The sequence below is a fragment of the Alterluteimonas muca genome (genome assembly GCF_021191595.1).
GTDB classification, from domain to species: Bacteria; Pseudomonadota; Gammaproteobacteria; order Xanthomonadales; family Xanthomonadaceae; genus Luteimonas; species Luteimonas muca.
In genome coordinates this window covers 57,672-112,743 of record NZ_JAIWPS010000011.1, presented here as the reverse complement: position 1 = coordinate 112,743, position 55,072 = coordinate 57,672, and the positions used below count along the sequence as shown (strand labels likewise).

At 70.5% G+C, this 55,072-nt stretch carries 57 protein-coding genes and 2 pseudogenes (2 of these 59 only partly in view); 32 read left to right on the top strand and 27 right to left on the bottom strand.

Translation table 11 applies throughout. The features are described 5' to 3' along the window. Positions 1-455, top strand: the 3' portion of a protein-coding gene (locus LDO11_RS12880; RefSeq protein ID WP_232141894.1) for a hypothetical protein. It extends 1 nt beyond the left edge of the window; only the last 455 of its 456 coding nucleotides appear in the window; its start codon straddles the left edge of the window (only 2 of its three bases are visible, at positions 1-2); it ends in the stop codon at positions 453-455. A gap of 28 nt (positions 456-483) precedes the next feature. Here LDO11_RS12880 and LDO11_RS12875 read toward each other — a convergent pair whose 3' ends face one another. Next, complete coding sequence (locus tag LDO11_RS12875; RefSeq protein WP_232141893.1) at positions 484-1,884, bottom strand: NAD(P)(+) transhydrogenase (Re/Si-specific) subunit beta; 1,401 nt, start codon at positions 1,882-1,884, stop codon at positions 484-486. Then, the gene (locus tag LDO11_RS12870) at positions 1,881-2,180 is read right to left on the bottom strand and encodes an NAD(P) transhydrogenase subunit alpha part 2 (protein WP_129136561.1); all 300 of its coding nucleotides are present in this window, start codon (positions 2,178-2,180) and stop codon (positions 1,881-1,883) included. Before LDO11_RS12870 ends, LDO11_RS12875 begins: the two co-directional genes overlap by 4 nt. Positions 2,181-2,342: 162 nt before the next feature. Between LDO11_RS12870 and LDO11_RS12865 the strand changes: the two genes are divergently transcribed. The 3 genes from LDO11_RS12865 to LDO11_RS12855 are packed head-to-tail and all read left to right on the top strand — an operon-like array spanning position 2,343 to position 3,705. Next, positions 2,343-2,897: an RNA polymerase sigma factor gene (locus tag LDO11_RS12865; RefSeq protein WP_129136562.1), complete on the top strand. Its 555-nt coding sequence runs from the start codon at positions 2,343-2,345 to the stop codon at positions 2,895-2,897. Further along, complete coding sequence (locus LDO11_RS12860; RefSeq protein WP_232141892.1) at positions 2,894-3,271, top strand: hypothetical protein; 378 nt, start codon at positions 2,894-2,896, stop codon at positions 3,269-3,271. The genes LDO11_RS12865 and LDO11_RS12860 overlap by 4 nt, the downstream gene beginning before the upstream one ends. Positions 3,272-3,276: 5 nt before the next feature. Continuing rightward, a complete protein-coding gene (locus tag LDO11_RS12855; RefSeq protein ID WP_232141891.1) occupies positions 3,277-3,705 on the top strand; it encodes a DUF3106 domain-containing protein in 429 nt (142 codons plus the stop codon). Between the two features lie 15 nt (positions 3,706-3,720). Here the strand turns inward: LDO11_RS12855 and LDO11_RS12850 are convergent, their stop codons facing one another. The 3 genes from LDO11_RS12850 to LDO11_RS12840 form a co-directional block, all read right to left on the bottom strand. Continuing rightward, on the bottom strand, positions 3,721-4,836 hold the full coding sequence (locus tag LDO11_RS12850; RefSeq protein WP_232141890.1) for an NAD(P) transhydrogenase subunit alpha: 1,116 nt from the start codon (positions 4,834-4,836) through the stop codon (positions 3,721-3,723). A 151-nt stretch (positions 4,837-4,987) separates the two neighbouring features. Next, positions 4,988-7,096 (bottom strand): DUF1631 family protein, encoded by a 2,109-nt coding sequence (locus LDO11_RS12845; RefSeq protein WP_232141889.1) that lies wholly within the window; start codon positions 7,094-7,096, stop codon positions 4,988-4,990. A gap of 163 nt (positions 7,097-7,259) precedes the next feature. After that, entirely contained in the window at positions 7,260-9,647 is a 2,388-nt protein-coding gene (locus LDO11_RS12840) for a DUF1631 family protein (RefSeq protein WP_232141888.1), read from the bottom strand. Between the two features lie 78 nt (positions 9,648-9,725). On the opposite strand from LDO11_RS12840, the gene LDO11_RS12835 reads away from it, so the two are divergent. The 3 genes from LDO11_RS12835 to LDO11_RS12825 are packed head-to-tail and all read left to right on the top strand — an operon-like array spanning position 9,726 to position 11,898. Next, positions 9,726-10,319 (top strand): nitroreductase family protein, encoded by a 594-nt coding sequence (locus tag LDO11_RS12835; protein ID WP_232141887.1) that lies wholly within the window; start codon positions 9,726-9,728, stop codon positions 10,317-10,319. 11 nt (positions 10,320-10,330) lie between these two features. Beyond that, entirely contained in the window at positions 10,331-11,299 is a 969-nt protein-coding gene (locus tag LDO11_RS12830) for a 5'-3' exonuclease (protein ID WP_232141926.1), read from the top strand. A 41-nt stretch (positions 11,300-11,340) separates the two neighbouring features. After that, positions 11,341-11,898 (top strand): NUDIX hydrolase, encoded by a 558-nt coding sequence (locus tag LDO11_RS12825; protein ID WP_232141886.1) that lies wholly within the window; start codon positions 11,341-11,343, stop codon positions 11,896-11,898. Positions 11,899-11,926: 28 nt separating this feature from the next. Here the strand turns inward: LDO11_RS12825 and pip are convergent, their stop codons facing one another. Beyond that, a complete protein-coding gene (gene pip / locus LDO11_RS12820; RefSeq protein ID WP_232141885.1) occupies positions 11,927-12,874 on the bottom strand; it encodes a prolyl aminopeptidase in 948 nt (315 codons plus the stop codon). A gap of 31 nt (positions 12,875-12,905) precedes the next feature. Beyond that, complete coding sequence (gene prmC / locus LDO11_RS12815; RefSeq protein ID WP_435574647.1) at positions 12,906-13,802, bottom strand: peptide chain release factor N(5)-glutamine methyltransferase; 897 nt, start codon at positions 13,800-13,802, stop codon at positions 12,906-12,908. Positions 13,803-14,264: 462 nt separating this feature from the next. On the opposite strand from prmC, the gene ahpC reads away from it, so the two are divergent. From ahpC to rnk, 4 genes are all read left to right on the top strand, one after another. Further along, the gene (gene ahpC, locus LDO11_RS12810; RefSeq protein WP_100321969.1) at positions 14,265-14,828 is read left to right on the top strand and encodes an alkyl hydroperoxide reductase subunit C; all 564 of its coding nucleotides are present in this window, start codon (positions 14,265-14,267) and stop codon (positions 14,826-14,828) included. Positions 14,829-15,040: 212 nt separating this feature from the next. After that, positions 15,041-16,630 (top strand): alkyl hydroperoxide reductase subunit F, encoded by a 1,590-nt coding sequence (gene ahpF, locus LDO11_RS12805; RefSeq protein ID WP_232141884.1) that lies wholly within the window; start codon positions 15,041-15,043, stop codon positions 16,628-16,630. A 53-nt stretch (positions 16,631-16,683) separates the two neighbouring features. Further along, positions 16,684-17,670, top strand: coding sequence for a DNA-binding transcriptional regulator OxyR (gene oxyR / locus LDO11_RS12800; protein WP_232141883.1), 987 nt, complete (start codon positions 16,684-16,686; stop codon positions 17,668-17,670). A 133-nt stretch (positions 17,671-17,803) separates the two neighbouring features. Continuing rightward, positions 17,804-18,211, top strand: coding sequence for a nucleoside diphosphate kinase regulator (gene rnk / locus LDO11_RS12795; RefSeq protein ID WP_129136574.1), 408 nt, complete (start codon positions 17,804-17,806; stop codon positions 18,209-18,211). Between the two features lie 34 nt (positions 18,212-18,245). Here rnk and msrA read toward each other — a convergent pair whose 3' ends face one another. The 3 genes from msrA to LDO11_RS15870 form a co-directional block, all read right to left on the bottom strand. After that, a complete protein-coding gene (gene msrA / locus LDO11_RS12790; RefSeq protein ID WP_232141882.1) occupies positions 18,246-18,896 on the bottom strand; it encodes a peptide-methionine (S)-S-oxide reductase MsrA in 651 nt (216 codons plus the stop codon). Positions 18,897-18,960: 64 nt separating this feature from the next. Beyond that, a complete protein-coding gene (locus LDO11_RS12785) occupies positions 18,961-19,881 on the bottom strand; it encodes a DMT family transporter (RefSeq protein ID WP_232141881.1) in 921 nt (306 codons plus the stop codon). 53 nt (positions 19,882-19,934) lie between these two features. Continuing rightward, positions 19,935-22,112: a GGDEF domain-containing protein gene (locus LDO11_RS15870; protein WP_232141880.1), complete on the bottom strand. Its 2,178-nt coding sequence runs from the start codon at positions 22,110-22,112 to the stop codon at positions 19,935-19,937. A 330-nt stretch (positions 22,113-22,442) separates the two neighbouring features. On the opposite strand from LDO11_RS15870, the gene LDO11_RS12775 reads away from it, so the two are divergent. From LDO11_RS12775 to LDO11_RS12750, 6 genes are all read left to right on the top strand, one after another. Continuing rightward, a complete protein-coding gene (locus LDO11_RS12775) occupies positions 22,443-24,197 on the top strand; it encodes a glutamine--tRNA ligase/YqeY domain fusion protein (RefSeq protein WP_232141879.1) in 1,755 nt (584 codons plus the stop codon). Between the two features lie 10 nt (positions 24,198-24,207). After that, positions 24,208-24,600 (top strand): hypothetical protein, encoded by a 393-nt coding sequence (locus tag LDO11_RS12770; protein ID WP_232141878.1) that lies wholly within the window; start codon positions 24,208-24,210, stop codon positions 24,598-24,600. Further along, the gene (locus LDO11_RS12765; RefSeq protein WP_232141877.1) at positions 24,600-25,160 is read left to right on the top strand and encodes a nucleoside deaminase; all 561 of its coding nucleotides are present in this window, start codon (positions 24,600-24,602) and stop codon (positions 25,158-25,160) included. Before LDO11_RS12770 ends, LDO11_RS12765 begins: the two co-directional genes overlap by 1 nt. Then, positions 25,160-26,230 (top strand): 23S rRNA (cytidine(2498)-2'-O)-methyltransferase RlmM, encoded by a 1,071-nt coding sequence (gene rlmM / locus LDO11_RS12760; RefSeq protein ID WP_232141876.1) that lies wholly within the window; start codon positions 25,160-25,162, stop codon positions 26,228-26,230. The genes LDO11_RS12765 and rlmM overlap by 1 nt, the downstream gene beginning before the upstream one ends. A gap of 175 nt (positions 26,231-26,405) precedes the next feature. Next, the gene (locus LDO11_RS12755; protein WP_232141875.1) at positions 26,406-27,128 is read left to right on the top strand and encodes a hypothetical protein; all 723 of its coding nucleotides are present in this window, start codon (positions 26,406-26,408) and stop codon (positions 27,126-27,128) included. 152 nt (positions 27,129-27,280) lie between these two features. Beyond that, complete coding sequence (locus LDO11_RS12750; protein WP_232141874.1) at positions 27,281-27,898, top strand: trimeric intracellular cation channel family protein; 618 nt, start codon at positions 27,281-27,283, stop codon at positions 27,896-27,898. Positions 27,899-27,917: 19 nt separating this feature from the next. On the opposite strand, the gene LDO11_RS12745 is transcribed toward LDO11_RS12750, so the two are convergent. Next, the gene (locus LDO11_RS12745) at positions 27,918-29,096 is read right to left on the bottom strand and encodes an FAD-dependent oxidoreductase (protein WP_232141873.1); all 1,179 of its coding nucleotides are present in this window, start codon (positions 29,094-29,096) and stop codon (positions 27,918-27,920) included. Further along, complete coding sequence (ubiH, locus tag LDO11_RS12740) at positions 29,093-30,301, bottom strand: 2-octaprenyl-6-methoxyphenyl hydroxylase (RefSeq protein ID WP_232141872.1); 1,209 nt, start codon at positions 30,299-30,301, stop codon at positions 29,093-29,095. The genes LDO11_RS12745 and ubiH overlap by 4 nt, the downstream gene beginning before the upstream one ends. Positions 30,302-30,400: 99 nt before the next feature. On the opposite strand from ubiH, the gene LDO11_RS12735 reads away from it, so the two are divergent. The 11 genes and pseudogenes from LDO11_RS12735 to LDO11_RS12685 all read left to right on the top strand — a co-directional run bounded on the left by LDO11_RS12735 (position 30,401) and on the right by LDO11_RS12685 (position 40,795). Continuing rightward, complete coding sequence (locus LDO11_RS12735) at positions 30,401-30,985, top strand: hypothetical protein (RefSeq protein WP_232141871.1); 585 nt, start codon at positions 30,401-30,403, stop codon at positions 30,983-30,985. 11 nt (positions 30,986-30,996) lie between these two features. After that, positions 30,997-31,551: a cob(I)yrinic acid a,c-diamide adenosyltransferase gene (locus LDO11_RS12730; protein ID WP_232141870.1), complete on the top strand. Its 555-nt coding sequence runs from the start codon at positions 30,997-30,999 to the stop codon at positions 31,549-31,551. Continuing rightward, positions 31,548-32,474, top strand: a complete 927-nt coding sequence (locus LDO11_RS12725; protein ID WP_232141924.1) for a histone deacetylase family protein — start codon at positions 31,548-31,550, stop codon at positions 32,472-32,474. Before LDO11_RS12730 ends, LDO11_RS12725 begins: the two co-directional genes overlap by 4 nt. 118 nt (positions 32,475-32,592) lie before the next feature. Then, positions 32,593-34,986, top strand: coding sequence for an LPS assembly protein LptD (gene lptD / locus LDO11_RS12720; RefSeq protein ID WP_232141869.1), 2,394 nt, complete (start codon positions 32,593-32,595; stop codon positions 34,984-34,986). After that, the gene (locus LDO11_RS12715) at positions 34,983-36,287 is read left to right on the top strand and encodes a peptidylprolyl isomerase (protein WP_343226129.1); all 1,305 of its coding nucleotides are present in this window, start codon (positions 34,983-34,985) and stop codon (positions 36,285-36,287) included. The genes lptD and LDO11_RS12715 overlap by 4 nt, the downstream gene beginning before the upstream one ends. Positions 36,288-36,289: 2 nt before the next feature. Next, positions 36,290-37,279 carry a 4-hydroxythreonine-4-phosphate dehydrogenase PdxA gene (pdxA, locus tag LDO11_RS12710; protein WP_232141868.1) on the top strand — a complete coding sequence of 330 codons (990 nt, stop codon included), beginning with the start codon at positions 36,290-36,292 and terminating at the stop codon, positions 37,277-37,279. Next, a complete protein-coding gene (locus LDO11_RS12705; RefSeq protein ID WP_435574646.1) occupies positions 37,276-37,632 on the top strand; it encodes a tRNA-binding protein in 357 nt (118 codons plus the stop codon). The genes pdxA and LDO11_RS12705 overlap by 4 nt, the downstream gene beginning before the upstream one ends. Before the next feature lie 2 nt (positions 37,633-37,634). Continuing rightward, positions 37,635-38,435, top strand: a complete 801-nt coding sequence (gene rsmA / locus LDO11_RS12700) for a 16S rRNA (adenine(1518)-N(6)/adenine(1519)-N(6))-dimethyltransferase RsmA (RefSeq protein WP_232141922.1) — start codon at positions 37,635-37,637, stop codon at positions 38,433-38,435. A 59-nt stretch (positions 38,436-38,494) separates the two neighbouring features. Further along, positions 38,495-38,878: a Co2+/Mg2+ efflux facilitator ApaG/CorD gene (gene apaG, locus LDO11_RS12695; RefSeq protein WP_232141867.1), complete on the top strand. Its 384-nt coding sequence runs from the start codon at positions 38,495-38,497 to the stop codon at positions 38,876-38,878. Between the two features lie 9 nt (positions 38,879-38,887). Beyond that, positions 38,888-39,858, top strand: a pseudogene (locus LDO11_RS12690) (symmetrical bis(5'-nucleosyl)-tetraphosphatase). After that, positions 39,845-40,795 carry an IS481 family transposase gene (locus tag LDO11_RS12685; protein ID WP_232141866.1) on the top strand — a complete coding sequence of 317 codons (951 nt, stop codon included), beginning with the start codon at positions 39,845-39,847 and terminating at the stop codon, positions 40,793-40,795. Before LDO11_RS12690 ends, LDO11_RS12685 begins: the two are co-directional and overlap by 14 nt. Here LDO11_RS12685 and LDO11_RS12680 read toward each other — a convergent pair. The 5 genes from LDO11_RS12680 to LDO11_RS12660 form a co-directional block, all read right to left on the bottom strand. Further along, positions 40,792-41,313, bottom strand: coding sequence for a dihydrofolate reductase (locus tag LDO11_RS12680; RefSeq protein ID WP_206733314.1), 522 nt, complete (start codon positions 41,311-41,313; stop codon positions 40,792-40,794). The genes LDO11_RS12685 and LDO11_RS12680 overlap by 4 nt on opposite strands. Next, positions 41,313-42,107: a thymidylate synthase gene (locus tag LDO11_RS12675; RefSeq protein ID WP_232141865.1), complete on the bottom strand. Its 795-nt coding sequence runs from the start codon at positions 42,105-42,107 to the stop codon at positions 41,313-41,315. Before LDO11_RS12675 ends, LDO11_RS12680 begins: the two co-directional genes overlap by 1 nt. Position 42,108: 1 nt before the next feature. After that, entirely contained in the window at positions 42,109-43,026 is a 918-nt protein-coding gene (gene lgt / locus LDO11_RS12670; protein ID WP_232141864.1) for a prolipoprotein diacylglyceryl transferase, read from the bottom strand. A gap of 66 nt (positions 43,027-43,092) precedes the next feature. Next, positions 43,093-43,869, bottom strand: coding sequence for a TerC family protein (locus LDO11_RS12665; protein ID WP_232141863.1), 777 nt, complete (start codon positions 43,867-43,869; stop codon positions 43,093-43,095). Positions 43,870-43,908: 39 nt separating this feature from the next. Beyond that, the gene (locus tag LDO11_RS12660; protein ID WP_129136598.1) at positions 43,909-44,286 is read right to left on the bottom strand and encodes a diacylglycerol kinase; all 378 of its coding nucleotides are present in this window, start codon (positions 44,284-44,286) and stop codon (positions 43,909-43,911) included. Positions 44,287-44,514: 228 nt separating this feature from the next. Between LDO11_RS12660 and LDO11_RS12655 the strand changes: the two genes are divergently transcribed. After that, the gene (locus LDO11_RS12655; protein ID WP_435574645.1) at positions 44,515-45,240 is read left to right on the top strand and encodes an SGNH/GDSL hydrolase family protein; all 726 of its coding nucleotides are present in this window, start codon (positions 44,515-44,517) and stop codon (positions 45,238-45,240) included. Between the two features lie 90 nt (positions 45,241-45,330). Further along, positions 45,331-45,723, top strand: a complete 393-nt coding sequence (locus tag LDO11_RS12650; protein WP_129136600.1) for a hypothetical protein — start codon at positions 45,331-45,333, stop codon at positions 45,721-45,723. A gap of 131 nt (positions 45,724-45,854) precedes the next feature. Here LDO11_RS12650 and LDO11_RS12645 read toward each other — a convergent pair whose 3' ends face one another. Both LDO11_RS12645 and LDO11_RS12640 read right to left on the bottom strand, forming a co-directional pair. Next, the gene (locus tag LDO11_RS12645) at positions 45,855-46,511 is read right to left on the bottom strand and encodes a C40 family peptidase (RefSeq protein WP_232141861.1); all 657 of its coding nucleotides are present in this window, start codon (positions 46,509-46,511) and stop codon (positions 45,855-45,857) included. Between the two features lie 109 nt (positions 46,512-46,620). Further along, positions 46,621-47,628, bottom strand: a complete 1,008-nt coding sequence (locus LDO11_RS12640) for an isoaspartyl peptidase/L-asparaginase family protein (protein ID WP_255683467.1) — start codon at positions 47,626-47,628, stop codon at positions 46,621-46,623. 95 nt (positions 47,629-47,723) lie between these two features. Here LDO11_RS12640 and LDO11_RS12635 point away from each other — a divergent pair, with 95 nt between their 5' ends. After that, the gene (locus LDO11_RS12635; RefSeq protein ID WP_232141860.1) at positions 47,724-48,299 is read left to right on the top strand and encodes a S8 family peptidase; all 576 of its coding nucleotides are present in this window, start codon (positions 47,724-47,726) and stop codon (positions 48,297-48,299) included. Between the two features lie 81 nt (positions 48,300-48,380). Here LDO11_RS12635 and LDO11_RS15965 read toward each other — a convergent pair whose 3' ends face one another. From LDO11_RS15965 to LDO11_RS12610, 6 genes and pseudogenes are all read right to left on the bottom strand, one after another. Beyond that, positions 48,381-48,761 (bottom strand): ABC transporter permease, encoded by a 381-nt coding sequence (locus LDO11_RS15965; RefSeq protein ID WP_435574650.1) that lies wholly within the window; start codon positions 48,759-48,761, stop codon positions 48,381-48,383. Positions 48,762-48,872: 111 nt separating this feature from the next. After that, positions 48,873-49,559, bottom strand: a pseudogene (locus tag LDO11_RS15960) (ABC transporter permease); the annotation flags it as partial. Positions 49,560-49,609: 50 nt separating this feature from the next. Further along, positions 49,610-50,302: an ABC transporter ATP-binding protein gene (locus LDO11_RS12625; protein ID WP_232141858.1), complete on the bottom strand. Its 693-nt coding sequence runs from the start codon at positions 50,300-50,302 to the stop codon at positions 49,610-49,612. Further along, a complete protein-coding gene (locus LDO11_RS12620; RefSeq protein WP_232141857.1) occupies positions 50,299-51,828 on the bottom strand; it encodes an efflux RND transporter periplasmic adaptor subunit in 1,530 nt (509 codons plus the stop codon). The genes LDO11_RS12625 and LDO11_RS12620 overlap by 4 nt, the downstream gene beginning before the upstream one ends. A 153-nt stretch (positions 51,829-51,981) precedes the next feature. Further along, the gene (locus tag LDO11_RS12615; RefSeq protein WP_232141856.1) at positions 51,982-53,250 is read right to left on the bottom strand and encodes a sensor histidine kinase; all 1,269 of its coding nucleotides are present in this window, start codon (positions 53,248-53,250) and stop codon (positions 51,982-51,984) included. Between the two features lie 18 nt (positions 53,251-53,268). Next, the gene (locus LDO11_RS12610) at positions 53,269-53,982 is read right to left on the bottom strand and encodes a response regulator transcription factor (protein WP_232141855.1); all 714 of its coding nucleotides are present in this window, start codon (positions 53,980-53,982) and stop codon (positions 53,269-53,271) included. Positions 53,983-54,114: 132 nt separating this feature from the next. Between LDO11_RS12610 and LDO11_RS12605 the strand changes: the two genes are divergently transcribed. Next, complete coding sequence (locus LDO11_RS12605; RefSeq protein ID WP_232141854.1) at positions 54,115-54,462, top strand: DMT family protein; 348 nt, start codon at positions 54,115-54,117, stop codon at positions 54,460-54,462. 9 nt (positions 54,463-54,471) lie between these two features. On the opposite strand, the gene LDO11_RS12600 is transcribed toward LDO11_RS12605, so the two are convergent. Together LDO11_RS12600 and mazG are read right to left on the bottom strand one after the other, a co-directional pair. Continuing rightward, positions 54,472-54,774, bottom strand: a complete 303-nt coding sequence (locus LDO11_RS12600; RefSeq protein ID WP_232141853.1) for an Mpo1-like protein — start codon at positions 54,772-54,774, stop codon at positions 54,472-54,474. Between the two features lie 122 nt (positions 54,775-54,896). After that, positions 54,897-55,072, bottom strand: the final stretch of a protein-coding gene (gene mazG / locus LDO11_RS12595) for a nucleoside triphosphate pyrophosphohydrolase (protein ID WP_255683466.1). Its footprint extends 685 nt past the window's final position; 176 of the gene's 861 nt are visible here — the last part of the coding sequence; the start codon falls outside the window, past its right edge; its stop codon occupies positions 54,897-54,899.

The window sequence follows — 55,072 nt, the reverse complement described above, 5'->3', positions numbered from 1 at the left end:
TGCTGGCGCGCCCTGCCCGTCCGTTGCTGATGACCGCCCTCGAGCCTGCGCGCAAGTCCGTCGCCTTCCGCGCCTTCGACCTTGTCGTGCTCGCGGTGGGCTGTGTCGGCTTCGCGGCGATCTGGGTGCTGCTGGCTGGCGGCTTCGGCCGTCCGCTGCATGCGATGGCCGTGGTCGCGGCACTCGATGCCGCGCTGCTGCTGCGGCTGGTGCGCATGCGCCCCGGCCCGCCACGCGCCCTCGCAGGCGCGCTGGTGACCGCAACCATCATCGTGCTGGCGCAGTGGGGGGTGATCGCGGGCCAGGTCGGCAGCATGTTCGGGCTGCTGCCATGGGAGTCCGCCCTCAGGCTCGGCCCGTCGCTTGCGTGGGTGATCGCGGGCCTGGCACTGGATGCGGTGGCGTTGGCGTGGTTCGGGGCTTCGCTGGTGATCGCCGCGGTGCTGTCGCGGTGACGATCGATCTCGCGCGGCGCGGCGGCTTTCAGTGGCCGGAGTCGAGCGCCTTCAGCTCGCTCACCAGCGCACCGGCCATCTCCGCACCATCGCCATAGAGCATGCGCGTGTTGTCGGCGTAGAACAGCGCGTTCTCGATGCCGGCAAAACCGGTGCCCTTGCCGCGCTTGATGACGATGGTGTTCTTCGACTCCACCACGTCGAGGATTGGCATGCCGTAGATCGGCGATGCGGGATCAGTTTTCGCCACCGGGTTGACCACGTCGTTGGCGCCGATCACCAGGCTGACATCGGTATTGGCGAATTCGGCGTTGATGTCCTCCATGTCGGCGATGAGGTCGTACGGCACGCCGGCTTCCGCCAGCAGCACGTTCATATGCCCGGGCATGCGCCCGGCCACCGGGTGGATCGCGAACTTCACCTTGACCCCGCGCTCGATCAGCCGTTGCGCCAGTTCCCAGATCTTGTGCTGGGCCTGCGCCACCGCCATGCCGTAGCCGGGCACGATCACCACGCGCTCGGCGAACGCCATCATCGCGGCCACGTCGCCGGCCTCGATCGGTTTCTGCGTGCCCTCGATTGCGGCCCCGGCGGCGCCGGCGCCACCGAAGCTCGAGAACAGCACGCTGGCGATCGAGCGGTTCATGGCTTTCGCCATCAGCCGGGTCAGCAGGATGCCCGCCGCGCCCACCATCATGCCGGCGATGATCAGCGCCTCGTTGCCCAGCACATAGCCCTCGAACGCCACCGCCAGGCCGGTGAGCGCGTTGTAGAGCGAGATCACCACCGGCATGTCGGCGCCGCCGATCGGCAGCGTCATCAATACGCCCAGCGCCAGCGCGACGATGAAGAACGCCACCACCAGCGGCATGCCCAGCGCATGCACCAGCAGGCCGCCCAGCACCAGCGCGGCGAGAAACACCGCCGCGTTGAACATCTGCATGCCGGGGAAGCTGTAACGCCTGTCCATGCGGCCGTCGAGCTTGGCCCAGGCGATGATCGAGCCCGACAGCGCCACCGAGCCGATCAGCGCGCCCAGCACCGCCAGCACCAGCGCAACCTGCGACGGCGCCGCGCCGGCATCGCTCCAGCGCAGCAGCTCCACCGCCCCGATCGCCGCCGCCGAGCCGCCGCCGAGGCCGTTGTACAGCGCCACCATCTGCGGCATGTCGGTGATGGCCACGCGCTTGCCCGACACCCACGCCAGCGCGGTGCCGATGGCGATCGCCAGCACGATCAGCGGGATATTGCCGAGCCCCGGCTGCAGGAACGTGGCGGCGGTGGCGACCAGCATGCCGGCCCCGGCCCAGCGGATGCCGCTGCGCGCGGTCAGCGGCGAGGCCATGCGCTGCAGGCCGAGCAGGAACAGCGTGGCGGCGACCAGGTAGCTGGCCCTGACCACGAGATCGAGGATCTCCCCGGCGCTCATGCCTTCGGCCCCGGTTTCCTGGACGACCTGAACATGTCGAGCATGCGCTCGGTCACCACGTAACCGCCGGCCGCGTTGCCCGCGCCCATCAGCACCGCGACGAAGCCGATCACCTTCTCCGTCGTGGTCTCGGCGTGGCCGAGCACGATCATCGCGCCGATCAGTACGATGCCGTGGATGAAGTTGCTGCCCGACATCAACGGCGTATGCAGGATCACCGGCACGCGGGCGATGATCACGTGCCCCGCGATCGCCGCCAGCATGAAGATGTACAGCGCCACGAATCCGTCGCCCATGCGCACGCTCCCCTTGCCCGCCCCCGCCCGATCATACCCGGGCGCGCCCACCGTGCACGGCGTGCGTGTCAACCGCCGCCGACCCCATGCGTTGACAGTCCCGACCCCTCACCGAGGCCCGCCCACATCGTGGATGGCAGCCTGCCCACCGCCCGCACCCGCATGCCCGTGACCGGCCCCGCCGATCACGCGGCCGCCGATGTCGCGGCGCCGGCCACGCTGGACGCGTTCTTCGCTGGGGTACGCACGCGGGCATTCCGCTTCGCCGAGATCGGCCTGCGCCACCGCGAGGACGCGCTGGACGCGGTGCAGGATGCGATGACCCGCATGCTCGGCTACCGCGACCGCCCGCCGGAGGAATGGACCGCGCTGTTCTGGACCATCCTGCGCAGCCGCATCGTCGACATCCAGCGCCGGCGCATGTTCCGCCTGGGCTGGATGACCGATGCCGGTGGCACCGCCGACACCAGCCTCGACTGGGCCGACGCCAGCCCGGACCCCTCGCGCGCGCAGGACTCGCGCGAGGCCTACACCGCCCTCGTCGCGGCGCTGCGCACGCTGCCACGTCGCCAGCGCGAAGCCTTCACCCTGCGGATCCTGGAAGAACTCGACGTGGCGACCACCGCACGGGTCATGGGCTGCAGCGACGGCTCGGTGAAAACCCATCTTTCGCGCGCCCGCGAGGCGCTGCAACGGCAACTGGAGGATTTCCGATGACCGCCCACCACGGTCCGCAGGACCGCTTCGACCATGCCGCACGTCGCCTGCACGACGACGCCCTGCGGCAGGTCCCCCCGCGCACGCTAGCGCGGCTGCGCCCGCGCAGCGCTCCGTCGCCGGCGCCGGCGCCGACGCGGCGGCCGGTGTTCGCACTCGCCAGCGCCTGTGTGCTGGCGATGGCCGCCTTCGTGGGGATGCAGCTGCTCCCGGACACCGGCACCCCGGCGCCCCACACCGGACCCCTGGTGGCCCGGCAGGCCCCGGCGCCGATGGTGCTGCCAGCCGCCGACCCGCTGGCGACGCTGGAAGAAGACCCCGATATGTTCCTGTGGCTGGCCTCGATCGAGGCGCAGCCGGTGGCGATGGAGTGACCCCGATGACACCGATCCGTACCTGCCTCCTCGCCGCGCTGCTGGGCCTCACCGGCTCCGCCTTCGCCACGCCGCCCACCGCCAGTGAAAACACGCCCGCGCTGCCGGCCTGGGACCAGCTCGACGCCACGCAGCGCGACCTCCTCGTCCAGCCGGTCCGCGACCGTTGGGACGCGAGCCCCGAGGCCCGCCAGCGGATGCTGCGCCATGCCGAACGCTGGCGGCAGATGACCCCCGAACAGCGCGACCGCGCCCGCCAGGGCATGAAGCGCTGGGAGGACATGTCGCCTGAACGCCGGGCCGAAGCCCGCGTGTTCTACCAGCACATGCGGCGGTTGCCCGAGGCCGAGCGCGAGGCGCTGCGCACGCGCTGGAAGACGATGTCCGCCGAGGAACGCCAGCGCTGGCTGGAGACCAACCGCCCGCGCGACTGAGGCGCGTCGCTCCTCTCAGGCGGTCGCCGCGGCGTCCGCCGCCGGCACCGCCGGCCACACCGTCTTTGCCAGCAGCTCGTCGCTCCAGTCGAACGCGAGCGCGCCATCGGCCAGCAGCAGCTGCACGAAATTCAGCACGTTGCGCGCGTACATCTCGCTGGCATGGCGGGCGCCGAGGCTTGCCAGGTGCAGCGGGCCGGCCACGGTCACGCCACCGACGTCGTGGGTCTGGCCGGGACGGGTGGCCTCGCAGTTGCCGCCGGTTTCCGCCGCCGTGTCGACGATCACGCTGCCGGGCTGCATGCCGGCCACCATCGCCGCGGTGATGATCCTCGGCGCCGGGCGCCCGGGCACCGCCGCCGTACACACCACCACGTCGATGCCGCGCAGGTGCTCGGCCAGCCGGCGCTGCTGTTCGGCGCGTTCCTCGTCGCTCAGCGCGCGCGCATAGCCACCCTCGCCGGCGGCGCTCACGCCGAGGTCGAGGAAGCGCGCGCCGAGCGATTCGATCTGTTCGCGCGTTTCCGGGCGCACGTCGAAGCCTTCCACCTGCGCACCGAGGCGGCGCGCAGTGGCGATCGCCTGCAGGCCGGCCACGCCGGCACCGATCACCAGCACCTTCGACGGGCGGATGGTGCCCGCGGCCGTGGTGAGCATCGGAAAGAAGCGCGGGGCGAGCTGTGCGGCGATCAGTACCGCCTTGTAGCCGGCCATCCCGGCCTGCGAGCTCAGCACGTCCATCGACTGCGCACGGGTGGTGCGCGGCAGGCGTTCCAGCGGGAAGGCGAGCAGCCCGCGCGCGCGGATCGCGTCGCCGCGGGCCTCGTCGGCTTCGGGCTGCAGGATGCCGACCAGGACCGCGCCGGCCTGCAGCGCGTCGAGCTGCAACGCTGCCGGCGCCTGCACGCAGAGCACGACGTCGGCGCCCTGGAGCGCCGCAGCCCCGTCATCGACCAGTTGCACCCCGGCCGCGGCGTACTCGGCATCGGCGAAGTACGCACCGTCGCCGCTGCCGCGCTCCAGCTGCACGCGGGCGCCAGCGGCGACCAGTTTGCGGCAGGTTTCCGGCGTGGCGGCCACGCGTCGCTCGCCCTGCGCGCGCTCGCGCGCAACCCCGATCGTGATCGCCATGCCCGTTCCCCGTTCGTCCCTGCCCGCTCCCGATCCTAGGAGCCGGCGCAGCGGAAGTCATCCGGCACGTGCCGTCGCGTCGCCGCCCGCCCGCGTGCGCTGGCGCGCCGGGCCGCGCAGCCACGCGCAGGGCAAGGCCAGCTGCAACCGGTCAGGGCGCGCCCTGCTCCAGCCGCCGCAGGGCGGCGTCCACCGGCCCCGGCAACGGGCGGGGCAGCAGTTCACCGCGGGCGATCGCCCCGGCGAGTTCGGCGGCCGTGCAAAGCCGCTCGCGTGCGCCCTGCAGGTTGACCAGCAGGCTGGCGCTGCTGATCGGGCTGCGCCAGGCCAGCCGCAGCATCCGCGGTGCCACGCCCGGCCGCTGATCGACCACGCGTTGGCCGACGGCGAGCGGCTCGATGCCGGGCGACACCCCGTGCGTGACGGGATCGAATCCATCGCCTTCCGGCGCCAGTGGCGTCATCGCCTGCGGAGTACGCGGGGCGTCGGGTTGTGCCAGATCGGCGACCAGCCCGGACAGCAGGCGGGTCGCCGCATCGGCATCCAGGCCGCAGGCGGCGCAGCAGTCGCGCAATGCCGGCTCGATGGCGATCAATCCATCGGCGACCGCGCGGCCGACGCCGCTGCGCGCGTCCGCGTCCAGCCGTTGCATCGCCTCGCCCAGCGCCACGGCGTCGCGGTAGCGCACCGAGTCGACGCCATCACGCAGCCAGGTCTGCACCAGCAGCTGCCGCCACGGCTCGGCAAGGAACTCGCCCACGCTGGGCAGCAGTGGACCACGCATGAGCAGCACATGCAGGCGCGCGTCGGCATCGCGGCGCGCAGCGGCAAGCCGCTCGCGACCCCGGATCGCCTGCCACACGCGCTTCTCCGCGAGTTCCGCGCGTCGCTGCAGCGGCTCGATGGCCTGGTCCATGCGCCGCAGCAACTGCTCGAACAGCCCGTTGTTGCCGTGGTATTCGTCGATGATGGCCTGCGCCACCTGGTCGGCGAGCGTGTGCAGCTCCTGCTCGGCGGGCAGCTCGCAGGGATTGGCGTCCCAGCACTCCACCAGCCGCGCCAGCACCTGCAGCGCCGGATGCCCCGGCGCCTCGTCGAACAGGTAGGCATCCTCCAGTGCAAGGCGCAGGAAGGGCAGCGTGAGCCGGGCCAGCCGGTCGAGCGCCGCCGGCCCGAGCGCATGCGACGAGGCAAGCTCGTCGAACAGCCGCCCCAGCAGCTCGATGGTGTCGTCCTGCACCTGCGCCGGCACCGCGGTGCCGTGCTGGATGCCGATGCGCTCACCGACCTGCGACAGGCAGTCGCGCAGTACGCGCCCGATCGATGGCTGCCCGCGCACCGCCAGCAACGCGTCGGGCTCGGCCTGCAGCAGCGAGAGCAGGGCCAGCAGTTCCTCGGCGCGCATCTCGCGTGCGCCATCCGCGGGCCGCGCGCGGCGCACCCGTTCGCGCAACAGGTTGCCGCGCACCGCATCGGCGGGCGTGCGCCGGGGTGCCGCGGGCTGGCCCGCCTGCGGCCGCCAGGTCGAGGCGCGCGGCGCCAGCGCATTGCCCTGCGACCACACCGTGTCACGGCCGGTCGCGATGCCGACGGACCCGAGCAGCATCGCCTCCTCGCTGCCCGACGCCATCGCATAGCCGGCATCGGCCAACTCGCTGTTGAGCCATGTGTACAGATCGCCGAGGCGATCGCCGGCCTGGCGTTCGTAATGGCGCAACACGGCGGCGCGCACGCGCGGGTTGCAGTCGTGCACGGTGACGGCACCCAGGTAGGCCTGCACCAGCGCGCGCGGAGCGAAAGGATTGCCGGGGCGTGACTGGCTGCCCAGGCAGGCGGCCAGTGAGTACAGCCGGCGGTCGATGGTGTCGAGGATGTCGGCGTGCCGGCGCTCCAGCGCGCCGATCACCGGCTCGCCGATCAGCTGCGCCTGCAGCTCGTCGTCGCTGACCAGGGCGTAGGCATCGCCCTGCGCGGGCGCGCCATCGGTGTGCGGCCAGCCCTGGGTGCCCTGCAGGAAGCGCTCCTGCCAGCGGCGTTCATAGCTGGTGGACTGGCGCGTGAGCAGCAACAGGTCGGTGCGATCCTCGAGCAGCCCGGGCGGCGGCGGATCCTGCAGCGCGAGCCCGTCGCACTCGCGGCGCGCAGCCGCGATCGCCTCCGCCAGCAAGGGCGCCAGCCGCGTGCACATGCCACGCCTGAGATCGTCGAAGACACGGGGCGGAGCCGCCGCCGTAGTGTCCATGTTGCCGTCGCGTCCCATCGACTCCGCCTGTCCACCCCCGGCGGGCGGCCGCCGCTAGCCTAAGCGATACGGTGCCGGCGCATGTCGACGCCTGCGGGGATACATCCCGCTATCGGCAACGGCGCGAAAACCTTGAATGCGACCGTGCGGCACGTGCCCCGTGGACTGTCGCGGCTGGCTGTCAGCCGGCGTTGACCGCCGCCTTCAGCGGTGCCCGTGGCGCATGGTTGAGCCGCTGCCAGAGCTGCTTCATCGCCTCGTCGAACGGTGCATCCACCGAGCGCACCACCGCGCGGCCGGCGGCGACCATGGCCGCCAGTTCCTCGGGCGATACCACCAGCTTGCGGATGCCGCGCCGGTTGACCAGCAGGAAACGCGAGGTCAGCGGGCTGATCCAGGCGATCCGGGCAGCGGTCTCGTGCCCGGCGCGGTCGATCAGGCGCACGCCCTGCCCCACCTTGAGGCGACGCATCCGCGCGGCGATCGCCGGGTCGAACTCCAGGGTGTCGGTACCGCCGACCAGGCGCAGCGGCGGCAGGCCGTCGTCCTGTTCGAACTCGTCGACCTCGTCGGCGCGCGGGGTGTGCACCTGGCGCGCGGTATCGGGCATCGCCAGCGCGGCGATGATGCGCGCCATCGCCTCGCGGGCGCTGGCGGCATCCAGGCCGCAGCTGGAATAGCACTCGCCCAGAGGCGCCTGCAGGGCGAGCAGCTGTGCCGCGACCGCGGCGCCGCGCACCTGCGCGGCATCGGCGTCGACCTGCAGCATCGCGTCGCCAAGCCCGACGGCGAGGTGGTAGCGCTCGGCCTCCGCGCCTTCGCGCAGCCAGGTCTGGGTGAGGTGGTGGCGCCAGTGTTCGTCGAGGAAATGCGCGACCGCGGCGGTCATCGGCCGGTCGGCAAGCCGCGAGGCCACCAGTTCCTCGGCGGCGCGTCGCGCCAGCTGCAGCCGCTCGCGGCCGTAGATCGATTCGGCGATGCGGCGCTCGGCGATCTCGGCGCGCTTGCGCTGCTGGTCGAGCTGGTCCCGCAGCTCGCTTGCGGCGAGCTCGAAGATTGCCGCGTCGTCCTGGAATTCGGCGACAACGCGGTCGACCGCGCGCTCGGCGTGGTCGAGCGTCTCCTGGTCGCGCGCGGTCTCGCCGCTGTTGCCGTCGCAGGCCTCGGTGAGTGCATCGAGCAGCTTGCGCGCCGGATGCGAGCGGCGGTTGAACAGGGAATCGTCCACCAGCGCCACCTTCAGGTAGGGCATCACCAGCTTCCCGTACATGGCGCGCGCCCGCTGCAGCAGGTCGTTGGCCTCGACCAGGGACTGGAACAGGATGCCGACCAGGTCGATCGCGTCCTCCTCGTCGGCGCTGAAGCGGACCCGCTCCGGATCGAGGCCCAGCTGCCGCACGCTGCCCAGGATCTGGCTGCGCAGGACATCGCCGAGCGGGCGCTTGTCCTCGCCGGCCAACGCGCGCGCATACGGTGCCGGGTCGTCGCCCTGCAGCAGCGAGGCGATGTTGAACATGTCATCGGTGGCGAGGAACTGCCCGTCGTTGGCAGGCTCGTCAGGCGCGGAATCGGCTTCCGGCGCGGTATTGAAATGCCCGCCCATGCGCCCGGCCAGCGTGGACCCGCCATGCCGGCGCCAGACGTGCAGCTGCTCGCGCACGATGTCGCGGTAACGCAGCGGCTGGCCCTCGACATGGCCGGCCGGCGCGGTGGGCATCGCATAGCCGGATGCGGCTTCGGCCACGCCGCCGCCATACGCGGACTGACCGGTGTGCGCGTCGCCGCCGTCGAACCCCGGCGCGCCGGTGTCGCGGGCCTCGACCGTGCCGCCGTCGGGCACCCACGCATCCGGCGCCGGCGCGGCCGGCTGCTGGCTGCGCGGGGGCTGGATCGTGCGCGGCGCCGGCGTGTTGCCGGTGAATGCCGCATCGGCCAGGGTCCTGTTGGCCCTCGCGTAGACATCGCCCAGGGTCTTGGGCAGGCGCTTGTCGAACTGCTGGAACACCATGCGCCGCAGGCTCGGCGTCAGGTCCTCGGCCTCGAACAGCTCCACGAACGCAGTGACCGCGACCGCCGGGCGCAGCGGATTCAGGCGCCGGCCCTTCAGCCCGAGCGCATGCGCCAGCGCATCGAGGCGCTCGTCGAGTTCAGTCAGCGGATGCAGGAACTGGTGATCGAGCAGCTCGATGATCTGCTGGCCGGCCAGATGGATCTCCAGATCCCCTTCCGACATCAGCTCCAGCGCGCCTTCGCGCTCCGGCTCGCGGGGTTCGGCCTCGCGCCAGTGTGCGAACGCCTGCTCGATCGCCGCGCGGTAGCGGGTGGCAAGCTCCAGCGCGCGCGGCGCCAGTGCCATGATGGCCACCCGGTCTTCCTGCGCCGCGCTGAAGTCGTGCCCGGCCAGGGCGGCGATGCGCACCTGCTCCTCGATGGTGCTCCAGAAGCCGGACATCACCCCGACCAGCTCGGTGACCGCTTCGCGCTGCAGGGTCTCGAGCACGCGCTCGGGCCCGCGCGCGCTTCCGGGACGCGCCGGACGCCTGGCCGGGAGGTCGTCGAGACTGTTCATTCGGGGGACAATACACGCTCGCCATCGAACGACGGCGGAATGTGCATACCATCCTGAATGGCGCGTGGAGCGTCTGTGATGCCAATCCCGAATACCGCTGAAGACGGCACCCTCGAGCTTCTCGACCGGCGCCGGTCCACCCCCGCCCGCCAGCTCGGCGCGCCCGCGCCGGACCATCCCACACTGCTGCGCATCCTGCGCTCGGCAGTGCGCGTGCCCGACCACGGCAAGCGGGTGCCGTTCCGCTTCCTGCGCATCGAGGGCGGCGCCCGCCATGTGCTGGGCGAAGCGGTGGCCACGATCGGCCTGCGCCTGCGTCCCGGGGCGGCCCCGGCCGCGGTCGACAAGGATCGCCAGCGGTTCGCCCACGCGCCGCTGGTGCTGGCCGTGATCGCCGTGCTCGACCCGGAGGACACCATTCCGGAGACCGAGCGCCTGATGACCGCCGGCTGCGTCTGTTTCGCGGTGCTGCAGGCTGCCCAGGCACTGGGCTACGGCGGCAGCTGGCTGACCGGCTGGCCCGCGTTCGATCCGGACGTGATGGCGCTCCTCGGCCTCGGCCCCGACGAGCGCATTGCCGGTTTCATCCATCTGGGCACGCCGCGCATCGATGTGCCGGAACGCGAGCGCCCGGATCCCGCCGCGCTGCTGCGCGACTGGACCCCGGCGTGAGCGACGCCCCGCTGGCCACCGGCAGCCCGGACCCCGCGTGCGCGCAACCGGCGCGGCCGCCGGTCCATCTGGTCGATGCCAGCCTGTACGTGTTCCGCGCCTGGCACTCGATGCCCGACGAGTTCCGCGACGGCGAAGGCTGGCCGACCAATGCCGTGCACGGCTTCGCGCGCTTCCTGCTGGAACTGCTGGAGCGCGAACGTCCGCGGCATATCGCCGTGGCATTCGACGAAGCGCTCGACAGCTGCTTCCGCAATGCGATCTATGCCGAGTACAAGGCCAACCGCCCGCCGGCACCGGAGGAACTGCGCCGGCAGTTCACGCACTGCAAGGCGCTCGCGCAGGCACTCGGGCTGGCGGTGCTGGCCGATGCGCGCTACGAGGCCGACGACCTGATCGGCAGCGCACTGGTGCAGGCGCGCATGCACGGGCTGCGCGGGGTGGTGGTGTCCGCCGACAAGGATCTGTCGCAACTGCTGGCCGAGGGCGACGAGCAATGGGATTTCGCCCGTGGCCAGCGCTGGGGCATGGCCGGGGTGCCGGCCCGCCACGGCGTGCGCGCCGACCAGATCCCCTGCTACCTCGCGCTGTCGGGCGATGCGATCGACAACATCCCCGGCGTGCCCGGCATCGGCGCGAAGACCGCGGCCGCCCTGCTGGCGCACTTCGGTGACCTGGAAACGCTGCTGGCACGGGTCGACGAGGTGCCGTTCCTGCGCCTGCGCGGGGCGCGCCAGACCGCCGCACGGTTGCGTGAGCATGCGGCGCAGGCGCGGCTGTGCCGGCAGCTGACGACGATCGCGCTGGATGCGCCACTGGGCGCAGCGATAGTCCCGTTCCATCGCGGCGTGGCCGATGCCGGTCAGCTGGGCGTGCTGTGCGAACGCCTGCGCTTCGGGCCGCTCACGCGCCGGCGCCTGCAGATGGCCGCAGGGCTGGATGCGCTGCCCGGCACGCTTCCCGACGCCGCGGCCTACTGAGCCCACGCGGCCCGCACACCGGGCCGGGCTAGCATGCGCGCATGAGCAGACCCGACGACACCGGAACCGAACTCCTGTACGAAGGCGAGTGGCTGCGGCTGGTGCGCCGCGGCAAGTGGGAAGCCTGCGAGCGCACCCACAGCGCCGAGGGCCTGGCGGTCATCGTCATCGCGGTCACTCCGGCCGACGAGGTGCTGTTCGTCGAGCAGTACCGGATGGCCCTGGGCGCGCCCACCATCGAGATGCCGGCCGGACTGGTCGGCGACGACGACGCCGGCGACACCCTGGAAGCCGCAGCGACCCGCGAACTGGTCGAGGAAACCGGCTGGGAACCCGGGCGGGTGGAGATCCTGCTCACCGGGCCGACCTCGTCGGGCATGAGCAACGAACGCATCGCCTTCGCCCGCGCCCGCGACCTGCGCAGGGTCGGCGAAGGCGGCGGCGTCGGCAACGAGGACATCACCGTCCACCACGTGCCGCGCGCCGAGGCGCCCGCCTGGCTGATGCGCAAGCACCGCGAAGGCTACGAGCTCGACCTCAAGCTGTGGGCCGGGCTGTGGATGATCGAGCACAATCCGGACGGATCGCCGGCGGACTGAGCGCCGGCGTCGGTTGCGCATCAAGGGCTCAGGCGTTGGCGAAACGGTCGGTGGCCTGCACCAGCGCGTCGACGTTCTCGGGCTCGAACGCGGAATGTCCCGATGCCGGGGTGATGACCAGTTCCGATTTCGGCCATGCGCGATGCAGATCCCACGCGTTCTGCACCGGGCACACCACGTCGTAGCGGCCGTGCACGATGACGCCGGGGATGTCGACGATGCGGTAGATGTCGCGCAGCAGCTGGTCGTCGACCTCGAAGAAACCACCGTTGACGAAGTAGTGGTTCTCGATGCGTGCAAATGCCAGCGCGAAATGCGGGTCGTCGTGGCCGTGCACGAAATCCTGGTCCACGCGCAGGAACGAGGTCGCGCCTTCCCACACGCTCCATGCACGCGCGGCCGCCAGGCGGGTGGCCTCGTCGTCGGAGGTGAGGCGGCGATGGAAGGCGGCGATCATGTCGCCGCGCTCGTTCTCCGGAATGGCGGCGACGTAGTGCTCCCAGGCTTCCGGGAACAGCCGTGACGCGCCTTCCTGGTAGAACCATTCCAGCTCCCAGCGCCGCAGCATGAAGATCCCGCGCAGCACCAGCGCACTCACCCGCCGCGCATGCGCCTGGGCGTAGGCCAGCGCCAGCGTCGAACCCCAGGACCCGCCGAATACCTGCCAGCGGTCGATCCCCAGGTGCTCGCGCAGCTTCTCGATGTCGGCGACCAGGTCCCAGGTGGTGTTGTCGACGAGATCGGCATACGGCGTGGAACGGCCGGCGCCACGCTGGTCGAACAGCACGATCCGATACTTCGCCGGATCGTGGAAGCGGCGCATCTTCGGGTTGCTGCCGCCGCCCGGGCCGCCGTGCAGCAGCACCACCGGCTTGCCCTTCGGGTTGCCGCTCTGCTCGTAGTACAGCGTGTGGCGGTCGTCGACCCGGAGGGTGCCGGTATCGAACGGTTCGATCTCGGGATACAGCGTGCGCATGGGCGTGGGGCTCCTGCGAAAACGCGGCAGTCTACCAGCCGGCCCCGGCGCCCTCCGGCCCCGGTGCCGCGGCCGCAAGGCGCCCGGACCCGACGCGGTCGCGTCCCTCGAGGTCGCAGGCGGTGCCGACATCCGCGAATCCCGCGGCGCGTAGCAGCTCGCGCACGGCTGGGCCCTGGTCGTGGCCGTGCTCGAGCAGCAGCCAGCCACCGGGCTCGAGATGCGCCGGTGCCGCGGCGACGATGCGGCGGATGTCATCGAGCCCGTCGACGCCCGAGGCCAGCGCGGTGGCCGGTTCGAAACGCAGGTCGCCCTCGGACAGGTGCCGGTCGTCGCTGCGGATATAGGGCGGATTGCTGGCGATCAGGTCGAAGCAACGGCCGGCCAGTGGGGCCAGCCAGTCACCGTGGACGAACTCGACGTTGCGGACACCGGCGCTGCCGGCGTTGGCGGCCGCCACGGCCAGCGCCGCTGCGCTGCGGTCGGTGGCCACGACCCGGGCCTGCGGCCGCTCGCGGGCGATGGCCAGCGCGATCGCCCCGCTGCCGGTGCCCAGATCCGCCACCGTCGATGGCACCCCCATGGGCAGGCGCTCCAGGGCGAGTTCCACCAGGCGCTCGGTGTCCTCGCGCGGGATCAGGGTGTCCGGGGTCACGCCAAGGTCCAGCGTCCAGAAGCCACGCCTGCCGGTGAGATAGGCGACCGGCTCGCCGGCTTCGCGGCGTTCCAGCAGCGCATCGAACTCGCGCTGGCGCGCTGCATCCAGACGATCGTCGGCATGCGCGTACAGCCAGCTGCGCGGGCGCTGCAGGACATGCAGCAACAGCCACTCCGCATCCACTGCGCCGATGCGCGCTCCGGCCGCGCGCAGCACGGTATCGAGCCGCGGCGCGGGATCGGCCGGGGTGGCAGACATCGTCATGCTCACATCGTAAGGCGTGGGCGTGCAGGTCATGCACGCCGCCCGGTCATGGATACCGGCGAAAACGCGCTCCGCGTCGGCCGGAATCAAGGCAAAAAGAAGGCGACCAGTGGTCGCCTTGGAATTCCGTGACGCGCATGGGAGGGAGTACGGGACACGGAAGCGGCGGAGCCAAGGGCATCCGCCGGGGCCGCAAGCGGCACGGGTCGATATTGGTGCAATGCAGCACATGGGTCAAGGGTCACCGGAGCGCGCCCCGGCGGGGTTCATGGCTGCACGCGTGTCGCCGCGCGCGTCGGCTGGGCGACCCGTGCGTCAGCCGTTATGAACGGATAAGCCGAGTTCGATAGGCATCAACTATCGAATCGATGGCTTCTATCGATTTTACATATTGATAGCTCGTCCCTATCCTTTGCGCCGTTGCCCGGGACACCGGGCCGTTCTTCCACCCCGCCAACGAGGACTTCAATGTCTCTGATCAATACCCAGGTCCAGCCCTTCAAGACCACCGCCTATCGCAACGGCGAGTTCTTCGAAGTCACCGACGCCGCCCTCAAGGGCAAGTGGTCGGTGCTGATCTTCATGCCGGCCGCATTCACCTTCAACTGCCCGACCGAGGTCGAGGACGCCGCCGAGCATTACGCGGAGTTCCAGAAGGCCAACGCCGAGGTCTACATCGTCACCACCGACACGCATTTCTCGCACAAGGTGTGGCACGAGACTTCCGCCGCCGTCGGCAAGGCGCAGTTCCCGCTGGTCGGTGACCCGACCCACCAGCTGACCCGCGCATTCGGCGTGCACATCGAGGAAGAAGGCCTGGCCCTGCGCGGCACCTTCATCATCAACCCGGAAGGCGTGATCAAGACCGTCGAAATCCACGACAACGCGATCGCCCGCGACGTCACCGAGACCCTGCGCAAGCTCAAGGCTGCCCAGTACGTCGCTGCCAACCCGAACGAGGTCTGCCCGGCCAAGTGGAAGGAAGGCGAGAAGACCCTGAAGCCGTCGCTGGACCTGGTCGGCAAGATCTGATTTTCCGGATCTGACCACGCCACTGCGCCGGCCTTCGGGCCGGGCGTGGCCGGCGTCCATCCCGCACCCCGCGGGATGGGCGTGCACCGGAGCCGGTGGCAAGCCAGCCGCCGCCCGCCGCGTCGCCGGCTCCGGTGCACGCCTCTCCCCCCATCACGTCCGCTGACGCACCGCGCCGTCGCGGCCCGTTATCGACTTTCCGAGGACCCGCCATGCTCGAACAGGATCTCAAGACCCAGCTCGCCGCCTACCTGGAGCGCGTGGTGCGCCCGATCCACATCGTCGCCTCGCTCGACGATGGCGCGAAGTCGGCCGAGATGCGCGAACTGCTGGAGGAAATCGCCACCCTCAGCCCGAAGATCGAGCTGTCGCTTGATGGCGACGACACGCGCCGCCCCTCGTTCGCGCTGGGCACGCCCGGCCACGAGATCTCGCTGCGCTTCGCCGGCCTGCCGATGGGCCACGAGTTCACCTCGCTGGTGCTGGCGCTGCTGCAGGTCGGCGGGCATCCGTCGAAGGCCGCTGCCGAGACCCTCGAGCAGGTTGCCGCGCTGGAAGGCGAGTTCAACTTCGAGACCTATTACTCGCTGTCGTGCCAGAACTGCCCCGATGTGGTGCAGGCGCTGAACCTGGCCGCGGTGCTGAACCCGCGCATCCGCCACGTCGCCATCGACGGCGCGCTGTTCCAGGACGAGGTGGAAGCACGCGAGGTGATGTCGGTGCCGACCGTCTACCTCAATGGCCAGGTATTCGACCAGGGCCGGATGACGCTCGAGCAGATCGTCGCCAAGCTCGATACCAACGCCGCCGCGCGCGAAGCGGAGAAGATCGCCGCGAAGGCGCCGTTCGACGTGCTGGTGGTCGGCGGTGGACCGGCCGGTGCCGCCGCCGCGGTGTATGCCGCGCGCAAGGGCATCCGTACCGGCGTGGCATCGGAGCGCTTCGGCGGCCAGGTGCTGGACACCATGTCGATCGAGAACTTCATCTCGGTGCCGCACACCGAAGGCCCGCGCATGGCGGCGCAGCTCGAACAGCACGTGCGCGAGTACGACGTCGACGTGATGGACCTGCAGCGCGCGGCCCAGCTGGCGCCCGCCGGCGCCGACGGACTGGTCGAGGTGAAGCTGGAGAATGGCGCGTCGCTGAGGTCCAAGGCGGTGATCCTCGCCACCGGCGCGCGCTGGCGGCAGATGGACGTGCCGGGCGAGAACGAGTACCGCAACAGGGGGGTGGCCTATTGCCCGCACTGCGACGGCCCGCTGTTCAAGGGCAAGCACGTGGCGGTGATCGGCGGCGGCAACTCCGGCGTCGAGGCCGCGATCGACCTCGCCGGCATCGTCGCCCATGTGACCCTGATCGAGTTCGACGCCAGCCTGCGCGCCGACCAGGTGCTGCAGCGCAAGCTCCGCAGCCTGCCCAACGTGACCATACTCACCAGCGCGCAGACCACCGAGGTGCTGGGCGATGGCGCGAAGGTGACCGGGCTGGTCTACCGCGACCGTGTCGGCGGCGACAGCCACCGCGTGGTGCTGGACGGCGTGTTCGTGCAGATCGGCCTGCTGCCCAACACCGAGTGGCTGAAGGGCACGCTGGAGCTGTCGCCGCGCGGCGAGATCATGGTCGACGAGCGCGGCCAGACCAGCCTGCCGGGCGTGTTCGCCGCCGGCGACTGCACCACGGTGCCGTACAAGCAGATCGTGATCGCGATGGGGGAAGGTTCGAAGGCCGCGCTGGCCGCGTTCGACCACCTCATCCGCACCAGCGCACCGGCCGCCGCCGGTGCGGTCGCCGAAGCGGTGTAGGACCCCCGCGTGGTCCCGGATGGCGGGTCGCGCGCACGCACTGGAGCATCGCCATGAACCTGCGTGACCTGCGTTACCTCGTCGCCCTCGCCGACCATCGCCACTTCGGGCGGGCAGCGGCGGCCTGTTTCGTCAGCCAGCCGACGCTGTCGACGCAGATCCGCAAGCTCGAGGAGGAACTCGGCGTGGCGCTGGTGGAACGCGCGCCGCGCAAGGTGATGCTGACTCCCGCCGGCCGCGACGCGGCCGAGCGCGCGCGCCGCATCGTCGACGAGATCGAGCAGATGAAGGAGGCCGCACGCCGCGGCCAGGATCCGCAGGCCGGCACCGTGCGGCTAGGCATCTTCCCGACCCTGGGGCCGTACCTGCTGCCGCATGTGATTCCGCGGATCCGCGCGCGCTTCCCGCAGCTGGAACTGCTCCTGTTCGAGGAGAAGAGCGACGTGCTGCTGTCACGGCTGCGCGATGGCCGCCTGGATGCCGCGGTGCTCGCGCTGCCGGTCGACGACGACCAGTTGCATACCGAGGCCCTGTTTTCCGAGCCGTTCGTGCTGGCTGTCCCCGACCGCCACCCGCTGGCCGGACGCGAGCGGCTGCAGCTCGACGAGCTGGCCGACCAGCGCCTGCTGCTGCTCGAGGACGGCCACTGCCTGCGTGAACAGGCGCTCGACGTCTGCCAGCTCTCGGGCGCGCACGAACGCAGCGAATTCCGCGCCACCAGCCTGGAGACGCTGCGGCAGATGGTCGCCGCCAACGTCGGCATCACCCTGCTGCCGATGCTGGCGGTGCAGCCCCCGGTCGCGCGGTCGGAGAACATCCAGCTGGTGCATTTCGCCGCGCCCGCCCCACACCGCGACATCGCGATGACATGGCGGCGCAGTTCGGCGATGGACGCGTTCCTGCGCCAGCTGGCCAGGGAATTCCACGCCCTGCCCGACCAGCTGCTGGTGGCACCCGGCGCCGCCGCTGCCCCGCCCGGTGCCCCGCCCGGTGCCGACCGTCCGGCGGCCGCCGGGCCGGTCACCGCCGGGGTGGCTTGAACCGGCCTGCCGAACGGGCTAGCTTGGACACCGTACGGGCGGCGCTGACGCGTCGCCCGTTTCCTTTGCTCCGGTTCCGGCCCCCGCGTGCCGACCGCATGAGCAACCAGACAACTTCACCGAGGAACCTGTCATGTCCACTCCCAACAGCGGCCTGCCGCCGTCTCTGCTGGTGTCCGAAATCGATGCCGCCCGTCTCGATGCGCTGATCGAGAACCCCACCTGGCGGGGCCACCCGGCGGCGGTGGCGCTGCAGGAAGAACTGCTGCGCGCGCAGGTGCTGCCGGTGGCACAGATGCCGTCCGACGTGGTGCGCATGCATTCGCGGGTGGAGTGCGTCGATGCCGATGGCACCCGCCGCACCCTGACCCTGGTCTACCCGCACGAGGCCGACAGCGCCAGCGGCCGGGTGTCGGTGCTGGCGCCGGTCGGCAGCGCGCTGCTGGGCCTGTCGGTGGGCCAGAGCATCGAATGGCCACGCCCGGACGGCGGAACCCTCAGCCTGGAAGTGGCCTCGGTCGAGCCGCAGCCCGCCGCCTGAGCGGACGGCGCGCGCAGCGGGCCGGGCTTCGGCCTCACACCACCGGCGTTGCTGCGCAGCGCACGCCGGTGCCGCCCAGGCCGCAGTAGCCGCCCGGGTTCTTCGCCAGGTACTGCTGGTGCTCGTCCTCGGCGTAGAAGAACTCCGGCGCCGGATGCACGATTTCCGTGGTGATGTCACCCAGCCCCGCGGCATGCAGCCCGGCCTGGAAGCTGTCGCGGCTGCGCTGCGCCGCCTGCGCCTGTTCCGACGTCGTGCAATGGATCACCGAGCGGTACTGGGTGCCGAGATCGTTGCCCTGGCGCATGCCCTGGGTCGGGTCGTGGCTTTCCCAGAAGGCCGCCAGCAGGCGGTCGAAGCCGATCACCGCCGGGTCGTAGACCACCAGCACCACCTCGGCATGCCCGGTCTGCCCGCTGCAGACCTCGCGGTAGGTGGGATTGGGCGTATGCCCGCCGGCATAGCCGACCGCGGTGGTTTCCACCCCCGGCAGCGACCAGAACACCCGTTCGGCGCCCCAGAAACAGCCCATGCCGAACTGCACCTGCGACAGGCCCTCGAAGGCGTCGCGCAGCGGACGGCCATGCACGTGGTGGCGGTTGTGCAGCGGCAGCGGGTCCGCGCGGCCGGGCAGCGCGTCCTGCGGACGCGGCATCCGCTGTTTCCAGGCACCAATCCCGAACATCGGCTCGCTCCACGCACGCGGCCCGTCGCCGCACCTGATTGAGTGGGGCGCGGCCGGGCCGGCTTCAAGCCCGGCCCGCCTCGGGTCGGCGCTGGCGCAACCCGGCCAGGAAGATGCCGGCCAGCGTCAACGCCAGGCCCATCCATTCGCGCGGCGAGGTGCCGCGGTCGAGCACCGCGAGGTCGAGCAGGAACGCGCATACCGGCTGCGCCAGCAGCAGCAGGCCGACCACCGCCACCGGCAACTGCTGCATCGCCCGCGAGATCAGGACCCAGCTCAGGCAGTGGCCCACCCCGGCCAGCAACAGCAACCAGCCGAGCGTTGCGAGGTCCGGGATCACGAAGGACACGCCTTCGGCGACGCCGGCCATGCCCAGCAGCACCGCGCACAGCGCCGAGACCACCGCCAGCACCTGGGCGATGGGCGCGCGCCGCTCCGGCGCCAGTGCGCTGCCGGCACGCTGCACATGGCGCAGGCCGATGTTGTACACGGCGTAGCACAGCCCGGTGGCAAGCCCCAGCCACACGCCCCAGCGGTAATCGGCCGGCAGATCCACCCAGTCGCCGCCCAGCAGCAGCCACAGGCCGAAGAACGCCAGCGCGATGCCGGCCACGAAGCGAGGACCGATGCGCTCGCCGAACAGCAGCACGCCGGCCAGCGCCATGAAGAACACCTGCGCATTGGCCAGCAGCGTGGCCAGGCCCGGCCCGACCAGCAGGATGCTGCGATGCCACAGCCACAGGTCGGCGGCGAACGCAGCGGCCGGCAGCAGTGCCAGCACCCACACCGCGCGCGGCAGCGGACGCCAGTCGCCGCGCGCCGCCACCAGCGCACCCAGCATCGCCGCTGCAAACAGCATGCGGTAGAACGCCGAGACCGTCGGCGCGGTGTCGGCCAGCCGCACCATCAGGCCGTTGCTGCCGATCAGCACCGCGCCGGCGAGCATCCAGGCCAGGGCAGTACTGCGGGCGGGGGAGTCCTGCACGGGCGAGAGGCTTCGACGGGCGCCGCAGCGTAGCAGCGGCCCGCGTGCGCCGGTCAGGTGAACACGGCGGGCGCCACCTGCACGCAGTTGCGGCCCAGCCGCTTGGCCGCGTACAGCGCCTTGTCGGCGCGGTCGACGGTGTCCTGCGGCGAGCGCTCGCCATCGCGCCGGGTGGCCAGCCCCACGCTCACCGTGAGTCGCAGGGCCTTGTCCTCCCAGCGCACGTCCAGCTGCTCGACCGCGCTGCGCATGCGCTCGCCGGTGTCGCGCGCGGGCGCGGCGGCGATGCCGGGAAGGATGGCGATGAACTCCTCGCCGCCATAGCGCCCGAACAGCGCGCCCTCACCCACCGCCCTGCGCAATGCCGTAGCCACCGTGCGCAGGCAGTGGTCGCCGGCAACGTGCCCGTGCTGATCGTTGATCGACTTGAAGTGGTCGAGGTCGACCAGGATCACCGAGAGCGGCTGCCCGCCGCGCTCGGCCTCGTTGAAGCTGCGCAGCAGCCACTGGTCGACCGATCGGCGGTTGAGCGACCCGGTCAGGGCGTCCATTTCCGCCGAGCGGCGCAGGTTGGCGGTCACCACGGCCTGTTCCACGTGCAGTTGCGCCAGCCGCGTGAATTCCATCGCCAGCGCCATCTCCTCGGCGCTGAACCCCTCGCTGCCGTCGCGCTGCAGCAGCACCGCGCCCCAGCCGGGCGCGCGCACCTGCAGCGGCAGCAGGGCCTCGGTGCGCGCACCGCGCTCGTCGCCCAGCAGCTCCTGCCGCGGCAGCCCGGCCGTGGCCGCCCGTCGCAGCGGCAGCGCGCGCCGCTCGAGGTCGGCGACCACCTGGTCGCGGCCCGCCGCGGGATGCACCACCATCATCTCCGCACCGTGGAAACCCTGCGCGACCGCCACCGCGGAGCGCACCGGCAGCAGTGGAAGCAGGTGGTCGAACAGCAGCCGGAAGGCGGTCCACTCGATATCGCCGGGGCCGAGCGTGCGCAGGCCGGCCTGCAGCGCATGTGCATAGGCGCCGCGGGCGGCCTCGCGCGCCATCCGCCGTTCGCTGTCGAGCCGCGCCAGGCGGTCGCGGTCGCGCTGGTCGCGGAAGTCGGCGATGCGCGACACCAGGCCCACCGCGAACAGGGTCAGGGTGGTGACCATGCCGGCCTGGAAGGCGAAGCGCGCAAGCAGCGGATTCGCGAGGTTCCAGCCCGGCGAGAACTCGTAGGCCAGCAGTGCCGCATAGGTGAGCACATGCAGTGCCAGCAGCGGCCAGGCCATCGCCAGCCGACGGCGCACCGCCACCGTCATCCACGCCACGCCGGCAATCCCGGTCGCCACCCACAGCGCCAGGGTCGCGGGTCCCAGCAGCTCGTTGAACGCCGGTACGTCGACCAGGCACAGGCCGACCAGCACCAGCGCCGTCCAGCGGAAGGCCGAAAGCGCCTGGCGTGCCCGCGCATGCAGCGTGGCGCCGGCATAGACCTCGAGCAGCCGGGTCCAGGCCAGCAGGAACACCAGGATCAGCGCGTGCACGCCCTGGATCCCCCAGGCACCGAGGAACGACAGCCCGGCGAACCGGTACAGGTGGCCGTTGAGGGCGGCCAGCAACAGCAGAGTGGACAGCGCGCAGGCGAAATAGCCGAGGAATGCGCGGTCGCGGGCGGCGGCATACAGCGACAGCGCCAGCAGGGCCAGCACCAGCAGTACCGCATAGACCGCGGCCGACATCGCCGAGGCGCGCTGCTCGAGCATCACCGCATGGTCTTCGCGCACCAGCAGCGGCAACACGCCGACACGGCCGTCGGCGAACACGTCGAGATCCAGCTCCAGCACCGGCCCCGCCGGCTCGGGTGGCACCGAGCGGAACCCGCCGGGGAACGCCTGCGCCACCCGCGGGCGGAAGAAATCATGCGGCGGCCCGGCCCAGTCGGCGCCGGTGAACTGCAGCCGGTCCACCGGCACGCGCGGCACCCAGACCACCCAGCGGGCATCGCCTTCCATCCTCGGAGGCAGCTCCCAGCGCAGTTGCGCGCGGGTGCCGCCATCGGCGCCGGCCGGCAGCGCCAGATAACCCGAGGACGCACGTGCGCCCTCGACACGCACCACCCCGGCGGGTCGCAGCCCGTCCGACGGGTCTCCACCCAGCCCCACCAGCGCCGATGCCAGCAACAGCAGCAGCGCCGCGAAGCCGAGCGTGGCGACCAGTTCCGGCGACGGCGCCCACCTGCGGGCAGGACTCACCGCACCGTCCCCGACGGCGTGGATCCCTGCACGGTGCCGCCCCCTGCGGTCGCCATGTTCACTTCCCGGATGTGAGTGCCCGATCGGGCTGGACGGCGGATGGTAGGGACAGGAATGTTATGGCCGTCACAAATGCCCGCGCGCCTGGTCCCCACCAGGATGGTTATCGGCAGCACCACTGCCTGCTTTAGCGCCCGGTCGCGCCGCCGGCGTTCCGGGCCCGGGCCAGCCGGGGCCACGGGCCGCGCGCGGCGCGCTCGCCTACACTGTGCGATCCGCGACGGCCGCCCTGCGCCCCGCCCCCGCATCCCCTGTATCCGCCGATCCCAGATGACCGCTGACGCCTCCCCCGATACCGCCACCCCGACCGATGCCCCCCTGCGTCGCGACTTCATCCGCCAGATCGTGCGTGACGACCTCGCCAGCGGCAGGCACAGCGCCATCCGCACCCGCTTCCCGCCGGAGCCCAACGGCTACCTGCATATCGGCCACGCCAAGGCGATCTGCCTGGACTTCGGCATCGCCCAGGAGTTCGGCGGCCGCTGCAACCTGCGCTTCGACGACACCAATCCGGCGAAGGAGGACCCGGAGTTCGTCGCCGCGATCCAGGATGACGTGCGCTGGCTGGGATACGAATGGGCCGACCTGCGCCATGCCTCGGATTACTTCGAGGTCTATTACCTGGCGGCCGAGAAGCTCGTCCGGGACGGCAGGGCGTTCGTCTGCGACCTGTCCGCCGAGCAGGTGCGCGAGTACCGCGGCACGCTCACCGAGCCCGGCCGCCACTCGCCGTTCCGCGACCGCAGCGTCGAGGAGAACCTCGACCTGTTCCGGCGCATGCGCGCCGGCGAGTTCGCCGATGGCGCGCGCACCCTGCGCGCGAAGATCGACATGGCCAGCGGCAACATCAACCTGCGCGACCCGGCGCTGTACCGGATCAAGCACGTGCCGCACCAGAACACCGGCGATGCCTGGCCGATCTACCCGATGTACGACTTCGCCCACGCGCTGGGCGACGCGATCGAGGGCGTCACCCACTCGCTGTGCACGCTGGAATTCGAGGACCACCGCCCGCTGTACGACTGGTGCGTGGACAACGTCGACCTCGCCGGCAACCCGCAACTGCTGGCACCGCTGGCGGCGAAGGGGCTGCCGATCGAAGCCGGCAAGCCGCGCCAGATCGAGTTCTCGCGGCTCAACATCAACTACACGGTGATGAGCAAGCGCAAGCTCACCCAGCTGGTCGCCGATGGTCTGGTCGACGGCTGGGACGACCCACGCATGTACACCCTGCAGGGCCTGCGCCGACGCGGCTATACGCCGGCATCGCTGCGCCTGCTGGTGGAGCGCGTGGGCATCAGCAAGCAGAACTCGGTGATCGACTTCTCGGTGCTGGAAGGCGCGCTGCGCGAGGATCTCGACGCCCACGCGCCGCGGCGCATGGCGGTGCTCGACCCGCTGAAGCTGGTGCTGACCAACCTGCCCGCGGAGCACGAGGAAGCGCTGGCCTTCCCCAACCATCCCAAGGACGAATCGCTCGGCGTGCGCCAGGTGCCGTTCGCAAGCGAGCTGTGGATCGAGCGCGAGGACTTCGCCGAGGTGCCGCCGAAGGGCTGGAAGCGGCTGGTGCCCGGGGGCGAGGTGCGCCTGCGCGGCGCCGGCATCGTGCGCGTCGACGAGGTGGTCAAGGACGACGCCGGCCATGTGGTCGAACTGCGCGGCGCGCTGGATCCGGAATCGCGGCCCGGCATGGAAGGCGCCAACCGCAAGGTCAAGGGCACCATCCACTGGGTCAGCGCGCGCCATGCGGTGGCCGCCGAGGTGCGCCTCTACGATCGCCTGTTCGTGGTCGAGAACCCCGATGACGAGAGCGGCGGGAAGACCTACCGCGACCACATCAACCCGGACTCCATTCGCGAAGTGCGCGCGTGGGTGGAACCCGCCGCCGCGGATGCCGCGCCCGAACAGTCGTTCCAGTTCGAACGCCTCGGCTACTTCGTCGCCGACCGCCATGACCACCGCAGGGACGCGCCGGTGTTCAACCGCAGCGTGACCCTGCGCGACACCTGGGCCGCAAAGGCCTGAGAAACCGACCATGACCTTCCGAATGTTCCACCTGTTCGCGCTGCTGCTCGCGCTGTCGCTCGCGGCATGCGCGGCGCCCACGGCGTCCGGCCCCGAAGCCGAGGCAACGCCTGCGCCCACGCCGGTGGCCGATGACGGCACTGCGGCCGGCGCCGGCCAGGTGCCCACCCTCGACACCAGCTGCAGGGTCGACAGCGACTGCACGGTCAAGGATGTCGGCAACTGCTGCGGCACCTTCCCGGCCTGCGTCAACGTCGACAGCCCGGCCGACCCCCGGGCGGTGATGGCCGAGTGCCAGCGCAGCGGCATGGCCTCGGTATGCGGCTTCCGCGAGATCCAGGCCTGCGCCTGCGTCGCCAGCCGCTGCGAGGCGGTCGACACCGCCGCTCCGGTGGCACGCTGATGCTCTACGCCCAGGTCCACCTCACCCTGCCGGCATGGGTGCACGAGGCGGTCGATACCGGCCGCGCCTACCCCGATGACGACGCCAAGATCGCGCTCGCCATCGACCTCGCGCGCCGCAACGTCGATGCCGCCAGCGGCGGCCCGTTCGGCGCGGCGGTGTTCGGCCCCGGGGACCGCATCGTCTCGGTGGGCGTCAACCGGGTGATGCCGACGAACTGCTCGGTCGCGCATGCGGAAACGATGGCCTTCATGCTCGCCCAGCAGCGCCTGCAGACCCCGCGGCTCAACGCGACGGGCGCGCCGTACACGCTGGCGACTTCCGCCCAACCCTGCTGCCAGTGCTTCGGCGCGGCGGTGTGGGCCGGCATCGACCGGCTGCTGATCGGTGCGCGCGCCGAAGATGTTGAGGCCCTGACGGAGTTCGACGAGGGCCCGCTGCCGGCCGACTGGCCGGAGGAACTGCAGCGGCGCGGCATCGAGGTGGTGCGCGACCTGCGCCGCGACGACGCCCGCGCGGTGCTCGCGGCCTATTCGGCCACTGGCGGAGCACGCTACTGATGGCCGACCTCACCACCCCGGCACTGCTGTGCTATTGCCGCGCCGGCTTCGAGGCCGATCTCGCCGCCGAACTGACCGAGCGCGCCGCGCTGGCCGGGATCGGCGGCTGGGCGCGCGCCGGTCGCGACGAGGGCTACGTGCTGTTCCACGCCGCCGAGGCAGGCGTGCCGCTGGTGCAGGCACTGCCGTTCCGCGAGCTGGTCTTCGCACGCCAGAAGGCCGTGCTGCTGGCCGAGCTGACCGGCCTCGACCCGAAGGACCGCCTCACCCCCGTGCTCGACACCCTGCAGGGCGCCGGGCGTTACGGCGAACTGTGGGTCGAGCATCCCGACTCCGATGCCGGCAAGCCGCTTTCGGCGCTGGCGCGCGCGTTCGGCAACGCGTTGCGGCCCGCACTGCGCAAGCGCGGCTTCCTGACCAACGAAGCCGATCCCACGCGCTCGCGCCTGCATGTGTGCCTGCTGGGCGGCGACCACCTGATGCTGGCGCGCAGCCAGCCAGGCGACAGCGCCGTGTGGCCGCAGGGCATCCCGCGCCTGCGCCTGCTCGGCGAAGCGCCATCGCGCTCGGCGCTGAAGCTGGAAGAGGCACTGATGGTGCTGCTGACGCCGCGCGAGCGCGAAACGCTGATCAAGCCGGGCATGCGCGCCACCGACCTCGGCGCCGCGCCGGGCGGCTGGACCTGGGTGCTGACCCGCGAACACATGCGCGTCACCGCGATCGACAACGGCCCGCTGCAGGCCGCGCTGCACGACACCGGCCTGGTCGACCACCAGCGCGCCGACGCCTTCCGCTGGCAGCCCGACACGCCGCAGGACTGGATGGTCTGCGACATGGTCGAGCAGCCGCGGCGGGTGGCCGAACGCATGGCGACCTGGTTCCGCGAAGGCTGGTGCCGGCACGCGGTGTTCAACCTCAAGCTGCCGATGAAGAAGCGCTGGAACGAGACCCGGCTGAGCCTGGACCTGTTCACCGACCAGGCCCAGGTGCCGCTGACCCTGCGCGCGCGCCAGCTCTACCACGACCGCGAGGAGATCACGGTCTTCGCCAGCGCGGGGGCCGGCGGCTGATCCGGCACCCGGCGGGCATCGCCCGGGGATCGGGACAGGCCTGACGGGAAGTGTCGTTTGCAGGTGCAGGCGGCGGCTTCGGATGGCACCGCCGAAACGCGACCGCCGGCACGTGCGGTCTCGGCCACTGCAACCGGGTGCTGGCATGCTGGCGTCCTCGCTGGAGGACCTCCGCATGCAACCGCTTGAACTCAACGACCCCGCGGCGTTCGGCCGCGAATTCCTGCGCCAGACGCAGCTGCAGGGCTTCGGCTCGCTGACCAAGCGCGACCTCGAACTGCTGATGTTCGTGCTGCTGGAACGCGATGGCGCGATCGACCGCGCGGCATCCAACCACGCCGCCGCGGCGCAGCTGCGCGTCACCCCGGCACGGCTGAAGGCCCTGCGCCGCGACGGCTATGCGCGCTGGCGGCAGCTCGCCGAGGAAGCGCCGGCCGACGCGCTTCCGCGCATCCTCACCACGGTGCTCAGCGCCGAGAACCTGCGCGCCGGTGCACGGCATGTCAGCGAACGTGCACGCCGCGACGGATTCCTCGCCGTGCGCGTCGAGCATCCCGACGATCTCGCGCGTTTCGAGCAGGCGATCCTCGATGTCGGCGCATTGCCGGTCTACGAACGCAACCGCGAGGTGGTGGCGGTGCGTTTCGACACCCTGCTGCGGCTGGCCGAACAGCACGGCCACCTGCAGCCCGACCCGCAGGCGGTGGCACGCGAACTGCAGAAGCTGGCACCGGCCGCGGACGAAGTGGCCGACCTGCTGCGCAAGGACATCGACAAGCTGCGCTGGGACGACGTGCGCAACGCCCTCAATGCACTCGGCGCCCGCGCGGTCGCGGGCACGCTGGAGGGCGGCGTGCACCGGCTGCTGGCGCTGGCGTTTCCCTTCCTCGGGCGCTGAGCAGCACCCCGGGCAGGCCCGGTTGCGCGGTGCCCGTCACGCTCGTGCGCCGGCCACGCCACTGCGGCGCCTCGCGACCCACGCGCGGTGGCCGCGCCGACCGGGCCGCAACGCCGCACGTATGATCCGGGCTCCGGTCATGACGCGGCGCCATGGAACGTTTCCTGCTCATCCTCGACTTCATCGGCACCTTCGCCTTCGCGATCAGTGGCGCGACCATCGGCGTGCGCCATCGCCTGGACCTGTTCGGCGTGCTGGTGCTGGCGTTCGCCACCGCCACCTTCGGCGGCATCATGCGCGACGTGCTGATCGGCGCGACGCCTGCCGCGCTGGCGGACTGGACCTACCTGACGCTTGCCTGCATCGCCGGGCTGATCACCTTCTACCGCCACGGCCTGGTCGAACGCCTGCGCAACCCGGTGCAGCTGTTCGATGCGGCAGGGCTGGCACTGTTCGCGGTGGTGGGTGCCAGCAAGGCGCTGGCGTTCGGGCTGTCGCCCTTCGCGGCGGTGCTGCTGGGCATGGTCAGCGGCATCGGCGGCGGCATGGCGCGCGACGTGCTCGTGGCGCGGGTACCGGTGGTGCTGCAGGCCGACCTGTACGCGGTTGCGGCCCTGGCAGCGGCGGCGTTGGTGGTGGTCGGCCACCGGCTCGACCTGTCGGAGGAGTGGACGCTGCCGGCCGGCATCCTGCTGTGTTTCGGCCTGCGCTACATGGCGATCCGCCACGGCTGGCGGCTGCCGGAAGCGCGTCCGCACGACCCCGGCTGACGTCGCGGGGCCACCGTGGCTACGTGCCGCTCGCGTGCCGCCACAGCGCGCGCGCCAGCGGCGGAAGGCGCCCGGCCAGGCCGAGCGCGTGCCCGCGCAACAGCGTCGGCAACAGGGCATCGTTGGAATACGCACGGTTGATGCCGTCGAAGCTCCATGCCGCCAGCGTGTCCTCGCTGCGCCGCCGCCGGGCCCAGCGCCGCAGCCGGTGCGGCGAGGCCCAGTCGACGCCGCGCGCACGTGCGGATGCCACCGCATCGGCCAATGCGGCCACATCGCGCAGGCCGAGGTTCACGCCCTGCCCGGCCAGCGGGTGCACGACATGCGCCGCGTCGCCCACCAGCAGGATGCGGCCGTCCAGCAGGGTGTCGGCCAGCTGCCGCCGCAGCGGGAATGCCGCGCGCGCCGTCAGCGGGCGTGCGGCGCCCAGGCGCGCATCGAAGGCCCGGGTGAGCGCTTCGCCGAACTGCACATCATCGAGCGCCAGCACGTGCTGCGCCTCGTCCTCGGGCAGGCTCCATACGATCGAACTGCTGCCGTCGCCGCAGGGCAGGAAGGCCAGTGGACCGCCGGGCAGGAAACGCTGCCATGCGGTGTCCTCGTGGGACAGCTCCGTCGCCACGTAGCCCACCACGCCGCGCTGCCGGTAGTCGTGGCGGGTGATGCCGATGCCGGCGAGCCGGCGCAGCGCCGAGGCCGCGCCATCGGCGGCGACCGCGATGCGCGCGGCCACGCGGCCGCCATCGGCGAGACGCAGCTGCACCCAGTCGTCGTCATGGTCGAAGGCCTGGAGTTCCGCCGGGCAGCGCACCTCGACGCCCGCGGCCGGCAGTGCCGCCCACAGCCGGTCGATCAGCAGGCCGTTCTCGATGATCCAGCCCAGCGATTCGCGCCCGTAACGGTCCGCATCGAAGCAGAGCTCGTCGCCGGCCGCGGCGTCCCACACCCGCATCCGCCGGTACGGGTGCGCGCGTGCCCGGCGCACGCCGTCCCACACGCCCAGACGCTCGAACAGCGCGGCATTGTCCGGAGCGAACGCGAACACGCGCAGGTCCGGCCGGTCGCGCTGCCAGGCCGCCGGCGCACGCGCTTCGAGCAGCACCGTGTCGAGGCCGGCCCGCGCCAGCGCCAGTGCGCAGGCAGCGCCGACCACGCCGCCGCCGACCACGGCCACGTCGTGGCGATGCCGGCAGCTCATGGCGCGCTCCTGCGGCACAGCGCCGGGACCTCGCCGCGGTAGCCCATCGCCCCACCCGCAAGCTGCGCCTGCAGCCCGCTGTCGGCGTCGAGCGCCAGCAGGCCGAGGCTGCGCAGCGGCCGTATCATGGCCGAGGGGTTCGAAGTCAGCCGCGCCAGGCCATCGGAGAACGCCAGCGTGCGTCCGCGATCCTCGTGCCGGCGATGCGCGTATGTCTGCAGCACCCGCTCGGCCCCGGCGTCACCGGGATGTGCGGCAATCGCCTCGGCCAGCACCAGCGCATCGCGCAGGCCGAGGTTGAACCCCTGCGCACCGATCGGATGCAGCGTCTGCGCGGCATTGCCGACCAGCGCCGCGCGCGGGGCAATGATCGCTTCCGCGACCACGCGCTGCAGCGGATAGGCGCTACGTGGGCCGACTTCGAGCAGGCGCCCGGCGCGCCAGCCGATCACGTCCTGGACGCGCGCGAGAAACGCGGCGTCGTCAAGGCCGAGCACCGCATCGGCATCCGCAGTGGGTACGCCGTGGACGAGGCCGTAATGGCCATCCCCACGCGGCAGCAGCGCGGTCGGGCCATGGTCGGTGAGCCGCTCCCAGGCGATCCCGTGCGGGCCGCGTGCAGCGCGCACGCGCGCCACCAGCAGGGTCTGGTCGTAGTCGTGCAGCGTGGTACCAATGCCCAGCGCATCGCGCACGCCGCTGCGGGTGCCATCGGCGCCGACCAGCAGGCGGCTGCGCAGGAGGTGCTCGCCGCCTTCGGCCTCGATGCGCACCGTGCAACCGTCCGCATCGGCACGCGCGCCCAGGAAACGTGCCGGCCGGTAACGGCGGAGCCGGGTCAGCGTCGCCAGCCGCGCCTCCAGTGCCTCGCCGAAATCACGCGCCACCACCACCTGCCCGAATGTCTGCCGCCCGTAATCGGCAGCCCGCATGCGCACGCGGCCGAAGTCGCCCTTGCGGCTTGCGTGGATCTCGCGGATCGCACCGGTCGGTGCGCGCAGGTGGCGCATCACGTCGAGCGCGGTGAGGGCGTTGACGCTGGCATCGGCCAGGCTCAGGTTGCGCTGGTCGAACACCGGCGGCAGCGCGCCTGGCGGCGTGACCTCGACCAGGCCGACATCGAGGTCGAGGCGATCCAGTGCGATGGCGAGGCTGGCGCCGACCAGGCCGCCCCCCACCACCAGGACATCGTGGGATGCATTCATGCGCGGATGATACGGATTCCCCCGCAACGCCGGCAGGCGCGAAAGCGCAGCCATCGCCGCTCGGCTAGAATGCCCGCGCTGAACCACCGGAAGCCGCCGATGAACGCCACCACCCGCCCCATCCAGATCTTCGCCGTGCTCGCCCTCGCGCTGGCCGCCACCCGCGTCCACCACTTCGCGGCGGTGCCCGATGCCTCGTGGGCGGTGTTCTTCCTCGGCGGCGTGTACCTGCGCGCGCAGGCGCGCTGGGCATTCCCGGTACTGATGGCGCTGTCGGTGGCGGTGGATGCCGCAGTCATCACCGGCATGGGCCTGGATTTCTGGGGCCACTACTGCGTGTCCCCTGCGTACGCCTGCCTGCTCGGCGCCTACTTCGCCCTCTGGGCCGGTGGCAGCTGGGTCGCGCGGCGCCCGATCGCCCTTGACCTTGCCACCGCAGGCCGCGTTGCGCTGGCGGTGGTGGTGTCGGCGGCCGTGTGCCAGCTGATCGCGCAGGGCAGCTTCTTCTGGATCAGTGCATCGGTCGCCGAGCCGACCCTTGCCGGCTGGTGGAAGAACTACAGCGACTGGCTGCCGGCCTACATGGGCACGATGGCGCTGTACGTCGCGATCGCCGCGGTCGTGCACGCGGTAGCCCTGCAGCTGGCGCCTGCCGCCGCGCTGCGCGGCGACCGCGCCGCCTGAGCCGGCCGTCGATGGGCAACCGCCTTTCGAAGATCTACACCCGCACCGGTGACGACGGCACCACCGGTCTGGGCGACGGCAGCCGCACCCGCAAGGATTCGGCGCGCGTCAACGCCTACGGCACGGTGGACGAGGCCAACTCCGCCATCGGGCTGCTGCTGGCGTCGGACCTGCCCGACGATGTGCGCGACCTGCTCACCGCGATCCAGCACCAGTTGTTCGATCTCGGCGGCGAGCTGTGCATCCCCGGCCATGCCGCCATCTCCGACGAGGACGTGGACCGGCTCGAGGCCCACCTCGACCACCACAACGCCGACCTGCCGCCGCTGAAGGATTTCATCCTCCCCGGCGGTGGCGAAGCCGCCGCGCGCTGCCACCTGGCGCGCACCATCGTGCGCCGCGCCGAGCGCGAGACGGTCACCCTGTCGTGCACCGAAGCCGTGCGCCCGCAGGCGGTGCGTTACCTCAACCGCCTGTCCGACCTCCTGTTCGTGCTTGCCCGGGTGCTGGCACGCGCCAGCGGCCACGGCGAAGTGCTGTGGCGGCACGAACGCCGCGCACGTTGAACCCGGCGGTCTATACGCACGCCGCCTGCCTCGGCCACGACACCGGCCCGGGCCATCCCGAGTCATCGCAGCGCCTGGGCACGGTCATCCAGGCCCTGCGCTCGGAACTCCCCGACCTCGACTGGCGCGAGGCGCCGCGTGCCAGCCGCGGCCAGCTGCTGCGCGTGCATGACGGCGAACTGCTGGAGGCGGTCCTCGAACAGGCGCCCACCACCCAGGTGCATCTCGACCCCGACACCGTGATGTCACCGGCGTCCGGTGAGGCCGCGCTGCGCGCCGCGGGTGCCGGGGTGGCCGCCGTCGATGCGGTGATGCAGGACGATGTGGCGACCGCGTTCTGCGCGGTACGCCCGCCGGGCCATCACGCCACCGGTGGCCAGGCGATGGGCTTCTGCCTGTTCAACAACGTGGCAGTGGCCGCCGCGCATGCGATCGAACGGCACGGGCTGACCCGGGTGGCGATCGTCGACTTCGATGTCCACCACGGCAACGGCACCCAGTCGATCTTCGAGGCCGACGCGCGGGTGCTCTACATGAGCTCGCACCAGCTCGGGCTGTTCCCCCACAGCGGTGGCCGCCGCGAGCGCGGCGTCGGCAACATCCTCAACCTGCCGTTGCCGCCCGGCACCGGCAGCCGCATGTTCCAGGAAGCCTGGGTGGAACGCATGCTGCCGGAGCTGGAAGCGTTCCGTCCGCAGCTGGTGCTGATATCGGCGGGCTTCGATGCCCACTGGCGTGACCCGCTGGCGCAGATGCAGCTGGCCGCCGACGACTTCGCATGGCTGACCGGCGAACTGTGCGCGATCGCCGGCCAGCACGCCGCCGGGCGCGTGGTGTCGATGCTCGAGGGTGGATACGACCTGCAGGCGCTGCGCGAGTGCGCGGTCGCCCATGTGCGTGCCCTGGGTGACGCCATACGCTGACACTACGTTCAGCAGCGCCGATCGCCGCGGCGCAGTGGCCCTGATTGCGGCGGCGTCGCGTTGCCGCTGCGCATGGGATGCGGCATTCTGGCGACCGTTTGCCCCCCGGATTTTTCGCGTGCGCCCAGCCCTCCGCCTGCTTCCCCTGCCGTTGTGCATCGCGTTCTCGCTCAGCGCCATGGCCGAGGAGCGGCCCGAAGACTGGCGGCTGTGCCCGCTCGAGGATGCGGTGCCGGTGTTTCCGGACGCGCCGCCGCCGATCGGCACCTCGGCCGACCGCGAGGACATGTCGACCGAGATCGGCGGCGATGCGCTGTCTGGCATCTACGGCAACGAAACACGCCTGCGCGGCAACGCCACCCTGCAGCGCGGCGACCAGTTCCTTGCCACCGACAGCCTCGACTTCAACCAGGAAACCGGCGAGTACGTGGCCGAGGGCAGTGTCCGCTACCAGGACTCGGGCATGCGCATCGTCGCCGAGCGCCTGCGCGGCAACCAGGGCACCGACACCCACGAGATCGAGAACGTCAGCTACCAGCTGATCGAACGGCGCGGCAACGGCGGTGCCGATCGCGCCGAACTGGTCGGCGACGTCGGCTCGCTGTACGGCTCCACCTATTCCACCTGCCCGCCCGGCGACCGCCACTGGGAACTGCGCGCGCGGCAGATCGATGTCGACATCGAAACCGGCTGGGGCACGGCGCGTGGCGCCTCTCTGCACCTGGGCCGGTTTCCGATCCTGTACATGCCGTACTTCAAGTTCCCCGTCGACGACCGCCGCAAGACCGGCCTGCTGTACCCGGCGATCGGCTATTCCGGGCGCAACGGCTTCGACTACGCGCAGCCGATCTACCTCAACCTGGCGCCGAACTACGACATGACGCTGGAGCCGCGCTACATGGCACGGCGCGGCGCACTGCTGGGCACCGAGTTCCGCTACCTCACCCGCAACGGCGGCGGGCAGCTGAACTTCGAATACCTGCCTTCGGACAAGCTTACCGAGCGCGACCGCCAGCGCGAGATCGACGAAGGCATCCCGGAGGAGAACCGCCGCGAGGAAGACCGCGGCATGTTCCACCACTCCAACAGCCACCGCTTCAACGGTACCTGGTACACCAGCACCAACCTCAACTGGATCAGCGACCCGCGTTACCTCGAGGACATGAGCAACAGTCTCACCTCGCAGTCGCCGCTCACGATCACCAGCAGCACCGGCATCTTCGGCCGCGGCCGTTACTGGGATGCAGGCCTGATGGCCGACTACAACCTGCTGTCGGACTACACGCTGACCGAGGCACTGATGCCCTACAACCGGCTGCCGCGTCTGTTCGGCAACTGGGAGCAGCCGCTGCGGCCATGGCTGGTCGCCGGCCTCAACATCGATGCCACCCGCTTCGAGCACACCAGCGATGCGACTTACGGTGACGGAGCCGGGGTGCGCCCGGGAGGCAGTCGCCTCGACGCCAAACCGTTCGTGACCCTGCCGTTCGAGGGCGCCGCCTGGTTCGTGCGGCCGACGCTCGCCTACCGCTATACCCGCTACCAGCTCGACGACGACTTGGCCAACCAGATCGGGGCAGCCATCGGCCAGCCGGCCGAACGCGCACCCAGCCGCAGCCTGCCGATTGCCAGCGTCGACGCCGGGCTGTTCTTCGACCGCGAAACGATGTTCCGCGGCGACAGCTACGTGCATACGCTCGAGCCGCGGCTGTTCTATCTGCGCACGCCCTACCGCAACCAGGACAACCTGCCGGTGTTCGACACCGGCTCCATGACCTTCAGCTGGGGCCAGCTGTTCCGCGACAACCGCTTCTCCGGCGCCGACCGCCAGGCCGACGCCAACCAGATGACCGTGGCGCTCACCACGCGGCTGATCCGCGAATCCGACGGCCAGGAAAAGCTGTCGGCCAGCATCGGCCAGATCCGCTACTTCGACGACCTGCGGGTGTGGCTCAACCCGAATGCACCGCCGGTGGAATCCGGCGAGTCCTCCTGGGTGGCCGAAGGCGCCTATGCGATCAACGACCGCTGGAGCGTCAACGCCGCCTACCAGTGGGATCCACGCGATCGCCGCGACGACCTCGTCAGCATCCGCTCCCGCTACCTGGTCGGCGACGACGGCATCGTCAACCTCGGCTACCGCTACCGCCGCGACCTGCTCGAGCAGGCGGACTTCTCCTTCCTGTATCCGATCAACGCCACCTGGAGCGTGGTCGGCCGCTATTACTACTCGCTGCAGGACCGCCAGCTGCTGGAAGGCATCGCCGGCCTGCAGTGGGACAGCTGCTGCGTGAGCGTGCGCCTGGTGGGCCGCCGTTACGTGCGCAACCGCCTCGGCGAGATGAACGACGCCATCCAGCTGGAAGTTGAACTGAAGGGGCTGAGCTCGCTTGGCGCCAACACGGAGGACCGTTTGCGCCGTGCTATTCTCGGTTATTACCGAGACGACCTCTATCTCGTCCCGCCGTCCGACCTGATCGGCGAGCCTGTCGAAACCGACCCCCTGCCATGAACAAGACCCTCCTGTCCCTGCTGGCGGCCGCGCTGCTGGCTGCTTCCCCCATCCACGCGCAGGACATCGTGCCGCTCGAGCGCATCGCCGCCGTCGTGGACGAGGACGTCATCCTGCAGAGCGAACTCGACCGCGCGGTTGCCAACGTGCTTGCGCAGTATTCGGGCCGCGACGACCAGCTGCCGCCGCGCGAGATCCTCGAGCGCCAGGTGCTCGAGCGCCTGGTGCTGGTGCGCCTGCAGACTGCGCGCGCCGGCCAGATGGGGGTGCGCGTGAGCGACGCCGAGGTCGACGGTGCCGTCGGCATGATTGCCCAGCAGAACGGTTTCACCCCGGACCAGCTGCGCCAGCAGCTCGCCGCCGACGGCCTGTCGTTCGACGAATTCCGCAACTCGCTGCGCGAGGAGCTGATGGTGCAGCGGCTGCGCCAGCGTTTCGCGCAGACCCGCATCGTGGTCAGCGACGCCGAGGTGGACGCGGCGCTCGCAGGCGACGCGGTCAACCGCCAGTACCAGCTCGCCCACATCCTCGTCGCCCTGCCCGACGGCGCGACGCCGGAACAGATCAGCACCGCCGAAGAGAAGATCGAAGGCATCAAGGCGCTGATCGACCGTGGCGAGATGGCGTTCCAGGCGGCTGCGGTGCGCTACTCCGACAGCCCCAATGCGCTCGAGGGCGGCAGCCTCGGCTGGCGCTCGCTCGACGAGATCCCCACCGCGTTCTCCGGGGCCGTGCAATCGATGCAGCCGGGCGAGGTGCTGGGCCCGATGCGCGGCCCGAGCGGCTTCCAGCTGCTGCAGCTGGTGGAAGTGCGCGACGCCCAGAATGCCGGCAGCGTCACCCAGTACCAGGCGCGCCACATCCTGATCCGCAGCGGCGGTGACGTCAGCGACGACCAGGCCCGCGCGCGTGCGCAGACCCTGCGCGCCCGTGCCGTCGGCGGCGCCGATTTCGCAGAACTGGCCCGCGAGCACACGGACGATCCGTCCTCGCGTGAGCGCGGCGGCGACCTCGGCTGGTTCACCATCGACCAGTTCGGCCCGGACTTCGGCGCACAGGTCGCCGGGATCGAGGACGGCGCGATCAGCGAACCGTTCAAGACCCAGGCCGGCTGGCACGTCGTGCAGCGCGTCGGCACCCGCCAGGCCGCGGCCGACGACGCGAACCGTCGCGCCCAGGTCCGCGAGGCGATCGGCCAGCGCAAACTGGAAGACGAGTGGAACCGCTTCCTGCGCGAGATCCGCGGCGAGGCCTTCGTCGACGTGCGCGGCACCTCCGCGCCGGCGGGCAGCGGCGGCTGAGGATGCGGCGTCCCCGGCTCGCGCTGGTCCCGGGTGAACCGGCCGGCGTCGGGCCGGAACTGTGCGTCGCGGCACTCGCCCGCGAGTGGGATGCCGACCTCGTGGTCTTCGGCGATGGCGACACCCTGCGCCGCGCGGCCGAAGCCACCGGCCAGCCCATCCCGGAACTGATTCCGCATGACGCGCCGGCCGACGTGCCCGGGGTGCGCCTGGTCGAGTATCGCAATGCACGCCCGGCGCGCTTCGGCGAGGCCGACCCGGCCAACGCGCGCGCGGTGATCGCTGCGCTGACCGCGGCCGCCGATGCCTGCCTGTCGGGTGCCTGCGACGGCCTGGTCACCGGGCCCGTGCACAAGGCGGCCATCAACGACGGCGGCATTGCCTACACCGGCACCACCGAACTGCTGGCACGCCATGCCGGCTGCGAGGTGGTGATGATGCTGGCCAACGACATCGTCCGCGTGGCACTGGCGACCACCCACCTGCCGCTGCGCGCTGTCTCCGACGCCATCGACGCGACACTGCTCGAACGCGTGCTGCGGATCCTGCACACCGCGCTGCGCCGCGACTTCGGCCACCCGCACCCGGTCATCGCGGTCCTGGGCCTGAACCCGCATGCCGGCGAGGACGGTCACCTCGGCCGCGAGGAACTCGACGTCATCGCACCGTTGCTGGCGCGCCTGCGCGCCGCGGACGGCTTCGACCTGCGCGGTCCGCTGCCGGCCGATACCGCCTTCCTGCCGGCACGGCTTGCGCAGTTCGACGCGGTGCTTGCGATGTACCACGACCAGGGCCTGCCGGTGCTGAAGTACAGCGGCTTCGAGCAGGCGGTCAACCTCACCCTCGGCCTGCCCTACCCGCGCGTGGCGGTCGACCATGGCACCGCGCTTGATCTGGCCGGACGCGGCACTGCCGATCCGTCGAGCCTGTTTGCGGCCATTGCCACCTGCGCGCAGCTGGCGGGGCGCCACACCGCGGACGCACGTGCATGACGGAACCCGCAGCAATGCCGACGATCGGCTGGGACGACTTCGAACGCGTGGACCTGCGCGTGGGCCGCGTGCTCAGCGCGCGCGTGTTCGCGGAGGCGCGCAAACCCGCCTACGTGCTCGACGTGGACTTCGGCCCCGAGATCGGCGTGCGCAAGTCCAGCGCGCAGATCACCGATCTGTACACGCCGGATTCGCTGGTCGGCCGACTGGTCGTGGCGGTGGTGAACTTTCCGCCACGGCAGATCGGCCCACTGATGTCGCAATGCCTGGTCACCGGCTTCCACGACGCGCAGGGCCGGGTGGCCCTGTGCGTGCCGGATGCCGACGTCCCTCCTGGAACCCGCCTGCTGTGAGCATCGACACCACCGACACCGGCTTCGGCCGCGCCAAGAAGGCGCTGGGCCAGCATTTCCTCCACGAGCGCGGCGTCATCGACCGCATCGTGCACGCGATCGACCCGAAGCCCGGCGAGCGCATCGTCGAGATCGGTCCCGGCCAGGGCGCGCTGACTTTTCCGCTGCTGCGCGCGCATGGCGCGCTCACGGTGATCGAATTCGACCGCGACCTGATCGCGCCGCTGACCGCGGCCGCCGCGCCCATCGGTGAGCTGTCGATCGTGCATCGCGATGTGCTCAAGGTCGACTTCAGCGAACTCGCCGGCGCGGGTGGCACGCTGCGGCTGGTCGGCAACCTGCCCTACAACATCTCCTCGCCGATCCTGTTCCACGCGCTCGACCATGCCGAAGCCATCATCGACATGCACTTCATGCTGCAGAAGGAAGTGGTCGACCGCATGGCCGCCGGGCCGGGCAGCAAGGTGTACGGCCGGCTGAGCGTGATGCTGCAGGCCTGGTGCGAGGTAACCCCGCTGTTCACCGTGGGGCCCGGCGCGTTCCGGCCGCCACCGAAAGTCGACTCGGCGGTGGTGCGGCTGGTGCCCAGGCCGCCCGCGAGCGTGCCGATCGACGATCGCGCACGCTTCGCGGCGATCGTGCGTGCCGCGTTCGGCCAGCGTCGCAAGACCCTGCGCAATGCGCTGGGCGGGCTGCTGTCCGCGGATGCGATCGCGTCGGCCGGCATCGCGCCCGGGCAGCGTGCGGAGCAGCTCGAGGTCGTCGACTTCATCGCGCTGTCGAAGGTCCCCGCGGACGCATAACACCGCATGAGGGCAACGCCTCACCCGCTCTTTGCGGCTGCGGGCGATACACTGTGCGCATGGACGAGAGACCGGACTACACGCTGGAAATCCAGATCGCGACGCAGTTCCTCGACGAGGAATCCGAGCCGGACCACGACCGTTACGTGTTCGCCTACACGATCCGCATCCGCAACCTCGGCCGTCGTGCGGCGCAGCTGGTATCGCGCCACTGGATCATCACCGACGGCAACGGCAAGGTCGACGAGGTGGATGGCGAAGGCGTGGTCGGCGAGCAGCCGCTGATCGAGCCGGGCGAACAGTTCGAGTACACCTCCGGCGCGGTGCTCGAGACCGCGGTCGGCAGCATGCAGGGCCGTTACGACATGGTCGGCGAGGACGGTACGCACTTCGATGCGCCGATCCCGCCGTTCACGCTGTCCGTCCCGCGAACGTTGCACTAGGCCGCGCGCATGGCGGTCTGGGCAATCGGCGACCTGCAGGGCTGCTACGGTCCCACGCAGCGACTCCTGGAGAAGCTCCGCTTCGATCCGGCGGTCGACCGGCTGTGGTTCTGCGGCGACCTGGTCAACCGCGGCGGCGAGTCGCTGGAAACGCTGCGGCTGGTGCATTCGCTGCGCGGGTCGGCCACCGTGGTACTCGGCAACCATGACCTCTCGCTGTTGGCGATCGGCGGCCGTGACGAGGCGCAGCAGCGCCGGGTCAACCCGGACCTGCAGCGGGTGCTGTTCGCGCCCGACCGCGACGATCTGCTGGACTGGCTGCGCGGCTGCCCGCTGGTGCATGCCGACCGCGAGCTCGGCTGGATGATGGTGCACGCCGGGCTCGCGCCCAGGTGGACCACCCGCGACGCCGAAGCGCACGCCGCCGAAGTGCACGAGCGCCTGCGCGGTTCCGGGCATCGCAAGGTGCTGCGCCATATGTATGGCGACAAGCCGGCATGGTCGCCGGGGCTGCGTGGCGTGGACCGCGACCGCGCGATCATCAACGTGTTCACACGCATGCGTTACTGCACCCCGCGTGGACGCATCGCGTTCGAGGAGAAGGGTGCGCCCGGCACGCAGGCCGCGGGCCTGTATCCGTGGTACGAGGTGCCGGGCCGCGCCGAACGCGACCTCAAGCTGGTCTGCGGGCACTGGTCCACGCTCGGCCTCTTCATCGGCCATGGCGTGCACGCGATCGATACCGGTGCGGTCTGGGGCGGGCGGCTCACGGCCCTGCAGCTCGATACCGACGAGCTGCGCGTGGTGCAGGTGCCCGGTCGTGATGTGCCCGAGGGCGAGCGCCGCGGCTGAGGCCCGGGGCTCGCGGAACGGGCCGGCCTAGCTGTGATCTCTCAGTAGGTTGTTCATCCGGGGTGATCCCGGAAGACTGGAGGTGCGAATCAGCCACCCCTCCAGGAGCCCCGGATGAACCTGCATAAACATGCCCGTCTTACGCCTCGCGGTCGAGCCCTTCTGGTGGAGCGGGTGATCGACCAAGGCCTGCGGGTCGAGGAAGCTGCGCACGCGGCGGGCGTGAGCGTCAGGACCGCATACAAGTGGCTGCGCCGCTTTCGCGAGGAAGGCTGGGCCGGCTTGGATGATCGGTCATCGCGACCGCATCGGTGCCCGCATGCCACACCGCCATCGGTGGCCGCAGAGGTGACCGCTCTGCGTCGTCAGCGTCAGACCTACCGCCAGATCTCATTGGCTTTGCCTGTCGGCCTCAGCACCATTGCCCGGCTGATGCGCCGCGCCGGGCTGCACCGGCTGGCCGAGCTTGAGCCGGCGCGCCCGGATAACCGCTACGAGTATCACCAGGCCGGGGACCTGCTGCATCTGGACATCAAGAAGCTGGGCCGCTTCTGGCGCCCTGGCCATCGGGTCACGGGCGATCGCCAAGGCGCGTCCGAGGGCGCAGGCTGGGAGTTCGTCCACCTTGCCATCGACGATCACTCACGGGTCGCCTTCGGCACCATCGAAGGCGATGAGCGCGGATCCAGCGCTTGCCGCGCACTGCTTCAAGCCTTGCGCTACTACCGCGGTCTGGGAGTCACTTTCACCCGGGTGATGACCGACAACGGTGCCTGCTACAAGTCCCGGCGCTTCCGCCGGCTCCTGCGCCGCCTGGGCCTGCGCCATCTGCGCACGCGACCCTACACCCCGCGTACCAACGGCAAGGCCGAACGCCTGGTCCAGACCGCTTTGCGCGAATGGGCCTATGCCTGTTCCTACGACAGCTCGGAGCAGCGCCGGCACGCTCTTCCTCGCTGGCTGCACCAGTACAACTGGCACCGGCCGCACGCCAGCCTTGGCTACCAACCCCCAATCAGCCGCATCCAGCTTCCACTGAACAACGTCCTGGGTTTACACACCTAGCCGGCGTCGGGTGCGTGGTCGACGACGCGCGTGTAGTCGACGAAGTCGAACGGCAGTGCATGTCGGGCATCGGCCGGATGATGCTCGACCGGCCCCGCGATCCAGCCGCCGTCATCCCATTCCGGGAAGAACGCGTCGGCGCTTTCCGCCTCCGTATCCACATGGGTGAGGTGGAGCACGTCGGCCAGCGGCAGGGTCAGTGCGTAGATCTCGCCGCCCCCGATCACGCACAGCTCCGGAACGTCCAGGGCGAGGGCGTCATCGAGCGTGCCGATCGCGCGCATGCCGTCGAATGGCACCTGGCCGCTGCGGGTCAGCACCAGGTTGTCGCGGCCAGGCAGCGCACGCCCCAGCGATTCCGCGGTGCGTCGCCCCATCAGCACCGGCTTGCCGAGGGTAATCCGCTTGAACCGCCTCAGATCGTCCGGCAGGTGCCAGGGCATCGCGTTGTCGCGGCCGATGGCACGCCGGCGGTCCAGCGCCGCCACCAGGCTGATGCGTGGGCGGCCGGCTGCCATCAGACCGCCACGGGCGCCCGGATCGCCGGATGCGGGTGGTAGTCGACCACTTCGATGTCGTCGTATCCGAACGCGAACAGGTCGGTCACGTCCGGATTGAGCCGCAGGCGCGGCAGTGGCAGCGGCTCACGGGAGAGCTGCTCGCGTGCCTGTTCGTAATGGTTCGAATACAGGTGCGCGTCGCCCAGGGTATGCACGAAGTCACCGACGCCCAGCCCGGTCACCTGCGCGACCATGTGCGTGAGCAGTGCATAGCTTGCGATGTTGAACGGCACGCCGAGGAAGATGTCGCCGCTGCGCTGGTAGAGCTGGCAGCTGAGCTTCCCATCCACCACGTAGAACTGGAACAGCGCATGGCAGGGTTGCAGCGCCATCGCCGGCAGGTCGGCAACGTTCCAGGCACTGACCACCAGCCTGCGCGAATCCGGGTTGCGGCGGATCTCGTCGACCACCCAGCGGATCTGGTCGATCTCGCCACCGCGGCCATCGTCCCAGCGCCGCCACTGCTTGCCATACACCGGGCCGAGCTCGCCATCGGCATCGGCCCATTCGTCCCAGATGCCGACCCGGTTGTCGCGCAGGTAACCGATGTTGGTCTCGCCCTTCAGGAACCACAGCAGCTCATGGATGATCGAGCGCAGGTGCAGCTTCTTGGTGGTGACCAGCGGGAACCCCGCGGTGAGGTCGAAGCGCATCTGCCAGCCGAACACGCTGCGCGTGCCGGTGCCGGTGCGGTCCGACTTCTCAGCACCGTGCTCGAGCACATGCCGCAGCAGATCGAGATAGGCGCGCATGTCAGCGCGTCTCCGCTGGCGCGGGTGCCGGCTGCGGTTCGAGCACCGGTGCCGTGCGTGACCTCCAGAACAGGAACAGGCCGAGCGCGATCAACGGCAGGCTCAGCACCTGGCCCATCGTCAGCCAGCCGAACGCGAGGTAGCCCAGCTGCGCATCCGGCTCGCGGACGAACTCGACGATGAAGCGGAACACGCCATAGCCCAGCGCGAAGCTGCCCGACACCGCGTAACGGCGGCGCGGCTTCATCGAATAGATCCACACGATCGCGAACAGCACCACGCCCTCGAGGACGGCCTGGTAGAGCTGCGACGGGTGTCGCGCGTAGGTGTCGAGTGCACCACTGGCATGCAGCGCCCGCAGTGACTCGAGGTCCATGCTCCAGAACGGCTGCGGCAGTGACTTCGGAAACACCACGCCCCAGCTGCCATCGGTCTGCCGGCCCCAGAGCTCGCCACCGATCCAGTTGCCGATGCGACCCACGCCCAGCCCCAGCGGCACCAGCGGCGCACCGAAATCCATCACGTCGAAGAAGTGCAGCCGCTGCCGGCGTGCCCACAGCCACGCCGCCAGCAGCACGCCCAGCAGGCCGCCGTGGAAACTCATGCCGCCTTCCCAGGGCCGCAGCAGCATCGACGGGTCGGCGATGAAATCACCGAACGCATAGAACAGCACATAGCCGACGCGCCCACCGAGGATCACGCCGAACATGCAGTAGAACAGCAGGTCGCCGAAGGCGTTGTTGTCGACACCGGGCAGCCGGCCGGCACGGATCCGCGCGCGCCCCAGCAGCCACGCGCTGGCGAAGGCGACGAGGTACATCAGCCCGTACCAGTGCACCTGCGGGTGGAACTGGCGGCCGAACAGCTCGAACGCCGGCAGCGAGAAGGCCACGGGATCGATCTGGTGCAGGATCGTCATCGGACTGCGGCTCCTGGGCTCATGCGCGCGCGACCGGCGACGCCGGCCGCGAAATCATCCCCACCGTCAACGCGGCATCGGATGGCGCGGCTCGTCGACCGGCGGCACCACCCGGCCCTGGTTGCGCATGGTGTTGCGCTTGGCCCACAGGTTGAGGATCTCGACGAACGCCGAGAAGCCCATCGCACCGTAGATATAGCCCTTCGGGATATGCAGGCCGAAACCGTCGAAGGTGAGGTACACGCCGATCAGCACGATGAAGGCAAGCGCCAGCATCTTCACCGTCGGGTTGGCATCGATGAAGCGGCCCAGCGGCTGCGCGGCCAGCAGCATCACCGCCACCGCGATCAGGATCGCCGCCACCATCACCGGCACGTAGTCGCCGGCCATGCCGACCGCCGCGATCACCGAATCCAGCGAGAACACGATGTCGATCACCGCGATCTGCGCGATCACCGAGCCGAACGAGGCCGTTGCCGCGCCCGCCGCGCTCACATCGCCGTGCTCCTCGCCCTTGAGCTGCTCGCGGATCTCCATCGCGCCCTTCACGATGAGGAACAGGCCGCCGAGGATCAGGATCAGGTCGCGTACCGAGACGCCACGACCGAACAGTTCGAACAGCGGATCGGTCAACCGCGCCAGCCACGCCAGCGTCAGCAGCAGGCCCACGCGGGTGATGCAGGCCACCGCGATGCCGAACTTGCGCGCGAATTCGCGCCGTTCGATCGGCAGCTTGCCCACCGCGATCGAAATGAACACCAGGTTGTCGATGCCGAGCACGATCTCGATCGCGGCCAGCGTCACCAGCAGGATCCACACCTGCGGGTCGGTCAACAGTTCCATCATCGTCTTGGTCGCCTCAGTCGATCCGGCCGGGGCCGGTCAGAACCAGCGCGGGAGCAGGATCAGCCCCCACACCAGCAGTACGTTCAGCATCGCCACGAACACCGCGGCCGATCCCATGTCCTTGGCCCGCCCGGCCAGCGCGTGCCACTCCCCACCGAAGCGCTCGATCACCGCCTCGATCGCGGAGTTCAGCAGCTCCACCGTGAGCACCAGCAGACAGCTTCCCAGCAGCAGCGCGCGCTCCACCCCGTCGGCGCCCAGCCAGATCGCCAGCGGAGCCAGCACCACCAGCAGGCACACTTCCAGCCGGAACGACGATTCGTGCAGCCATGCCGCGCGCAGGCCCTGCACCGACCATACCGTCGCCTTCCACATCCTTGCCGGGCCGCGCGGCCAGTGTCCGGTGCCGTCCATCGCTCACGCGGGATCCCGCGGCGCCGGGCCGGTGGGAACGGACCGCGTGCCGCGACGGCGCGCGGACAATACGGAAAACGCGGCAGTCATGGACATCGGATCGCGGGCACTGTGACGGGCCGGAAGCCCGACATTCTGCCACAGCGGATACACACGCCGTCAGCGTGGCGACCCCGGGTTTGCATCGCGCCCACGGCCCTGCTTGACTGGCCATCCGACCGCGATGCGATGCCGCCGATGCCGTTCACGCTCCGCCTGCTCCGCAGCCTGCTGGCCGCCACGTTGCTTTGCACCGGCATCGCGGGTGCCGGAACGCCCCCGGCTGCGGCGACGCCCGGGGCACTGCCGCTGGATCCGGTGTCGTCACCGGCCTGGATCGAGGACATGGCGCGTTTTGCCGCCGAAGATGCGGCGCGGCCGCCGCCGATGCGACCGGTGGTGTTCACCGGCAGCTCGTCGGTGCGGATGTGGCCGGACCTGGAGCGCGCGTTCGGCGACCTGCCGGTGCTCAACCGCGGCTTCGGCGGTTCGCAGTTCCGCGATGCCGTGCATTACGCCGACGAGATCGCGATCCGCTACCGGCCGCGCCGCGTGCTGGTCTATTCCGGCGACAACGACCTGATGTCCGGGCGCAGCCCCGCGCAGGTCGCCGCCGACGCGCGCCGCTTCGCCGCCCGCATCCATCGCGAGCTGCCCGGAACGCCGGTCGCCTTCATCGCGATCAAGCCCAGTCCGTTCAACGCGCACCGGCTCGGGCAGCAGCGCGAGGCGAACGCACTGATCGCCAACTGGGCGCGACGCCAGCCGGATGTCGACTACATCGACGTGTTCACCCCGATGCTCGATGCCGACGGCCGCCCACGTGCCGAGCTGTTCCTGGCCGACGGGCTGCACCTCAATGCGCAGGGCTATGCACTGTGGCGCCGGCTTGTCGGCGCGTACCTCGGCCGGTGATGCGCGCGGGTGATGGTCGGGATCCCGGACACGTGCACCCTCGGCACACCTGCGGATTCGCCTGCTGAAATTCCAACCGGAGTAGCCACCATGTCCAATACGTTCGCCCAGACCACGCCGGTGGCCCTGCTGCCTGACGACCCCGACCATGCGGCCATCGCCGATGCGGCGGCCGCACCGGTGCTCGCAGCCACCGACCAGCGCGCGACGGTGCGCATCGAGCGCGTGGACACCCTCGGCCCATGGGCGTTCGTGCAGGGGCGCCTCGAGGCGCCGGGTGGCGGCCGGCCGGACTACGCCGGCACTACGTTCGCGGAGCGCGCCGCGCAGGGCGGCATGTCCGACCTGCACGTCGCGCTGCTGCGCCGCGACGAGGACAGCGACGCATGGATGCTGGTGGACCACGCCATCGGCCCGGGCGATGTCGCCTGGCTCACCTGGCCGACCACGCACGCCGCGCCGCGCCAGCTGTTCGGGTTCTGAGCGCTGACGGCGATACGTCGCAACGGTCGGCAACGCCGCAACACGACGATACGCCACGGCCACGCTCGTCCGCAGGCCCGACAACGCGAAAGGCCCGGTCAGTGACCGGGCCTTTCTCATGCGCGATGGGGTCAGCGTGGCGGGGTGATGATCTCGTAGCGTCCCGAAGCGCCACCCCAGCTGATGCTCTGGGTGCCGTCGTTGTTGACGTTGTTGGAACCGATGAAGCGCGGTTGCCCGTTCTCGAAGCCTGAAAACAGCACGACATGCGATTGGCCGTCGCGCTGCATCAGCACCACGTCGCCCGGACGCGCGTCCTGCAGGGAAACGGTCTGCCAGCCGTCACCCTTGAGGTTGCTGGCCAGCTGGTCCACCGACGCACTGCCCTGGCTGGCGTCGATCACCCCCGCCTCCTGCAGGCAGGCGGACACGAAGTTCGCGCAGTTCACGTTGTCCGGCACCCAGGTCTGCATGGGCAGCTGGCCGCTGTGCTTGAGCTCGCCGACATGGGTGCCGAGGAACTGCTGCGCGATCGATGCGGCGTTGCCACCGCGGGCCATGGCATCGGTGCCGGCCACGGCCCGGGTGCCGATCGCGGTGGAGGCGCTGTCGGCACCCGCCGCGCCCTCGCCACCGCCCAGCCGCAGCGAGGCGCCGGCGTAGATCACGTCAGGGTTGCTGATGCCAGGGTTCAGCGCCATCAGCGCATCGATGGTGGAGCCGTTGCGCTGGGCGATCTGCGACAGCGTGTCGCCCCAGGCAATGGTGTGGTTTGCGATCGCGGTCATGGCAGGTGTTCCGCTGCAGCGAGGATGCCTGCAGTCTCGGCGCGCGCGGCCCGCGCCCACAAGCCGGGGCCAACCCGGATAGGGTCGACCCGAGGTCGCAGCGGCGGCGTCACTCGTCTCCGAAGATCGCCACGCCGCGGCGCCCGTCGGCGCCGATCCACCCGCGATACATGCCCGGCGTATTGAACGGCAGCGCGATGTTGCCCTGCGCATCGAGCGCGATCACCCCGCCATCCCCGCCCTGCGCCGGGATGACCTCGCCGATGACGTGGCCGCCCGCATCGGCGAGGCTGTCGCCGCGGTAGGCCACGCGCGCGCAGATGTCGTGCGCGACCGCGTTGCGGATGAAGAACTCGCCCCAGCCGGTTGCCGACACGCCGCAGCGATCATCGGCCCAGGTACCGGCACCGATGATCGGCGCATCGCCGACGCGGCCCCAGCGTTTGTTGGTCATGCCGCCGGTGGACGTTGCCGCGGCGATATGGCCATGGCTGTCGAGCGCGACCGCGCCCACCGTGCCGAAGTAGGCATCGCGCGCGACCGGCACGTCGAGCCCGGCCTGGCGTTGCGCCTCGTTGGCCTGCGCGCGCTGGAGCTGCTCGCGGCGCTGCGGGGTATCGAACCAGTCGTTGGGCACGCGCTCGAGATCGGTGTGGTCGTCGGCGAAGCGCTCGGCGCCATCACCGATCAGCATCACGTGCGGCGACTGTTCCATGACCCGGCGTGCGAGCCGCACCGGGCTGCGCACGGTCGATACCGCCGCCACCGCACCGGCGCGCCGGGTATGGCCCTCCATCACCGATGCATCCAGTTCGTGGCGTCCTTCGGCGTTGAACACCGCGCCCTTGCCGGCATTGAAGTACGGCGACTCCTCCAGCACGCGCACGCTGGCCTCGACCGCATCGAGCGCGGCGCCGCCGCCTGCCAGCACCGCGTGCCCGGCGTCGAGCGCGGCATCAAGCGTCTCGCGTATCGCGCATTCGGCATCGGCCGACATCGCCTTGCGCTCGATGACACCGGCGCCGCCATGGATCACCAGCGCCGTCGGTCGCGCCTGCGCAAGCGCGGCATCGGGTGCACCCAGCAGAAGTGCGCAGCAGAGCAGGAAGGTTCGCATGTCGATCTCCGTGAAGAGCGCGGAAGCATAGCAACGCGAACATGCCGACTTCCGCGCAGTGCGGTGACGCAGCGCGTCAAACGCCACCCCTGCACATGGCCAAGCAGGTGCGGCTGGTCCCGGTACGCGTGTTCGGCTGCACCGGCGGCAGCACCAACTCGACGATCATCGCCGGTATCGACTGGGTGCGCGCCAACCGCGTGCTGCCGGCGGTGGCCAACATGAGCCTGGGCGGCGGCGCATCCACCGCCACCGACAACGCCACCAACAACCTGATCAACAGCGGCGTGACCGTGGTGGTCGCAGCCGGCAACAGCAATGCCAATGCCTGCAACTACTCGCCGGCACGGGTGACCAACGCGGTGACGGTGGGCTCGACCACCTCCACCGACGCGCGCTCGTCGTTCTCCAACTACGGCAGCTGCGTGAACATCTTCGCGCCCGGCTCGTCGATCACCTCGGCATGGTCGACCAGCACCTCGGCCTCCAACACCATCAGCGGCACGTCGATGGCGTCCCCGCACGTGGCCGGTGCGGCGGCGCTGTACCTCACCAACAATCCGTCGGCATCGCCGGCCACGGTGCGCAACTGGCTCTACACCAACGCCACCACCAACCGCCTGAGCGGCATCGGCAGCGGTTCGCCGAACCGGTTGCTGTACACGCGCTAGTCGCGGACGGCGTCGCCCCGTTCCCTCGTCGGCGGGGCGCGCCGGCATCGCAGGGCCGCACCTCCGGGTGCGGCCTTTGCGCTACTGCCGCAGCGCCTCGATCGGATCGAGCTGCGAGGCCTTGCGCGCCGGGTAGTAGCCGAAGAACAGGCCGGTGGCCACCGAGAACCCCGCGGCCATGCCGATCACGTTGGCATTCAATGCCACCGGCAACGAGCCCATGCGGCTGACCAGCAACGCGCCGACCACGCCGAGCGCAATGCCGATCGCACCGCCGATCAGCGAGATCAGCATCGCCTCCGCGAGGAACTGCCGCCGCACATCCGACGGGCCCGCACCAACCGCCATGCGCAGGCCGATCTCCCGGATCCGTTCGGTCACCGACACCAGCATGATGTTCATGATGCCGATGCCGCCCACCACCAGCGAGATGGTGGCCACCGCGCCCAGCAGCAGCGACATCAGCCGCGTGGTGGCGGTCCGGGTGGCGACGATCTCGGCCATGTTGCGCACGGTGAAATCGTCCTCGTCGCCGGGGCCGATGCGGTGGCGCTGGCGCAGCAGCGCCTCGAGCTCGGACTGCACGTAGCCGAGGTCCTCGACATCGTTGACGGTCAGCGCGATCTGCATCACCGCGCGCGGTGGCAGCCCCATCGCGCCGAGCAGGCTGCGTCGGCCGGTGGCCATCGGCACCATGATCACGTCGTCCTGGTCCTGCCCCCAGCCGCCCTGCCCCTTTGGCGCCAGCGTGCCGGCGACAGTGAACGGAACGCGGCCGAGGCGGATGGTCTCGCCGACGCCGCTGGCATCGCCGAACAGCTGCCGGCGCACGGTTTCGCCGAGGATCGCCACCTTTCCCGCGCCGGTGTAGTCCTGCGGCTGGAAGCCGTCGCCATCGGCCAGCGTCCAGCCGTTGATGGCGAAGAAGTCAGGCTGCACGCCCTGCCAGCTCGCCGCCCAGTTGTTCTCCGCATATACCGCCTGGGTGTTGCCGCGCAGCGAGCCCGACACGTACTGCACTTCCGGAATTTCCTCGCGGATCGCGTCGACGTCGCCCTCGGTCAGGGTGAAGAAGCTCGACGACGCACCCCGTGCGCCGCCCGGCCCACGGCGCGAGCCGGGCGAGATGTCGAGCCGCTGCGAGCCGAGCCCCGAGACCAGCTTGTCCAGCTCGGCCTGGGTGCCCTGGCCGACCGACACCATCACGATCACCGCGGCGATGCCGATGATCACGCCCAGCGACGTCAGCGTGCTGCGCATCCAGTTGCCACGCAGCGCGTGGATGGCGGTGCGCAGGATGTCGGAGAAGTTCATCGCGCTTCCTCGTGCAGCTCGCCGTCGCGCATGACGAAGGTGCGGTCGGCGTGCGCGGCCACCTCGGCGTCATGGGTGATCAGCACCACCGTATGGCCGTCGTCGCGCAGGCGCTTGAACAGCGCCAGGATCTCCTCGCCGGTCTTCGAATCCAGCGCGCCCGTGGGTTCGTCGGCAAGCAGCACCGGCGGCTGGTTGATCAGCGCGCGGGCGATCGCCACGCGCTGCTGCTGGCCACCGGAGAGTTCGTTGGGCCGATGCCCGGAACGGGCGCCCAGCCCCACCGATTCCAGCGCCGCCTGCGCGCGCTCCACGCGCTCGGCCGGCGGCACCCGCGCATAGCCCAGCGGCATTGCCACGTTCTCCAGCGCGGTCATCCGAGGAAGCAGGTGGAAGCCCTGGAAGACGAAGCCGATCTTGTCGCGGCGCAGTTCGGCCAGCGCTTCGGCATCGAGCGTGGCGACGTCGATGCCGTCGCACAGGTACTGCCCGCCGGATGGCGTATCCAGGCAGCCGATGAGGTTCATCAGTGTCGACTTGCCCGAACCCGACGGCCCCATGATCGCGACGAAATCGCCATGCATGATGCGCAGGTCGACGCCGGCCAGCGCGATCACCTCGGCTTCGGTGCCGGGCGAATAGACCTTGCCCAGGCCGCGGGTCTCGATCACCGGGACCGCTGCATTCATGGTGCCGCGCGCTCGCCGGTGATGACCAGGTCGCCTTCGGCGAGGTCGCCGGCGATCTCGGTGGCGCTGCCGTCGCTCGCCCCCACGCGCACCATCACCGCGCGCGGCTGGCCGTCGACCAGCCGGTACAGCGGTGCGCGGCGGGCACCGACGATGGCATTGAGTGCGCGATCCCAGCGCGCACGCTGGTTGTCGTCGAGGGTGGCGCGGAACGACGCGAAGTCCTGCTGGTAACGCTGCATCATGCGCTGGCGGATCTGCGCGGCCATGTCGCCGCCCCCGGACGAAACCACGCGCATGCCGGGCCCGCCGAACATGCCGCCGCCCGCGCCCTGCGCCGGCGCGGCCGCCTGGCGCGCGGCCATGCGTTCGCGGATCGCCGCGAGTGCCTCGTCGAACGCCGACTGCTGCTGCGCGGTGAGCTCCAGCTCCTGCGCGGCCCGGGCGAGGTCGTCGGCAACGCCACTGCCTCCGCCGCCGCGCGGGCCAGAGCCCTGCGACGCGGCCAGCTGCGCATCGCTGGGCTTGTAGCGCAGCGCGGCGTTGGAGACCTTGAGCACGCCATCGCGGCGGCTGACCTCGATCTCGGCATTGACCGTCAGCCCCGGCAGCAGGGTGCGGTCGCTGTTGTCGACGCTGACCACCACCGGGTAGGTGATCACGTTGTTGGTGTTGGTCGCCGACAGCCGCACCTGCGCGACCTCGCCACGGAACTGGCGATCCGGGAACGCATCGACGCTGAAGCTCACGCCCTGTCCGACCTCGACCTGGCCGATGTCGGCCTCGTCGACCTCGAGCTCGATCTGCATCTTCGACAGATCCTCGGCGATGGTGAACAGCTCCGGTGCCTGCAGGCTGGCGGCCACGGTCTGGCCGGGCTCGATATTGCGGACCAGCACCACGCCGTCGACCGGTGAGCGGATCACGGTGCGCTCGAGGTTGACCTGGCTGGTGCGGGTGGACGCGGTCTGCTGGGCGATCTGCGCACGCGCCGCATCACGCTGGGCGCGCGCCTGGTCAAGCGCGGTACGCGACAGGTCCACATCGGCGCGTGCGACCAGCTGGGTGTCGCCGAGGTCGGACTTGCGCCGGTAGTCGAGCTCGGCGTTGCGCAGCGCCGCTTCCGCCTGCGCCAGCGATGCACGTGCGCTCGACACCTGGGCGTTTCCCTGGTCGATCTGCGCCTGGTAGGTGCTCGGATCGATGCGCGCGATCACCTGTCCGGCCTCGACGGTGTCGTTGAAGTCCACCAGCACATCGGTGACCTGGCCGGAGATCTGCGAACCCACGATGACCGTGCTGGTCGCGCTCAGCGTGCCGGTGGCGGAGATCGCCACCCGGATGTCGCCGCGCTCCACCGGCACGGTGCGCCACTGCCCTTCGCCCGTCGATGCACGGCTGCCCTGCCACCACCAGACGCCACCGGCGACCAGCGCCAGCGCGAGCACCGCGATCGCGGGCTTGAGGAAGCGCGGGGCACGGCCACGCGGGGAGGTGGCGCGGGAAGACGGCTTGGCTGGGCTCATGGCTGCAAAATGATGGAGATCGGAGAGGAGAACGCGCGCGGGTCGCGCACGTTGACAGGGCGACGCGCGCGACGCCAGAGCGATCGCTGCTGCCGCCACGGTTGCAACCGAGTCGCAACCGCGGAAGCGGCGCGCGCCGGCGCCGCCGACGGCTCACCCGTAGCGGATGGTGGCCGTGGTGCCCTGTCCGGGCTGGCTTTCCAGGCTCACCGGCCAGCCGAAGCGCTCGCCCAGCCGGCGCACGATCGACAGGCCCATGCCCTTGCCCGAGCGGAACGGGTCGGCACGGTAGAACGGGTCGTAGACGCGCTGGAGCACCTCGGGCGACATGCCGATGCCGGTATCGCGCACCAGCACCCGGTCGTCGAGCACTTCGACCTCGATCGATCCTTCCTCGGTGAAGATGCAGGCATTGCTGAGCAGGTTGCCCAGCATCACCCCGAGCACGCGCGGTGGCGCATCCAGCCGCGGGCGCGTGTGGCCGGTGACGCGCAGCTCCACCGGCTTGCCCTGCAGCAGCGGCTGCACCTTCTCGACTTCTTCCATGACCACGTCATGGACATCGAAGTCCTCGCCCTGCACGGCGATGTCGTCCTCGCGTGCAAGGATCAGGAAGGCGTCGATCACGGCCTCCATGTCCCGGGTGGCGCGGTGGATGCGCTGCAGCGAGCGGTGCGAGCGTTGCGGGATCGCGTCGTCGGCCAGCAGCATGTCGCTGGCGACGCGGATGACCGTCAGCGGCGTGCGCAGCTCGTGGCTGGCATCGCGGGTGAAGTCGCGCTCGCGCTGCACGAACGCCTGCACCCGCGCCGACAGCGTGGTCAGCGCATTGCTGAGCTGGTCGACCTCGCGCCCGACCTCGCCGGGAATGCGCTCGGGAATCAGGCTGCCCGGGTCGGCGGCATCCGGATCCCAGCGCGAGACCTCCTCGGCCAGCCAGCTCACCGGGGCCACCAGCCTGCGCGTGGTGCGGTAGGTGAACCAGCTGAACAGGTGGATCGCGGCGATGCCGCCCAGCATCAGCAGTGCGCCCATCATCCACAGCGTGCGGCGCGCGTGGGTGAGATCCATGCTCAGGACGAGCACGCCCACGTCGCGCCCTTCGACGAGCACGTCGCGGCCTTCGCTCGCCAGGTAATGGTGGCCTGCGGACAGCCGGCGCAACGTCGGCGGCAACCGGTCCGCGGCACCGCGGCGCAGGAAGTAGCCGTGCACGAGGTCGGTCTCGGGCAGCACCGGGTTGGCCGGATCCCGCTCGATGAGCGACCAGTATTCGTCGGCCTGCGCACGCAGGCGCGCATCGACGAGTACCCGCAACACGGTGGAGAACGCGATGGTGACGCCCAGAACGATGACCAGGCTGCCGAGGGCAGCCTGGATCATGAACGCAACGCGGACTTTCCTGGGGATTCCCTGGGGCATCGGATGCTACGGCCGGCCTCAGGCCGGAGACTGCTCGATGTCCGCGATCCGGTACCCAGCGCTCTGGACGGTGTGCAGCAACGGCTTGTCGAACGGCTTGTCGATGGTCTTGCGCAGATTGTAGAGGTGGCTGCGCAGGGTATCGGAATCCGGCAGGCTGTTGCCCCAGATCTCGCGCTCGATCTCCTGCCGGCTGACCACGCGCGGCGACTCGCGCATCAGGATCGTCAGCAGCTTCAGGCCGATCGGCGACAGCTGCAGTTCCTGGCCGGCACGGGTGGCACGCAGGCTGGCCGGGTCGAGCACGAGGTCCGCGACCTTGAGCACTTCCGAACCGACCTCACGACGCTCGCGGCGGATCAGTGCACGCAGGCGCGCTTCCAGTTCCTGGATCGCGAATGGCTTGGTGAGGTAGTCGTCGGCACCCGACCCGAGGCCGGTGAGCTTTTCATCGAGGGTGTCGCGGGCGGTCAGCATCAGCACCGGCGTGGACTTGCGCGCTTCCTCGCGCAGCCGCTTGCAGACTTCGATGCCGTCCAGGCGCGGCAGCATCAGGTCCAGCACGATGACGTCGTAGCTGTTCTCCGAGGCCAGCCGGTAGCCGTCCAGACCATCGGACGCGTAATCGACCTCGAAGCCCTTGCCTTCGAGATATTCGCCGATCATCTCCGAGATGTTGCGATTGTCTTCGACGATCAGGACCAGACCGCCCGGCTCTTGGCTTGCACGCATGAACAGGACTCCAAAAGGATTTCAGGGGGATGCTTCAGGTTTGTGAAACTACCCGATTCCCCGGTGCAGGCCCCGTGAAGAGCGCCAGCCGCGGACGTAAGCTGATGCGCCTCCACCTGCCACCCCGATCCCATGCCCGGCTTCGAACGCGTCGCCCCGATCCTGATGCTGCTGGCCTCGAACGTGTTCATGACGTTCGCCTGGTACGGCCACCTGAAATACCGCTCGGCACCGCTGCTGCTGGCGATCGTCGCCAGCTGGGGCATCGCCTTCTTCGAGTACGCGCTGATGGTGCCGGCCAACCGCATCGGCTACGCGGTGTATTCGGCGCCCCAGCTCAAGGGCATGCAGGAGGTCATCACCCTGCTGGTGTTCGCGTGGTTCTCGAGCTGGTATCTCGGCCAGCCGCTGAAGTGGAACCACTGGGCCGGCTTCGCGCTGATCGCGGTGGCGGCGTGGCTGATCTTCCTCGAGACCTGAGGTGCGGCATCAGAAGCGGATGCGGCCGATCAGGATGTCCTTGAACATCACCCAGTCACCGACGAACGAATACAGCGGATGCCGGAAGGTGGCGGGCCGGTTCTTCTCGAAGAAGAAGTGCCCGACCCAGGCGAAGCCGTAACCGCAGACCAGCGCGGCCAGCAACCACCACCCGTTGCGCTGCCAGGCGGCAATCGCCAGCAACACGAGCACGCCGAAGCTGCCGACGAAATGCAGGCGCCGCGAGACCGGATGCGCGTGCTCGCCGAGATAGAACGGGTAGAACTCGCGGAAACTGGCGAAGCGGGACATGGCGCGTCTCCGTCACGAAGGTCGTGCCGCGATGATGCCCACCCGCCCGGCGCGCCACAACGGATTACGCGATAGCCCGCACGCCGACCTCGCGACGCATGTGTGGCCGGGCGTCGCCGGGGTCAACCCGCGTCCGGTGCTTCCCCGGCCTTGACCCTTGCCCACAGCACTTCCTGTTCATCGAGGGTGCGCTGCTCCAGTGGCCGACCCTCACCGGCCGCGATCGCTTCCATCGCGCGGAACCGCCGTTCGAACTTCAGGTTCGCCCCGCGCAACGCGCGGCCGACATCGACGCGGG

Coding starts and splice junctions, on each gene's coding strand:
- LDO11_RS12685 (WP_232141866.1), top strand. CDS start 39,845: ATGAACCTGCATAAACATGCCCGTCTTACGCCTCGCGGTCGAGCCCTT.
- LDO11_RS12600 (WP_232141853.1), bottom strand. CDS start 54,774: ATGTCCCGCTTCGCCAGTTTCCGCGAGTTCTACCCGTTCTATCTCGGC.
- lgt (WP_232141864.1), bottom strand. CDS start 43,026: ATGACGATCCTGCACCAGATCGATCCCGTGGCCTTCTCGCTGCCGGCG.
- LDO11_RS12675 (WP_232141865.1), bottom strand. CDS start 42,107: ATGCGCGCCTATCTCGATCTGCTGCGGCATGTGCTCGAGCACGGTGCT.
- ahpF (WP_232141884.1), top strand. CDS start 15,041: ATGCTCGAACAGGATCTCAAGACCCAGCTCGCCGCCTACCTGGAGCGC.
- LDO11_RS12640 (WP_255683467.1), bottom strand. CDS start 47,628: ATGCGAACCTTCCTGCTCTGCTGCGCACTTCTGCTGGGTGCACCCGAT.
- LDO11_RS12610 (WP_232141855.1), bottom strand. CDS start 53,982: ATGCGTGCAAGCCAAGAGCCGGGCGGTCTGGTCCTGATCGTCGAAGAC.
- LDO11_RS12615 (WP_232141856.1), bottom strand. CDS start 53,250: ATGCCCCAGGGAATCCCCAGGAAAGTCCGCGTTGCGTTCATGATCCAG.
- LDO11_RS12715 (WP_343226129.1), top strand. CDS start 34,983: ATGAACAAGACCCTCCTGTCCCTGCTGGCGGCCGCGCTGCTGGCTGCT.
- LDO11_RS12850 (WP_232141890.1), bottom strand. CDS start 4,836: ATGGCGATCACGATCGGGGTTGCGCGCGAGCGCGCGCAGGGCGAGCGA.
- LDO11_RS12770 (WP_232141878.1), top strand. CDS start 24,208: ATGACCTTCCGAATGTTCCACCTGTTCGCGCTGCTGCTCGCGCTGTCG.
- LDO11_RS12650 (WP_129136600.1), top strand. CDS start 45,331: ATGTCCAATACGTTCGCCCAGACCACGCCGGTGGCCCTGCTGCCTGAC.
- LDO11_RS12745 (WP_232141873.1), bottom strand. CDS start 29,096: ATGAGCTGCCGGCATCGCCACGACGTGGCCGTGGTCGGCGGCGGCGTG.
- pip (WP_232141885.1), bottom strand. CDS start 12,874: ATGCGCACGCTGTATCCCGAGATCGAACCGTTCGATACCGGCACCCTC.
- LDO11_RS12825 (WP_232141886.1), top strand. CDS start 11,341: ATGAGCAGACCCGACGACACCGGAACCGAACTCCTGTACGAAGGCGAG.
- oxyR (WP_232141883.1), top strand. CDS start 16,684: ATGAACCTGCGTGACCTGCGTTACCTCGTCGCCCTCGCCGACCATCGC.
- ubiH (WP_232141872.1), bottom strand. CDS start 30,301: ATGAATGCATCCCACGATGTCCTGGTGGTGGGGGGCGGCCTGGTCGGC.
- LDO11_RS12870 (WP_129136561.1), bottom strand. CDS start 2,180: ATGGGCGACGGATTCGTGGCGCTGTACATCTTCATGCTGGCGGCGATC.
- LDO11_RS12765 (WP_232141877.1), top strand. CDS start 24,600: ATGCTCTACGCCCAGGTCCACCTCACCCTGCCGGCATGGGTGCACGAG.
- LDO11_RS12645 (WP_232141861.1), bottom strand. CDS start 46,511: ATGACCGCGATCGCAAACCACACCATTGCCTGGGGCGACACGCTGTCG.
- LDO11_RS12730 (WP_232141870.1), top strand. CDS start 30,997: ATGGGCAACCGCCTTTCGAAGATCTACACCCGCACCGGTGACGACGGC.
- ahpC (WP_100321969.1), top strand. CDS start 14,265: ATGTCTCTGATCAATACCCAGGTCCAGCCCTTCAAGACCACCGCCTAT.
- apaG (WP_232141867.1), top strand. CDS start 38,495: ATGGACGAGAGACCGGACTACACGCTGGAAATCCAGATCGCGACGCAG.
- LDO11_RS12845 (WP_232141889.1), bottom strand. CDS start 7,096: ATGGGACGCGACGGCAACATGGACACTACGGCGGCGGCTCCGCCCCGT.
- rlmM (WP_232141876.1), top strand. CDS start 25,160: ATGGCCGACCTCACCACCCCGGCACTGCTGTGCTATTGCCGCGCCGGC.
- LDO11_RS12635 (WP_232141860.1), top strand. CDS start 47,724: ATGGCCAAGCAGGTGCGGCTGGTCCCGGTACGCGTGTTCGGCTGCACC.
- LDO11_RS12835 (WP_232141887.1), top strand. CDS start 9,726: ATGCCAATCCCGAATACCGCTGAAGACGGCACCCTCGAGCTTCTCGAC.
- LDO11_RS12605 (WP_232141854.1), top strand. CDS start 54,115: ATGCCCGGCTTCGAACGCGTCGCCCCGATCCTGATGCTGCTGGCCTCG.
- LDO11_RS15965 (WP_435574650.1), bottom strand. CDS start 48,761: ATGTCGCTGCTGCTGGGCGCGGTGGCCACCATCTCGCTGGTGGTGGGC.
- LDO11_RS12840 (WP_232141888.1), bottom strand. CDS start 9,647: ATGAACAGTCTCGACGACCTCCCGGCCAGGCGTCCGGCGCGTCCCGGA.
- LDO11_RS12620 (WP_232141857.1), bottom strand. CDS start 51,828: ATGAGCCCAGCCAAGCCGTCTTCCCGCGCCACCTCCCCGCGTGGCCGT.
- LDO11_RS12705 (WP_435574646.1), top strand. CDS start 37,276: ATGACGGAACCCGCAGCAATGCCGACGATCGGCTGGGACGACTTCGAA.
- LDO11_RS12875 (WP_232141893.1), bottom strand. CDS start 1,884: ATGAGCGCCGGGGAGATCCTCGATCTCGTGGTCAGGGCCAGCTACCTG.
- LDO11_RS12660 (WP_129136598.1), bottom strand. CDS start 44,286: ATGGACGGCACCGGACACTGGCCGCGCGGCCCGGCAAGGATGTGGAAG.
- LDO11_RS12775 (WP_232141879.1), top strand. CDS start 22,443: ATGACCGCTGACGCCTCCCCCGATACCGCCACCCCGACCGATGCCCCC.
- LDO11_RS12655 (WP_435574645.1), top strand. CDS start 44,515: ATGCCGCCGATGCCGTTCACGCTCCGCCTGCTCCGCAGCCTGCTGGCC.
- LDO11_RS12865 (WP_129136562.1), top strand. CDS start 2,343: ATGCCCGTGACCGGCCCCGCCGATCACGCGGCCGCCGATGTCGCGGCG.
- LDO11_RS12855 (WP_232141891.1), top strand. CDS start 3,277: ATGACACCGATCCGTACCTGCCTCCTCGCCGCGCTGCTGGGCCTCACC.
- LDO11_RS12860 (WP_232141892.1), top strand. CDS start 2,894: ATGACCGCCCACCACGGTCCGCAGGACCGCTTCGACCATGCCGCACGT.
- LDO11_RS12680 (WP_206733314.1), bottom strand. CDS start 41,313: ATGGCAGCCGGCCGCCCACGCATCAGCCTGGTGGCGGCGCTGGACCGC.
- msrA (WP_232141882.1), bottom strand. CDS start 18,896: ATGTTCGGGATTGGTGCCTGGAAACAGCGGATGCCGCGTCCGCAGGAC.
- pdxA (WP_232141868.1), top strand. CDS start 36,290: ATGCGGCGTCCCCGGCTCGCGCTGGTCCCGGGTGAACCGGCCGGCGTC.
- LDO11_RS12750 (WP_232141874.1), top strand. CDS start 27,281: ATGGAACGTTTCCTGCTCATCCTCGACTTCATCGGCACCTTCGCCTTC.
- LDO11_RS12625 (WP_232141858.1), bottom strand. CDS start 50,302: ATGAATGCAGCGGTCCCGGTGATCGAGACCCGCGGCCTGGGCAAGGTC.
- LDO11_RS12735 (WP_232141871.1), top strand. CDS start 30,401: ATGAACGCCACCACCCGCCCCATCCAGATCTTCGCCGTGCTCGCCCTC.
- LDO11_RS12665 (WP_232141863.1), bottom strand. CDS start 43,869: ATGGAACTGTTGACCGACCCGCAGGTGTGGATCCTGCTGGTGACGCTG.
- rnk (WP_129136574.1), top strand. CDS start 17,804: ATGTCCACTCCCAACAGCGGCCTGCCGCCGTCTCTGCTGGTGTCCGAA.
- LDO11_RS12755 (WP_232141875.1), top strand. CDS start 26,406: ATGCAACCGCTTGAACTCAACGACCCCGCGGCGTTCGGCCGCGAATTC.